Genomic DNA, 57,024 nt, shown 5'->3' with positions numbered 1-57,024 from the left:
CGCGCGGCCTGCGGACCGCCGGCTTCTCCTTCGACGTCGAGCTCCTGGTGCGGCTCCGCGCGGCCGGGGCCGAGCTGCAGGAGATCCCGGTCTCCTGGACCGACGTGCCGGGCTCCACCTTCGTGCCCTCGAGGCACGGGGCGGCGGCCTTCGCCGAGCTGGCCCGGATCGCCTGGCGCTGCCGGTCGCTCGACCGGCCCGCGCCGGTGGCCGTCCCCACCCCCGTCGCCCTGGCGGGGAGCCACTGATGGCACCCGGCGAGCGCGACCTGACCGGCAGGCGAGTGGTCGTCGTCAACTGGCGCGACCTGGACCACTCGCTCGCGGGCGGGGCGGAGATCTACGCCTGGCAGTTCGCGCGCGCCCTGCACGAGGCGGGCGCCCAGGTGCACTTCGTGACCGCCCGTGACGAGGGCCAGGTCGCACGCGAGGTGCGCGACGGCATCGCCGTACGCCGCGGCGGGGGCCCGCTGACCTTCTACCCGTTCGTGCTGGCGTGGCTGCTGCGCCACCGCCGCCGGATCGACGCCGTGATCGACCCGGCCTGCGGGCTGCCGTCCTTCTCGCCGCTGGTCCTGCGCCGCGCGACGCCGGCTCTGCTGTTGGTGCACCACGTGCACCAGGCCCAGTTCGCGGCGCACTTCCCGGCGCCGGTGGCCGCCTTCGGTCGCTGGATGGAGCGGGTCGCGATGCGCCGCGTCTACCGGCGTCGAATGACTGCCGCCGTGTCCCAGTCGACCGTGGCCGAGATGCGCGAGCAGCTCGACTGGACCGGAGACATCCGGATCCTCGAGAACGGCGCGGACCTGCCCCCTGCCGACCGGACCGCCGACCTGCTGTCCCCGACGGCCAAGGACCCCGATCGGATCGTCGTCCTCGGCCGGCTGGTCACCCACAAGCGGGTCGACCTGGTCCTCGAGGCCGTCCGCCGCGCGCAGGGGAGGGCCGAGCTCGCCGGGCGCCGGTTGCGCGTCGACGTCGTCGGGCGTGGGCCCGAGCGGGACCGGCTGGTCGCGTTGGCCGCGGACCTCGGGCTCGCGGACCAGGTGACCTTCCACGGCTTCCTGCCGGCGGTGGAGAAGGACGCCCTGCTGGCCCGCGCGGCGGTGCACGTGTGTGCCTCCGACGCCGAAGGCTGGGGTCAGGCCGTGATCGACGCGGCCGCCCACGGCGTACCGACCGTCGCCCGCGACGTCCCGGGTCTGCGCGACTCGATCCGTCCGGGCGAGAGCGGCTGGCTGGTCCCGGACAGCCCGGACCCCGCCACCGTGGTCACCCGCCTCACCGAGGCGCTGACCGGTGCGCTGGCCGACGCCGCCGATCCTGGGACCCGGGTCCTGCGCGCCGAGGCGTGCCTGGCCTGGGCCCACAAGTTCGACTGGTCACAGATGCGCGCCCAGGCACGCGACCTGACCCTCCTGCTCCTCGGGCACGTGTCCACGCGGCCCGACCGTCACCACCCACGCGATGCTCGCGTGGCCGTCTGAGAGGTTCCTCGCCCATGCGCAGCAAACTCGCCGCCGTGTCCGTAGGACTCGGTGTCTTCCTGATCGTGGCGGCCGCCCTGGTCCGCTTCTACGCCTACCCGGTCCTCGCCACCGTCCCGCCCGACTACGAGGGCGTCACCGAGCTCGAGGCCGACGGGGCCGAGGTTCTCGACTACGGCTCCATCACGAGCTCGGGGCCGATCATCTCGGAGACCCACGATCTGGAGATCACCTCGAACACCGTCGCCGACTCCGGCGCGAAGGCTCCCGACGACGTCGCCGTGTGGGTCAACTCCACCACGGTCTACCGCGAGGACGGCTCCAAGTTCCAGCAGTCGCGTGAGCGGGCACCGTTCGACGCGGTCAGCGGTGCGGCCGTCGAGTGCGACGAGTGCGAGTCGTGGACCGAGGTCGCCGAGGGTGAGCGGGAGCCCGTCGTCCGCCAGGGCCAGATCTACAAGTTCCCGTTCGACACGAAGAAGAAGGACTACCCGGTCTGGGACAACAGCGTCGGCGAGGCGGTCGACGCGAAGTTCGAGGGCGAGGAGAAGGTCGACGGACTCAGCGTCTACAAGTTCGTCCAGCGCATCGAGTCGACGATGGTCGACACGCAGGAGTTGCCCGGGGACAAGTTCGGCTCCACACAGCCGTCAGTCGACGCCGAGATGTGGTACGGGATGACCCGCACGTTCTACGTCGAGCCGAAGACCGGCTCCCCGGTCAACCGGGTCGAGGACCGGGTCCAGGAGCTGCGGTACGACGGGGTCACCGTCCCTGTGTTCGTCGGCACCGTCCAGTACACCGACGCCCAGGTCGACGAGCTGGTCGACGACGCCAAGTCCAACGCCACCCTCCTGGGCGGCATGAAGCTGCTGTTCCCAGCCCTGCTGGTGCTGCTCGGCGCCGCGCTCGTCGCCGGTGGCCTGTTCCTCGGCCGGGCCGCGCGCCGGGGCCGCGACGGAGCTGCGCACCGTGATCAGGAGCTGGCCGGCGTCTGACCCGGACAATCAGGAGCATGCAGGAGATCAAGGAGCGGTTGCGCGCCTTCTACGACAGCCGGATCGGACTTCCGATCCCTGACGACGGGCTGGTGCTCGACGTCGGCAGCGGCGACAAGCCGTCGTGGCGCGCCGACGTACTGCTCGACCGCTACCCGGACGACGCGTACGCCGGGCAGCGGTCGGGCACCGGGCGGACTCGCGTCGACCGGCCGCTGTTCGACGCCGATGCCGCGGCGATGCCCTTCGCCGACGGGGTCTTCGACTACGCCATCTGCTCGCACGTCCTCGAGCACGTCACCGATCCCGTCGCCGTGGTGGGGGAGCTGACCCGCGTCGCGAAGGCCGGCTACATCGAGGTGCCCGAGGCCGCCGCGGCCAAGATCATCGACTTCCCCAGTCACCTGTGGTGGTGCCGCCTCGACCGCTCCACGGACCCGCCCACGCTGGTGATGGAGGCGAAGCGGGCGGCGAGCTTCGATCCCGAGATAGAGGCGTACCTGCGGCGCTCCGAGCTGGCCGATCCGGTGAAGCGGCTGATCGACAGCCGGCACCATCACAACGTCATCGCCCTGCGCTGGAGCGGCACCCAGCCGGTGCGCACCGAGGGGCGGCACGACCCCGACTTCGTGGAGCGCACGGTCAACGCCGAGGCGCACCACACCCGCGGCGGCGAGGCGATCGTGGCGCGCGCCCTGACGGCGGCGCTCACCTACCGCAAGCCGCGCCGCCGTACGCCGATCGCGTTCGACGATGTCGTGCGGCCCGACCTGCGTCGCGGGGACGGCGCGCTGCTCGAGCCGCGGATCTACCGCTTCGCCTGAATCTCGGGAGGCCGGTGGGCGAGGAGCACCAGGCTGACGCCGGGCAGCCGCTTGACCGGGAGCGCCCGCTCGACCGCGAGGGCGGTGCGCAGGCCGGTGTTGAGCACCGGGTGCACCTGCTCCATCTCGCTCTCGGCGGCGTGCTTGTTGCGTCGGCGGGCGCGGACCACGGGCCGGAGCAGGACATTCCACGACCGGAGGTCGTCGATCACCAGCCCGGCGCCGGTCACGAGGTCGGCAAGCTGCTGCCTCTCGTAGCGCCGGACGTGTCCCAGCGCGACGTCGTGGCCGCTCCACAGGGCCATGCCCGCCGGGACCGCCACCAGTGCGCGGCCTCCCGGTCGCAGCACCCGGGCGGTCTCGCGCGCGACGGCCACGTCGTCGTCGATGTGCTCCCACGCGTCGGTCGACATGACCAGGTCGACCGAGGCGTCGGCGACCGGCAGGTGCCGGCCGTCGCCCTGGAGCACGGGGATCCCGCGGGCCGAGGCGATGTCGGCGCCGGTGTCGGTGTACTCGATGCCGACCGCCTGCCACCCGAGCTCGCGCAGGACCGCGGTGTTGCCGCCCATGCCGCATCCGACGTCGATCGCGCGGCCCGTCGGCCAGTCGCGGACGGTGCGACGCACGAGGGCCCGCCGGGCGGCGTACCACCAGTGCCGGTGCTCGAGCGCGGCCGACTTGGCGATCTCCTCCGCGTCCACGCATCCACCCTAGTGACAACGGTCCCGCGGGCAGGCGCCCGCGGGACCGTTGTGTCGGTGTCGGCTGGATCAGCCGTGGCGGCTCGGGTCGGTCTTGCCCTTGATCTCCCGGCCGTCGCGGCCGCCGCCCCAGTCGGTGTCGGCGAGGGTCGGGTCGGTCTTGCGCTTCTTGAACCGCTTGTTCTTCGAGCCGGTGACCTCCTGGTGGTCGCTCAGCCCGTCGCGGTCGGTGTCGGCGCGGGTCGGGTCGGTCATCCGGACCTTGATCTTGTAGGTCCCGCCGTTGGCCTTCGAGCGGACGATCTTCTGCCCGATCTTGGTGCCGGTGACCTCCTGGAAGTCGGTCAGCCGGTCGCCGTCGGTGTCCTGGACGCAGGGGTTGGTCTTGACCAGGCCGATGGTCTTCGCCTTCCGCGGCTTGCCGCGGTTGGTGTAGTAGACCTGCTTGACCTCGATGCCGTTGACCTCGCGGCCGTCGGTCAGCCCGTCGCCGTCGGTGTCGGGCTTCAGCGGGTTGGTGTTGCTCGCGGCGCCGGTCACGGTGACGCAACCGGTCGGGCCGTTGACCTCCTGGCCGTCCCGGAGGCCGTCACCGTCGGTGTCCGCCTTGTTCGGGTCGGTGCCCGCCGTCTGCTCGGCGCCGTCGGTCAGCCCGTCGCCGTCGGTGTCCGGATTGTTCGGGTCGGTGCCATTCTCCGACTCCTCGCTGTCCGGGATGCCGTCGCCGTCGGTGTCGGTCGCCTCGGTGTCGACGGTGAAGGTCACCGTGTCGTCCGTGCCGGCGCCGTTGGCGTCGCCGTCGACCGTGACGCTGTGGCTGCCGTCGGTGAGGTCGGTGGTGGGCGTGTAGCTCCACATGCCGTCGGGGCCGACCGTGACGGGGACCGCGGCTCCGCCGTCGATGCTGACCCCGACGGTCGAGTTCGGCTCGGCCGTTCCCGAGATCGTCGGCGTCGCGTCGGTGACCGTGCCGCCCTCGGCGGGGGAGGTGATCGTCGTCGGATCGATCACGTCGTCGGCCGGGTCGAGCGGGTCGGTGCCGTCGTCGACCTCGTCGCCGTCGTCGACGGTGCCGCCGTCGGTGTCGGCGTCGTTGGGGTTGGTCGAGTGGTCGTTCTCCTCGCCGTCCAGCAGGCCGTCGTCGTCGGAGTCGTCGTCGGTCGGGCTGGTCGCCGTGCCGTCGTACTCGTTGCCGGCGCCCGAGACCTCGTCACCGTCGTTGATGGCGTCGTCGTCGGTGTCGGGGTCGTTCGGGTCGGTGTTGTGCTCGGCCTCCTCGGCGGCGGTCAGGCCGTCGTCATCGAGGTCGGTGTCGACGGTGAAGGTGGTGGTGTCGTCGACGCCGGTGCCGTTGGCGTCGCCGTCGGCGGTGATGGTGTGGCTGCCCTCGGTGAGGTCGGTGGTGGGGGTGTGGGTCCAGTTGCCGGTGCCGTCGACGGGGACGGTGATGGGGGTGCCGCTGTCGATGACGAGGGTGATGGTGGAGTCGGGCTCGGCGGTGCCGCTGATGGTCGGGGTGGCGTCGGTGACGGTGGTCCCGTCGGCCGGGGTGCTGATCACCGTGGCGGCGACCGGGTCGAGCGCGTCGCACTCGACGCCGCCGGTCGGCGCCGTCGCCTCGACGGTGCCGGCGCCGATGGCGAGGTCGAGGTCGGCGAGCTCGGCGCCGAGCAGGTCGGCCGAGAGCTGGACGCGCAGCACGGCGTCGAGCGCGCCCTTGCCGGTGGCTCCGGTCGAGGTGTCGGAGAAGTTCGCCAGCCCGACCTTGAGCGAGACGTTCGCCAGTCCGAGCGTGATCGGTACGTCGAGCAGGCCTCCACCCGCCGTGACCTCGGCGATCGGGAGGCCGGCGACGATGACGTCGGCCGTGAGGTTCGGGGTCACCACGCTGGCCGTGCCGGTGGCGCCGTCCGAGGTGGCTCTCGTCACCACGTCGTCGGAGAGCCGGATGGTGATGCCGCCGGCGACCGCGGTGAGGAGACGGACGTCGCCGACGGAGGTGCTGGTCTCGGAGACCATGTCGGAGGCGCCGTCGGCGTTCGCGTCGACCAGCTTGGTCGTGGTGGTTGCCTGGACCGCGTCCACCTGGGCCACGCCGCCCAGCAGGCCGACCGAGGCGAGCGAGGTGGTCGACCTGCCGAGCAGGCGCTCGTTGCCCACGGCCGGTGGGCACGCCGTCGCGCTCACGTAGTTGGCTTCGACGTCGCTGGAGATGAGCCCGAGGCTGGCCAGGACGGGAACCGTGACCGGGTCCAGCGGCCCCGACGCGGTGGCCGACGGCGGAGCCGCGACCGACGTCTCGTCGACCGTGATCGGCAGGCCGAGCAGGTCGGCGTCGAGGTTCGCTCCCGACGCGGTCACGTTGCCGGACGGTGCCGCGCTGTCGACCGCCGTCGCCGAGTGGCCGAGGGGCACCCGGGCGGCGTCGACGTCGAGCAGATCGGCGGGCACGTTCACGAGATCGGCGTGCGCCGATCCGCTGAAGGTGGCCGGCAGTGGGTCTGCGTGGGCAGGCGTGGCCATCGGCACGGACAGGATGAACGTCGCAGCCGTGGCGATGGACGTTCCGAGCAGCGTCGCGGACCTGATCCTGCGGCGCGCGTGAGACATAGACATGAGTGCTCCCTTTCAGCACGGTTCCCGAAGTCCTCACTATCGAGGCGCGGGGGCGCTCCGGGGGAGGGGGCCGGGCCGATCCGGAGGGTAATGAGGACCTAAGGCCTACCTGACCTGGCTCGGAATGACCATGGACGACTCAGGCGAGGAGGTCGGCGCCGAAGATCGCGGTCCCAGGGGTCAGCCGACCACGGGTGCCGGACCAGCCGCCCCACAGCCGCTCGTTCCCCTCGGGCCACTCCGGCTCCAGCAGCGTCGTGAGCCGGAAGCCCGCGCCGGCGAGCAGGGCGATCCAGTCGCCGAGGGTGCGGTGGTGCTCGACGTACGACGTTGCGCCGGTCTCGTCGTCGACCTCGACATAGGGCGTGCGGTCCCAGTAGGACTGGGTGGCGGTCAAACCCTCCTCGCCCGGGTCGTCGGGGAACATCCACCGGGTCGGATGGGTGATCGAGAACGCGAACCGGCCGCCCGGCCGCAGCACCCGCGCCGTCTCGGCCACCGCGACGTCGATGTCGGCCACGAACTGCAGCGCCCCGAAGGAGGAGAAGACGACGTCGAAGCTGGCGGCGGCGAAGGGGAGGGCGGTGGCGGTGCCCCGCACGCTGGGGACCACGACGCCGGTCGCGTCGTCGATCCGCCGCGAGTGCTGCAGCTGCCGATGGGACAGGTCGAGGCCGACCGCGCGGCCGCCCTGGCTGCTGACCCAGCGCGAGCACTGGCCGGCTCCCGAGCCGACCTCGAGGACCGCGCGATCGCGGACGTCGCCGAGGATCCCGGCGGCCGCCTCCGTCAGTCCCTCGGGCCCCCACACGAAGCCGATGTCGCCGAGGAAGCCGCCGTGGGTGGCCTGGTACTCGTCGGCGTACCGGTCCCAGTCGGCACCGTTGGCTCGACGCGACTCCTGCTCATCGGCGATGCGACGATGGGCGGTCACGGGGGGATGCGGCCACGCCGCAACGTCCTGGACGTCCTGCACGCTGTGAGGATAGTGCCCGCCGGTTGGACTCCCGCATGCGGCGGCGCGTACCCTGGAACGTCTGTGTCTCCACCTGCCCTCGTGCCGGCGGTCGCGCATGCGAACCATTCCGACTACTTCTGCCCACTCCAAGGACTGACCGACTACATGACGAGCACCCTCTCGACCCCGCTCTCGAGCCACTACGACGACAACGCGCCCCAGGTCGCGATCAACGACATCGGCTCCGAGGCGGACTTCCTGGCCGCCATCGACCAGACCATCAAGTACTTCAATGACGGCGACATCGTCGACGGCACCATCGTCAAGGTGGACCGTGACGAGGTCCTGCTCGACATCGGCTACAAGACCGAGGGCGTCATCCCCTCGCGCGAGCTGTCGATCAAGCACGACGTCGACCCGTCCGAGGTCGTCCAGGTGGGCGACAAGGTCGAGGCCCTGGTCCTCCAGAAGGAGGACAAGGAGGGTCGCCTGATCCTGTCCAAGAAGCGCGCGCAGTACGAGCGCGCCTGGGGCACGATCGAGGAGATCAAGGAGGCCGACGGCGTCGTCGAGGGCACCGTCATCGAGGTCGTCAAGGGCGGCCTGATCATCGACATCGGCCTGCGGGGCTTCCTCCCGGCGTCGCTCGTCGAGATGCGCCGGGTCCGCGACCTGCAGCCCTACGTCGGTCAGACCCTCGAGGCCAAGATCATCGAGCTCGACAAGAACCGCAACAACGTGGTCCTGTCGCGCCGTGCCTGGCTCGAGCAGACCCAGTCCGAGGTGCGCCACGGCTTCCTCACCCAGCTCCAGAAGGGCCAGATCCGCAAGGGCGTCGTGTCCTCGATCGTCAACTTCGGTGCATTTGTCGATCTCGGCGGCGTCGACGGACTCGTCCACGTCTCGGAGCTGTCCTGGAAGCACATCGACCACCCGTCCGAGGTCGTCACCGTGGGCGACGAGGTCACCGTCGAGGTCCTCGACGTCGACATGGAGCGCGAGCGTGTCTCCCTGTCGCTGAAGGCGACCCAGGAGGACCCGTGGCAGCACTTCGCCCGGACCCACCAGATCGGTCAGATCGTCCCCGGCAAGGTCACCAAGCTGGTTCCCTTCGGCTCGTTCGTGCGAGTCGAGGAGGGCATCGAGGGCCTGGTCCACATCTCCGAGCTGGCCGAGCGCCACGTCGAGATCCCGGAGCAGGTCGTCCAGGTCAACGATGACGTCATGGTCAAGATCATCGACATCGACCTCGAGCGTCGCCGGATCTCGCTGTCGCTCAAGCAGGCCAACGAGACCGCTGCCGCGGCGGACGTCGAGGAGTTCGACCCGACGCTGTACGGCATGGAGGCCACGTACGACGACCAGGGCAACTACATCTACCCCGAGGGCTTCGACCCGGAGACGGGCGAGTGGCTCGAGGGCTTCGACGAGCAGCGTGCGAAGTGGGAGGAGCAGTACGCCAAGGCGCACGCTCGCTGGGAGGCCCACGTCAAGCAGCAGGCCGACGCCAAGCAGGCCGAGATCGAGGCCGGCGACGCCAACTCGTACTCCTCGGCCCCGGCCGAGGACACCAGCGGAGGCTCGCTCGCCTCGGACGAGGCGCTCCAGGCGCTCCGCGAGAAGCTGACCGGCGGCGGCAACTGACCGACCGGTCCCCGCAGCACCACGAAGGCCCCGACCATCAGGTCGGGGCCTTCGGGCTCTCCGGCGCCGCTCAGATCGCTCGGCACGCTGCCGATCGGCTTGTCATGGGTGTCGTCCTTCGTCTGCTCCTGCCCGTTCTCGTACCCGCCCTCCTGCTGGGCACGGTCCTCGCCCCGGCACCGCCCGCGGGCGCCGCGGGATCGCCGGAGCCGGTGGTCGCGCTGACGGTGTCCGGAGCCGGCGTGGCGCTGAGCCCGGTGTTCGACCCGGCCGTCAGCCGGTACGCCGTCGCGACCACCGCGCAGACGGGCGGCCGCGTCGCCGTCACCGCCACGACCAGCGACCCGGCGGGCGTGGTGCGGGTGGATGGCGCGGTCGTGAGCGGACCGACCGAGGTCACCGGTCTGGCCGCCGGCGACGAGGTGTCGGTGACCGTGGACGACGCGGCGGGCCACCACGCCTACGCGTTGGTCTACCTGCCGAGCGGCTTCCCGGAGATCACCACGGCCGTCGACGGGCCCGAGACCACCGAGGGCCATGTCCTGGTCACGCTGGGCACCTTCGCCGCCGCCCTCGACCGCAACGGCGTCCCGGTCTACGTGCACGACTTCGGTCAGCCGGTCGCCGACCTCAAGCCCGCCCCGCACGGGCACTACACCCTGATGCGGCGACTGCCCGGGCCGGCGAGCGACTGGGACCTGGTCGAGCTGGACGCCCAGCTGCGCGAGGTGGCGGTCTCGCGGACCGTCGGGCTGGTGAACACCGACAACCACGACTCGATCCTGCGTCCGGACGGCAGCCGGCTCCTCCTCGCCTACGAGCCCGACGCCGGGACCGGATTCGTCGATGCGGTGGTCCAGGAGGTCGACGCCGCGGGCGAGGTGGTCTACACATGGGACAGCGGCGATCACCTCGATCGGGCGGAGACGACGGCAGGGGCTGCGAGCGACTGGGCGCACATCAACTCCATCGAGATCCTGCCCGGTGGCGACGTGCTCGCGTCCTTCCGCCACCTCAGCGCTGCGCTGCGCATCGCCTGGTCGGACCACGACGGTTACCAGCGGGGCGATGTCGTGTGGCGCTTCGGCGGACGGAGGAACGACTTCACCTTCGTCAACGATCTGCTCGGCGGCCCGTGCGCCCAGCACACCGTGAGCCGGCTGCCCGACGGGCATCTGCTCGTCTTCGACAACGGCTCGGTCGCGCTCGGAGCCACGCCGTCGTACTGCCTCGATCCGGGGGACCGCCTGGGCCCGACGGTGGATCGCGCCGTGACCCGGGTGACGGAGTACGAGCTCGACGAGACCACCCTGACCGCGACCCTGGTGCACACCTGGGACGAGCCGGGGCGCTTCGCCTACTTCGCCGGATCGGCCCGCCGACTCGCGGGCGGTAACACCCTCGTCAACTGGGCTGCCTTCCAGGGCGCACTGGTCAGTGAGGTCGCCCCGGACGGTCGGGTGGTCTGGGAGCTCGCGGCGCCGAGCACGCTGAGCTACCGAGCCGAGAAGGCCGTCGTCCCGGACCGGATCGATCCCGTGGTCGAGCTCGCCCTTCCCGGCGGGGGCGTCTATGAGGTGGGGGAGACCGTCGCACCGCGCGTGCGGTGCACGGACCGGGGCGGCTCGACGTTGCAGTCCTGCACCCTGTCGGCCACGGCCCTGGCGACCGGTGCGCCGGGCGAGCAGTCGGTGACGCTGACCGCGGTCGACGGTGCCGGGAACACCGCGACCGTCCAGCGTTCCTACGCCGTCGTCAGTGCTGCTCCGGCGGTCACGGTGCGCTCGCGCGGGGCCTGGCGGGCGCACCGGACGCTGCGCCTCCCGCAGCGCGGCGACGTGCGGCGCGCCGTGCTCCGGCTGGCCAACACCAGCGCCTGGCCGGCGGTGCTCACGCTGCGCGGATCACGCGCCGGGTCGGCATACCGGGTCCGCTATGTCGTCGCCGGCCGCGACGTGACGGCCGCGGTGCTGGCCGGCACCTGGCGCACGCCGCTACTGGCTCCGGGTCAGGACGCGCGGGTCAAGGTGGTGGTGACCCGGCGCGGCGCGCGGGCGGTGCCGCGGCGCTCGGTGCGGGTGGTGGCCGCGCGCTCGGACGCGCCGGCCTCGGCGAGCTCGCTGGCACTCGGCCTGCGCTCGCGGTGAGCGGCGGCCCGGTCGTCGGGGAGCTCGCGGCCGGCGGTCAGCCGGTCGTGACGCGCCCAGGTGACGAGTGCGGACAGGCCCGAGAGGAGCATGAGGGACAGAAGGAAGAGGAGCAGTGCGCTGGTCATGGCAGTAATCCTGCCTTCACCTGATTCCTGCCACCAGTGGCAGAAAGGCCGGTAACCGTTGATTCTCTGCCATACGCCTGCGATGGTGGTGCGGTGCTGACCAATGTGGCCGTGATCGCCTTCGACGGCGTCGCCCCCTTCGAGCTGGGGATCCTCTGCGAGGCGTTCGGGATCGACCGGACCGCCGACGGCGTGCCGGCGATCGACTTCGCGGTCTGCGCCGAGGACGACCGTCCGCTCCAGACCTCGATGGGCTTCACGATGCAGGCGAGCCACGGTCTCGACCGCGTGGCCGAGGCCGACCTGGTGGGCATCCCGGCGATCAAGCAGGCCGCCGCCTCGGACGCGGTCCTCGACGCGATCCGCGCCGCCCACGACCGCGGCGCCCGGCTGATGTCGGTGTGCAGCGGCTCCTTCATCCTGGGGCAGGCCGGACTGCTCGACGGGCGCGAGTGCACCACCCATTGGATGTACACCGAGCAGCTGCAGCAGCAGTTCCCCGAGGCCAAGGTGATCCCCGAGGTCCTCTACGTCGACAGCGGGCAGATCGTGACCGGTGCCGGCAGCGCGGCCGGACTCGACGCGGCGCTGCACATCTGGCGCCAGGAGTACGGCGCCGCCGTGGCCAATGTGATCGCACGCCGCGCTGTCGTGCCGCCGTACCGCGACGGAGGGCAGGCACAGTACATCGCCCGCGCCGTCCCCGACTGCGACGCCGACACGCTGCGCCCGCTGCTCACCTGGATCCTGGAGAACCTCGGTGAGGACCACTCCGTCGAGGCGCTCGCCAAGCGCGCCCTGATGTCGCCGCGCACCTTCGCGCGCCGCTTCCGCGACGAGACCGGAACCACTCCGCACCACTGGGTCACCCGGCAGCGGGTCGCCGCCGCGGAGGAGCTGCTCGAGCGCACCGAGCAGCCGGTGGAGTGGATCGCGGGCGAGGTCGGCTTCGGCAACGCCGCCACCCTGCGCCACCACTTCGTCCGGGTCCGCGGGGTCAGTCCGCAGAGCTATCGCCGCCAGTTCGCCTGCTGATCCGCTCCCTCGGACGGGACTCACCGAAGCCGGTTGGAGGTTTCTCCAATGTGCCTCGGCGACATTGGACGATCCGCCCCTGCCGGGGTGGTGGTGACCTGGCTCACCCTGGAGAGGTACGCAAGCCGTCCGGTCGACCAGCCGAGGAGCCGGCCGTGGGGGAGACGTCGCTCCGTGGCCGGGGCGGCCCGCCCTGTCCCTCGTGAGGAGCACCTGATGAACCAAGCGCACTACGACGTCATCGTGATCGGAGCCGGCTTCTCCGGACTGACCGCGGCCCGTGAGCTGGGGGAGGTGGGCAAGCGCGTGCTCGTCCTCGAGGCGCGCGACCGGATCGGCGGCTCCACCTGGTACCGCACCGACCTGCTCGGGGGCATCGGGCTGGAGATGGGCGGCACCTGGATCGTCCCGCAGCAGACCCACGTCTGGAGCGAGGTCGAGCGCTACGGCGTACCGATCCAGGACTCGGTGCTCCCGGACCGGATGACCTGGTCCGCGGGTGGGAAGGTGCTCGACACCCTGCTGCCCTGCACGCCGGCGGAGTACGGCGAGCTCGAGCACGCCGTCCGGCAGCTGCTCGCCGCGGGCGAGCGCCTCGACTGCACCCGGCCGCTGTCCGAGCAGGACCTGGCCGACCTCGACGTGCCGATCGAGCAGTGGGCCGACGACGTCGGCATGAAGGGCAACGCCCGCGAGCTGCTCATCTCGTGGTTCTGCGGATGCGCCAACGCCCACGAGTCGATCGGCTCGGCGCTCGACATCATCCGCTGGTGCGCCTCCATGGACAACTCGCTGTGGGGCATGGTCCAGGCCTCGGTGCTGGGCTACACGTTCACCGACGGCACCAGGTCGCTGGCCGACGCGATCCGCGCGGACCTCACCGACCTCGCCGGCGAGCTGAGGCTCTCGTCGCCGGTCCGGCGGGTCGTCCAGGACCCCGCCGGGGTGATGGTGACCTACGACGGCGGCACCGCGACCGCCGAGCGGGTACTGGTGACCGTGCCGATCGGCGTACTCAAGGACATCGACTGGGAGCCGGCGCTGCCGGCCGACAAGCTCGCCGCCTCGCATGAGAACCACGCCGGCCAGGGTCAGAAGGTGTGGGCCCTCGCGCGGAACGTGCCCGACGACATCAGCGGCTACGGGTGGGGCACGTCCTTCGACTACGTCGGCGCGATGCACGAGTCGCCCGAGGGCACCGTGCTCGTCTGCTTCGCCCCCGAGCACGACCGGGTCGACGCGAGCGACCTGTCCGACGTCCAGCGCGCGGTGCGGGAGTACTGCCCCGATGCCGTCGTCGTCGACGCCGCCACCCACGACTGGGTGCACGACGAGTTCTCCTACGGCACCTGGGCGACCTTCCGCGCCGGCCAGTTCGCGAAGTACGAGCGGGCCCTGGCCCGCCCCGAGGGCCGGATCCACTTCACCGGCTCGCACACCGCCAGCCGCTGGCGTGCCTTCATCGACGGGGCGATCGAGTCGGGCAAGCGCGGAGCGAGTGAGATCCTGGACGCAGCGTCCGTTCACGAGGAGGAAGGTGCAGCATGACCGTCGGACCCGTCGACGCGACCCAGGTCCCGCGCTACGCGGGGGACACCACTTTCGCCCGGCTGCCACGGCTGGCCGATGTGGGCGACGCGGACACGCTCGTCTGGGGCGTCCCGTTCGACGGCGGCGTCTCCTACCGACCCGGCGCGCGTTTCGGCCCCAACCACATCCGCCAGTCCTCGCGGCTGCTGCGGCCCTACAACCCGGCGCAGGACAGCGAGCCGTTCGTCCGGGCCCAGGTCGCCGACGCCGGTGACCTCGGCGTCAACCCGTTCTCCCTCGACGAGGCGATCGCCGCCGTCGAGAGCGGCGCCCGCGAGCTGTCCGGCACCTCCCGCACCCTGCTCACCATCGGCGGCGACCACACCATCGCGCTGCCGCTGCTGCGGGTCCAGCACGAGCGGCACGGGCCGGTCGCCGTCCTCCACTTCGACGCGCACCTCGACACCTGGGACACCTACTTCGGGGCGCCGTACACGCACGGAACGCCGTTCCGGCGCGCCTCCGAGGAGGGCCTGGTCGACTTCTCCCATGCGATGCACGTGGGCCTCCGCGGCCCGCTCTACAGCAAGCTCGACCTCGACGAGTCCGAGGAGCTCGGCTTCTCCGCCGTCCACGCCCGCGACTTCGTGCGCTCGCCGATCGACGACATCATCAACCGGATGCGCGAGCGCCTCGGCGACCGCCCGGTCTACGTGTCGCTCGACATCGACGTCCTGGACCCCGCCTTCGCCCCCGGCACCGGCACCCCCGAGGCCGGCGGTCTCTCCAGTGCCCAGCTGCTCGAGGTGCTCCGCGGCCTGGAGGGGCTCAACGTGGTCGGCGCCGACATCGTGGAGGTGTCCCCGGCCTACGACCATGCCGAGATCACCGGCATCGCTGCCGCGCACGTCGCCTACGAGCTGCTCTCGGTGCTGCCGGGCAAGCCTGTGTGAGGTCGTCCGGGGTTGTGTCGTACCCCTGTTGTTGGGTTGGGGCATGGTCACTGATCGGGCGGTGGTCGACTTGTCGGCCGGAGAGGTTCTCGACTTTGTCGAGGCCCAGCATGCTGCGCGCCTGTCAGCTGAGCGGGAGATCTTGAGGGCGGCGTATCAGTGGGCGGTGTTGCATTCCCCGGACCGACTCCCGCCCACGGACCGACGGGGCAGGCTGCGGGCGAGGCGGGCTGGTGGGGTCGGGACGCCGTTGGTCACCGAGCACGCCGCAGCAGTGTTCGGGGCCCGGGTCCAGACCAGCCCCTACGGTGCGCGGCGGTTGATCGCCGACGCCGTCGACCTACAGCTACGGCTGCCGCGGTTGTGGGCCGGCGTGGAGGCAGGCACGGTCCGGGTCCCGCATGCGCGTCACGTCGCCGACGCCACCCGCGACCTCGCACCCGACGAAGCGGGGTGGGTCGATGCCGAGGTGGTCGAGGTCGCGGACGGTCGTCTGGCGTGGTCCCGGTTCGAGGCCCTGGTCGAGGGCAAGGTCGCTACCGCGGCCCCCGAACTCGCCCGTCAGCGTGAGGACGCGGCCGCGAAAGAACGGTGTGCCCGGTCCTCGCGGGTCAACAAGCACGGCATGAGCACCCTGATCATCAAGGCCGATGCCCTCACCATCGCCGGCATCGACGCCGCGGTGACCGCGGTCGCGGAGAGGTTGACCGAGTCGATGCCCGACAGTGTCGTGAACGACCGCCGGGTCGCGGCCGCAGCACTCCTGCTGAACCCAGCGGCTCGTCCCGATCTGTCGGTGGGTCCGGTCAAGGTCCGGGCCAAGGTCTACCTCCACCTCGCACCCCAGACACCCATCGCGCGTGTGGAGGGGCACGGGCCACTCACGATCGGCCGGGTCGTGGAGCTGCTGGACGCCACGGCCGCGAAGGTCCAGGTCACCCCGGTGCTCGACCTGGCTGGGATGGCACCGGTCGATGCCTACGAGATCCCCGCCCGCCTCCGCGAAGCAGTGCACCTGATCCACCCCGCCGACGTGTTCCCCTACGCGGCCAACACCACCCGCCGCATGGACCTCGACCACGCGATCCCCCACAGCCAGGGCGGCGCCACCAGTGTCGACAACCTCGGACCGTTGACCCGGACCCATCACCGGATCAAGACCCACACCGGGTGGGAAGCCCGACATCCGTTCCCCGGGATCGTGATCTGGCGCGATCCCTACGGGGCCCACTACCTCATCGACCCGACCGGCACCAGACACCTCACCCCCACCCCCACCGCCAACAGCACCAACAGCGGCAGCGGTGGGACAGGCAGCCGGGTCGACATCATGGTCACCCAGCTGTTCCTGGACTATGCGGCCTAGCCGCCATGGCTTAGTAGCCGACGAGTTTGGGTTGTGCCTCGACCGCTCGCAGTGGTTGGCCGGGTCCGTCGATGGTGACGGTGCCGGGGATGGTCTGCCACGGTCCGGTCGCGATGCGGTAGCGGCCGGTGTAGGTGGTGGACAGGCTGGGCAGGTAGTCGCCCTTGCGTAGGTAGCTGTGGGTGATGGTGAGGTCGGGGTAGGGCGCCCCGGGCTCGGTGGTGCTGGTGGACTGGCCGTCGCCGAAGTTCCAGGCGAAGGACGCCGGGGTGGCCTCGAGGGTGACCTGCTGCCCGAGCAGGGTGAGGCTCGTGCTGATCGGTGTGGTGCTGGTGGTGTAGAAGTTCGTCTTGAAGTTGACCAGGGTCAACCCGTCAGGCGGCTGGATGGCGAGGGCCCCGGCCGGCAGCTTGAGCTCTGCGAAGGCCCTCTGGACGTCGGCTGCAGTAATCGCAGGCAGGTCGACTTCGCTTGACGAGCAGTACGTCACGCTAGAACTCGGTTGGCCCGAATCCCGGATCGGCTGCGCGCTGTCGCAGGCGAAGTCGCCGATGAGAATCGCGGGCTCGGCTGCGGTTGCCGCTTGAGGGCCGTCAGTGCTGCCCTGGCTCGCTTCTGATTTCTGGGCAGAGTCAATCAGGAAGCTGTTGGATCCTGCGCTGCCTGACACCGCCGGTGGAGGAGGTGCGGGATCCTCGCCATCCACGATGATCCCGGCGGCCGCGATGACGCTCACCGTAACGGCGACAGCGAGAAGCATGTCAGTGGAGGTCCAGTGCGTCGGTCCGCCAGGCAACATTGTCAACCCACAGGATGTAGGCAGTGAACCTGTTGGTGCCCGCAGTGCGATCTTCCTGGCTGCCGTCACTGCGCACGATCGTCTGCGGGTCATGAGAAATATCGAGTTCGAGCCTGAAACCAAAAGCGGCGCTGTTGTCCGTCGTTAGCGTCCCGATATCAGTGATCTCAACGACGTTGACGCCTCCCTCGAGATGGCCGCCTGAGCGGTAGAGGTCGCGTAGGTCGTTGACTAGGCCACTGCAAACATCGCATGTGCGTGCAGACGCTGCCTTGAGTGCCTTCACATCGCCCGTGGCCTGCGCGTAGTTGATCAGGTCCCAGTAGTACGTGATGAACGCGCGGGCGCCGTCCTCACTCGCCTGCTTCGCCGCGTCCGGGAGCACCGGCTCAGTGGGCTCAGTGAGTTCGGTGGCCGTCGGGGAGGGCGGGTCCATCGTCCCGGTCGGGCTCCACGTCGAGGACGGGTCGCGGGGGTCGGGGTCGTCGCCGGTGCAGGCGGCCGCGGAGAGGAGCAGGGCCAGCGTGGCGGCGAGCAGGCCGAGGGCCGGTGGGCCGCCGGCGGTGCGGTGGGTGCGCATGGGTCCTCCCGAGTTGTGCAGCGCCCGGACCGGGGACGCGCTCGCGACGCTATCTCGATCCGGGCGACTGACGCCACCGAGGAGACGGCCGGCTGTGGAGGACCCGCCGGGTTCAGCGCTTCACCAGGTGCGTGCCCAGACGCAGTACTCGGCGGCGCGCAGCCGGTCCAGTGCCTCCGTCGAGAGCGGGTCGGCGGCGTCGATCACGACGTACCCGAGGCCATCCTTGGTCGACAGGACCTGGTCGATGACGTTGTCGCCGGCCTCGGCGAAGGTGGCGTTGAGGTCGGCGAGGACGCCGGGCACGTTGCGGTGCAGCAGTCCGAGACGTCGGCCGGCCGGCAGCTCGGGCGGGAGGACGGCGGGCAGGTTGACGGAGAGCGCGGTGCTGCCCTCGAGGGCGAAGCGGGCGAGCTTCTCGGCGACGAACCAGCCGATCTCCTCCTGCGCCTCCTGCGTCGACCCCCCGATGTGCGGGGTCAGGATGACGTTGTCGAGGCCGCGCAGGACGGAGTCGAACGGGTCGCCCTGGGCCTTCGGCTCGGAGGGGAAGACGTCGACCGCGGCGCCGGCGATGTGGCCGGAGATCAGGTGATCGCGCAGTGCTTCGTAGTCGACGACCATGCCGCGCGAGGCGTTGATGAACATGGCCCGCGGCTTCATGGCGGCGAACTCGGTGGCACCGAAGAAGCCGGCGTTGCCCGGCCGGCCGTCGACGTGGAGGCTGACGACGTCGGAGACCGCCAACAGCTCCTTGAGGGTGCGCACGCGCCGCGCCGTACCGTGCGCGGGTCGGTCGGCGGTGTCGTAGAAGACGACGTTGAACCCGAGCGCCTCGGCCACGGTCGAGAGCTGCGTGCCGATGTTGCCGTAGCCCACGATGCCGAGCGTCCGCCCGCGCACCTCGTGGCTGCCCTTGGCCGACTTGTCCCACACGCCCTCGTGCATGCGCTGGGTCTTCTCGGGGAGGCGGCGCGCGAGGGCGATGATCTCGGCGATGACGAGCTCGACGACGCTGCGGGTGTTGGAGTACGGCGCGTTGAAGACGCCCACGCCCTTGGCGGCCGCCGTCTTCAGGTCCACCTGGTTGGTGCCGATGCAGAAGCACCCGACCGCCACGAGGTCAGGCGCCTCGTCCAGGACCTTGGCCGTCACGTTGGTGTTGGAGCGGACGCCGAGCAGGTGCACACCAGGCAGCGCGGCGATCAGCTCGTCCTCGGACAGGGAGCCCGGGCGCAGCTCCACCTCGTAGCCGCGGTCCTCCAAGATCTCGACGGCGGCAGGATGGATGTTCTCGAGCAGCAGAGCCTTCACGGCAGAACCTTACGGGGAGTGGCGGGTCGCGGTGGTCCGGGGCCGCGTTGGTGAACAGGTGGCGTGGGTCACGGCGTCGCAGTGGCGTCCGTCGGCTCACGCGTTCGCACCGCCGTCGACGACGATGGCGGTCCCATTGATGTAGGCGCCTGCCGGCCCGGCGAGATGGGCGACGGTGGCGGCGATCTCTGCGGTGGCCGCATAGCGACCGAGGGGGATGACGGCGCGTTCCGCGTCGGCATGCTCGGCGTCGGCGGGGTTCATGTCCGTATCGGTGGATCCCGGGTGGACGAGCACGGCGTTGATCCCGCGGGGGCCGAGGTCACGGGCGAGCCCGCGGGTGAAACCGACCAGCGCCGACTTGCTCATCGCGTAGAGCGCGAACCCCGGCGCCGGCACCCGCTCGGCGAGATTGCTGCCGATGCTGATGATTCGTCCACCCGATTGCATGTGGGGGAGCGCGGCGCGGACGGCGACGAAGACCGCTTGGACGTGCACCGCCATCGTGTCGGCGAAGTCATCGATGGTGAGATCCTCGATCGGCCCGTGGGCGAGGATCCCGGCGTTGTTGACGAGCACGTCGATGCCTCCGAGCATCGACGCCGTTCGTGCCACGGCGTCCTCCACCTGGTCTGGATCGCGCATGTCGGCTCGGACGGCATGCGCGATCACGCCTCGACGTCGAGCCGCCTCGACGACCTGGAGGGCCTGGGCCTCCGATGCCGAGTACGTCACGACGATGCTGGCGCCCTCGGCCGCGAGCCGTGTCGCGATCGCGGCGCCGATGCCCCTGCTTCCCCCGGTGACCAGCGCTGTCCTGCCCTCGAGTGTCCTCATGTGTCCTCCGTCGCCGTATTCTGTAGTGAACGTTGCAAAATAAGCCTTGCATGCGAGGATGGGCGACGCGAGAGGGGGTGACTGTTGGGGAGACGAGGACGGCCGCGGGCCTTCGACCGGGCTGCCGCACTGCGCACCGCGATGGAGATGTTCTGGCGCCACGGCTATGAGGGCGTCTCGATCAAGATGCTCGAGGAGCGCCTCGGCATCGCGGCCACGAGCCTGTACGCGGCCTTCGGCTCGAAGGACGCGCTGTTCGATGAGGCCGTGGAGATGTACGACCCGGACGGGGCGACCCCGACCGACCGAGCGCTGCGCCTGCCCCATGTCCGCGAGGTGGTCGAGGCGCTCCTGCGGGACAACGCCGAGGCCTACGTCGATCCCACGACGCCCGCGGGATGCATGCTCGTGGTGGCCGCGGTGAACCTGTCGTCGGGGCACGATCACGTCGGCGAGAAGCTGGCCGCGCGGCGGCGGCGCGACAGTGAGAAGATCCGCCGGCGCATCGAGCGGGCCGTGCGCGACGGCGAGCTCCCGCGGCGCATGGATCCCGCTCGGGCCTCGTCCTATCTCGTGACGGTGCTGCACGGACTGTCGATCCAGGCTCGCGACGGCTGCACCAGGGACGAGGCCGTCGGCATCGTCACCGCGGCGTTGGGGGGCTGGGATGCGCTCGTCGACGACGCGGCGGCGCTGAGCCGGTCCTGAGGCCGCGTGGCGTGAGCTGAATCGCGTGTCTGACTCAGCTCCAGTCGACGCTGTAGTAGCGCGTCTCCTGGTACTCGCGGATGCCCTCGTGGGCACCCTCGCGACCGATGCCGCTCTGCTTGACCCCGCCGAACGGCGCGGAGGGGTCGGAGACGATGCCGCGGTTGATGCCGACCATGCCGGCGTCGATCCGCTCGGCGAGGCGCAGCGCGTCCTGGAGTCGACCGGCGTACACGTAGGCGGCCAGCCCGAACTCGGTGTCGTTGACCGACGCGAGCAGCTCCGCCTCGTCGGTCCAGGTGACGATCGGCGCGACCGGCCCGAAGATCTCCTCGGACAGGATCGGCGCGCCGACGGGTACGTCGACCAGGATCGTCGGCGGGAAGAACCAGCCCTCCGCGGGGACGGTGCCCTGGACGGCGACCTTCGCACCGTCGGCGACGGCGGCGTCGACCAGCTTGGCGATGCCGGTGAGCGCCTTCTCGCTGATGACCGGCCCGATCTGGTTCGCGGAGTCCGCCGACGGACCGACCTTGAGCGCCTCGACGGCGGCCCCGAACCTCTCCACGAACTCCGAGACGACGTCGGCATGCACGTAGAACCGGTTGGCGGCGGTGCAGGCCTGGCCGCCGCCGCGGAACTTCGCGATCATGGCGCCGGCCACGGCCGCGTCGATGTCGGCGTCGGCGGTGACGACGAACGGCGCGTTGCCGCCCAGCTCCATGCTGGAGTTGAGGACACGGTCGGCCGCCTGGCGCAGCAGCGTACGACCGACGCCGGTGGAGCCGGTGAAGCTGACCTTGCGGACGCGGGGGTCCTCGAGCCACGTCGTCACGACCGCGGCCGCATCGGTGGTGGGGACGACGTTGACCACGCCGGTGGGCACGCCTGCCTCGAGCAGGATCCTCGCCACGGCCAGGGCCGTCAGCGGGGTCTCCGCGGCCGGCTTGAGGACGACCGTGCAGCCGGCGGCCAGGGCCGGCGCGATCTTGCGGGTCGCCATCGCGGCGGGGAAGTTCCACGGCGTGATGAGCGCGGCCACGCCGACGGGGGCGTAGGTCACCAGGGTCTTGGCGTTGCCGGCCGGTGCGTCGCCGTACGTGCCCTCGCCGCGCACCGCCTCCTCCGAGAACCAGCGGAAGAACTCGGCGGCGTAGGTCACCTCGGCGCGGGCGTCGGCGACGGACTTGCCGTTCTCCGCCGCGATCAGGCCGGTGAGCAGGTCGGTGTCGCGGACCATCAGGTCGTAGCAGCGACGCAGGATCTCGGCCCGGGTGCGGGCAGGGGTGGCCGCCCAGCCCGGGAAGGCGGCGGCCGCGGCGTCGACGGCGGCGCTCGCGTCCGCGACGGTGCCGTCGGCGACGGTCTCGATGACCAGGCCGGTGGCCGGGTCGTGGACCTCGAAGGTGGTGTCAGACATGGTGCTCTCCTCAGATCACGGGTAGAGGCCGCGCAGCTGGTGCGCCTGGGCCACGCGCTCGACGGCCAGGCACGTCGCCGCCGTACGCAGGGGGACGTCGAGCCGGGTGGCGGCGGTGTTGACCGAGTCCCAGGCGGCGAGCATCCGCTCGGCCAGCCGGTCCTCGACCTCGTTCTCGCTCCACCAGTAGGCCTGGTTGGCCTGCACCCACTCGAAGTAGGACACGATCACGCCACCGGCGTTCGCCAGGATGTCCGGTACGACGAGCCGGCCGGCCTCCTGCAGGATCCGGTCGGCCTCGGGCGTGGTGGGCCCGTTCGCGCCCTCCACGATCACCTGGGCCCGTACCCGGCTCGCGTTGTCGGCGCGCAGGACGCCCTCGACGGCGGCGGGGACGAGCAGGTCGACCTCGGCCTCGAGCACGGCCTCGGCGGGCACCGCGTCGCCACCAGCGAAGCCGACGACCGAGCCGGTGGCGTCGACGTGCGTCTCCAGTGCCGGCACGTCCAGCCCGGCGGCGGAGTGGACGGCGCCGTACTGGTCGGACACGGCGAGGACCCGGGTGCCGGCGTCGGCGAGGAAGCGGGCGGCGTAGCGGCCGACCTTGCCGAAGCCCTGCACGGACGCGGTGGCGTCGGCGGGGTCGATGCCGCGCGAGAGCAGCGCCGCGATGGCCACGTGGACGACGCCGCGCGAGGTGGCGGTGGCGCGACCGCGCGAGCCGCCGAGGCTGATCGGCTTGCCGGTGGTGACGCCGAGGACCGTGTGCCCCTGCTGGACGGAGTAGGTGTCCATCAGCCAGGCCATCGTCTTCTCGTCGGTGCCGATGTCGGGCGCCGGGATGTCGCGCTCGGGCCCGATGAGGGGGCTGATCTCGCTGGTGTAGCGCCGGGTGACCCGCTCCAGCTCGGCCTGCGAGTAGTTGCGCGGGTCGATCGTGACGCCGCCCTTCGCGCCGCCGTAGGGCACGTCGAGCAGGGCGCACTTCCAGGTCATCCACATCGCCAGCGCGCGGACCTCGTCGAGCGTGACGTCGGGGGAGTAGCGCAGCCCGCCCTTGGCCGGGCCGCGGGAGAAGTTGTGCTGCACGCGGTGGCCGACGAACAGCTCGGTGGTGCCGTCGTCGCGGCGCAGCGGGATGCTCACGGTCACCTCGCGGCGCGGGGTGGCGAGCATCTGGTAGAGGCCCTCGTCGTACCCGAGCAGCGTGGTGGCCTCCCGCAGCTGGGTGCGGGCGTCGGCCAGCGGCCCGGTCGCCCCCAGGGATGCATCGAGGGTGTCGGGCTCGTGGAGCGTGGTCATCAGCTCACCTGGTCGATCGTGGCGAAGATCCCGGCCAGCAGGTCGAGGGCCTCGGCGAGCAGGTGGTCGGGCATGGACAGCGGCGGGAGGAAGCGCAACACGTTGCCGTAGGTGCCGCAGGTCAGCACGACCAGACCCTGCGCGTTGGCGGCGGCGGCCACCTTCTTCGTGAGGTCGGCGTCGGGGTCGGTCGTGCCGGCCCGGACGAGCTCGACGGCGATCATGGCCCCGCGGCCTCGGACCTCGCCGATGCGCGGGTCACTCTCCTGCAGCGCGGCGAGCCGCTCGGTCATCGTCTTGCCGATGGTGCGGGCGCGGTCGACGAGGCCCTCGGCCTCGATCGTCTCGAAGACGGCGAGCGCGGCGGCGCAGGCGAGCGGGTTTCCGCCGTACGTGCCGCCGAGGCCGCCGGCGTGGGCGGCGTCCATCAGCTCGGCACGGCCGGTGACGGCGGCGAGCGGGAGACCGCCGGCGATGCCCTTGGCGGTCACGATCAGGTCGGGTACGACGCCCTCGTGGTCGCACGCGAACAGCTCGCCGGTGCGGGCGAAGCCGGTCTGCACCTCGTCGGCGACGAAGACGACGCCGTTGTCGCGGCACCACGCGGCCAGCGCCGGTAGGAAGCCGTCGGCCGGGACGATGAAGCCGCCCTCGCCCTGGATCGGCTCGATCACGATGGCGGCGAGGCTCTCGGCCCCGACCTGCTTCTCGATGACGTCGATGGCCTGACGCGCGGCCTCGGCGCCGTCGCGGCCGCCGTCGCGGAAGGGATAGGACAGCGGCGCGCGGTAGACCTCGGAGGCGAACGGGCCGAAGCCCTTCTTGTACGGCATGTTCTTCGCCGTCATCGCCATCGTCAGGTTGGTGCGTCCGTGGTAGGCGTGGTCGAAGACCACGACCGACTGCCGACCGGTCGCGGAGCGGGCGATCTTGACCGCGTTCTCGACGGCCTCGGCGCCGGAGTTGAAGAGCGCCGAGCGCTTCTCGTGGCTGCCGGGGGTGAGCTCGTTGAGCTTCTCGGCGACAGCGACGTAGCCCTCGTACGGGGTCACCATGAAGCAGGTGTGGGTGAACTCGGCGACCTGGCGGGTCACCGCCTCGACGACGCGCGGCGCGCTGTTGCCGACCGTGGTCACGGCGATGCCGGAGCCGAGGTCGATGAGCTGGTTGCCGTCGGCGTCGACCAGGATGCCGCCACCGGCGGCGACGATCTGGACCGGCAGGCCGACTGCGACGCCCGAGGCGACGGCCTTGGCCTTCCGCTCGGCGAGCTCGAGCGAGCGTGGGCCGGGGATGGCGGTGACCAGGCGTCGCTCCTGCGTGATGCTGGGGCCGCCGGTGGGCTGCTGGCTCATGGGTGTCCTCCGTGGAAGCGGGTGCCCGGGGTCGCCGGGGTGTTGTGACGAAGGTAGGACGGAGGGCGGTGGTCCGCCATGCCTCGTGTGCACAATCTCTGCTTTGCAATTGTGCAAGAATCGCATCGTGGTGACGGTGGCCGACCTGGTGGCGGTGCGGAGCCTCGGACTGCGCGCGGTGCACGAGGTCGACGGCCCCGCGTTGCGCTGGGTGGCGACGAGTGAGCTGGCCGACCCGACGCCGTACCTGGAGGGTGGGGAGCTGCTGCTCACCACCGGCCTGGGCACCCGCGGCTGGAGCGACGAGTGGGAGCCCTACGTCGACCGCCTGGTCGCGGCGGGCGCCGCCGCGCTCGCCGTCGGTGTGGGCCTCACCCACGACCGGCTGCCCGACCGGCTGGTCGCCGCCTGTCGGTCCCGTGGCCTGACCCTGTTGGAGGTGCCGCGCGCGACCCACTTCGTCGCGGTGTCCCGGGCCGCGGCCGAGCTGCTGCAGGACCAGGAGGCCGCGACGACCCGGCTCGCGCTCGACCTGCAACGGCGGCTGACCCAGGCCGCGCTGGGCCTCGACCTCCGGCCGCTGTTGGAGCGCCTGGCCCAGCTGCTCGACGGCGCGGTGGCGCTGGTCCATCGCGACGGCGAGCCCGAGGAGGGCCCGTTCGGCGGCCACCCCGAGCGGCTCGACCTGGAGCTGGTGCGTACCGAGGTGGCCGGCATCCGCGGCCAGGGCCTGGGTGCCGTCTCGAGCACGGTCTCCAGCACCGACCACGGTCAGGTGGCCACCGTCGTGCGGCCGATCGGCCTGGCCGGGAGGCCGGAGCAGTACCTCGCCGTCGCCGCGCCGAACGGTCTGGGTGACCCGCTGCGGGCCGCGATCAGCACTGCCGCCGTCCTGCTCAGCCTGGCCGTCGAGCGGCGGGCGGAGCGCCGGTCGGCCGAGCGGCGGCTCCGTGGCCGGGCGTTGGAGCTCCTCGTCGCCGGCGACCTGCGCTCCGCCGAGGTGCTGCTCGACGCCGCGGAGGGTGGCGACGCCGTACCGGACCGCCTGCGGGTGCTGCGCATGACCGGCAGCTCGGACGCGCTCGGGGACGCCCTCGACCGGCTGGAGGAGGGTCTCGCCGACGAGGGCGTGCTGGCCGGCCTCGTCGACGCCGAGCTGGTCGCGGTCGTCGCGCCCGCGCGCGTCCCGGCCGTGCTCGCCGTGGTCACCGGCGCCGGACTGCGCGCCGGTGTGGGCCGGGCCACCACCGCGACCGACGCCCGCCGCAGCGCCGAGTCCGCCGGGCACGCGCTCGACCGCACGACCACCGCGAGCCCGGTCCGCCGCTGGGAGGACGTCGCCGATGCCGGCCCGCTCGCGCTGGTGCCCGAGGCGCTCGGCCGCGAGTACGCCGACACGCTGCTCGCCCCGCTCGACGCCGAGCACCGGGCCACCCTGGCCGCCTTCCTGCGCCATCACGGCTCCCGCGGCGCCGTCGCCGACGACCTCGGGGTGCACCGCAACACCGTCCGCAACCGGCTGGTCGAGATCGAGCGGCTCAGCGGACTCGATCTCGACGACCCGGCCGCGCGGGTCGGCGCCTGGCTGGCGCTGGCGCTGGCGCCCGAGCAGCCCCCCGAGCAGCCCTAACCGAGCTCGGTCCGCCGGACCTTGCCGGTCAGGGTCCGGGGGAGCTCGTCGAGGAAGGTGTAGTCCTTGGGCCGCTTCGGCGGCGCCAGCCGCTCGCGGGCGAAGGCTCGGAGGTCCTCCTCGGCGGGCCCGTCGGGGTCGATGACGACGGCCGCGCGGACGCGCTGCCCCCAGTGCGGGTCGTCGACGCCGTACACCGCGATGTCGGCGACGCCCGGACAGGCGCCGAGCACCTGCTCCACCTCCGTCGGGTACACGTTGACGCCACCGCTGATGACCAGGTCCTCGCGGCGTCCGTCGAGGTACAGGTAGCCCTCGGCGTCCAGGCGTCCGAGGTCACCGACCGTGAACGCGGCTCCCTCCGGCGTCTCGCGCCACGCGGCGGCGGTCTTCTCCGGCGCCCCGAAGTAGGTGAACCGCGCGAACGGCGGCACCGTGCACCAGATCGTGCCGTCCGGGTCGGTGCTCAGGGTGCGGCCGGGACGCGCGCGCCCGACGGTGCCGGGGCGAGCCAGCCACTCCTCGCTGCGGCATGCGGTGAACTGGCCCTCGGTCGATCCGTAGAACTCCCAGGTGGAGCCGTCCGGGAACGCCTCGACGAGGCGGTGCTTGAGGTCGGTCGGGCAGGGCGCGCCGGCGTGCGCGACGAGCCGGAAGCAGGACAGGTCGGGTGCGCCGTGCTCGTCCCAGTGCCGGAAGAGACGCTGCAGGTGGGTCGGCACGCAGAACATGGTGCTCGGCCGCTCGGCCTCGATCGCCGCCGTCACCGCTGCCGGGTCGAACGGCCCGGGGATCACCATCCGGCCGCCCGCCAGGATCGTTCCCATCGCGAAGCGCAGGGGCGCCGAGTGGTAGAGCGGGCTCAGCACCAGGTTGACGTCGTCGGGGCCGAAGCCCCACAGGTCCCGCTCCTCGGCGACCAGCGCGGCGGCGTCCTCCGGTGACAGCAGACCGGAGTAGACGCCCTTCGGCACCCCGGTCGTGCCGCTGGTGCAGTGCATCGGCCGGCCCAGGGGGAGGCCGGGCTCCGGCAGGCCGGCCGTCACCGCGGCCAGCTCGTCCTCGGTCCGGACGACGACGGTGGGCTCCAGCCCGGAGAGGATCCGTTCCTGCTCGCTGGGCGTCAGCCGTGGGTCGAGCGGGATCGGGAACACGCCGGCGGAGAGCATCCGGAGCACGGCGTCGACGTACGCGTGGGAACCCGGGAGGAGCAGGGCGACCCGTTCGTTCGGCACGGGCTCACAGTAGGGTCCGCGTGTGCGCGTCGGACTGACCGGGGGGATCGCCTCGGGGAAGAGCACCGTGTCATCGATCCTGCGCGAGCTGGGGGCGGTCGTCATCGACGCCGACCTGATCGCCCGGGAGGTGGTGGCCGCCGGGACCCCCGGCCTGGCTGCCGTCGTCGAGGCGTTCGGGCCCGAGATGCTGACCCCCGACGGTGAGCTGGACCGCCCGCGGATGGGCGCGCTCGTCTTCGCCGACGAGGCGCAGCGCAGGGTCCTGGAGGCGATCGTGCATCCCCTCGTCTTCGAGCGGTACGCCGAGCTCGAGGCCGCCGCCCCCACGGACGGGATCGTCGTCCACGACATCCCTCTGCTGGTCGAGTCCGGCCGCGCGGAGGAGTTCGACGCCGTCATCGTCGTCGACGCTCCCGAGGAGCTGCAGGTCGAGCGGATGGTGCGCGACCGCGGCTGGACCGAGGACGACGCCCGGGCCCGGATCGCCGCGCAGGCGACCCGTGAACAGCGGCGTGCGGTGGCGACGTACCTCATCGAGAACACGGGGTCCCGGGAGGACCTGCGGCGGCGCGTCGAAGACGTCCACTCGGCGCTGACGTCGGGACAACGGCCCGATCTCGACCAATAGTTGTCAAGCGGGGCACAAACGACGCCCGGACCGCCCCCACGGCCTCGATCGGCGTGGTCTACTCCGAGGGCTCGTCGGCGGTGGCGCGGCCTCGACACCGCGCCATCGGGAGTCACCACCGGCGGGCATGCCGAGTGGCCCGTCGTGCGATCGCCTCAGGGGTGAGCGTCGCGCGGCGGGCTGCTCAGGCGATCAGGCGGCCATGTCGGGGTCGCCCAGCCGGCGGAGCTTCTGGAGCGCCTCGCGCTCCAGCTGGCGCACCCGCTCGGCCGAGATCCCGTGCTTGACGCCGATGTCGGCGAGCTTGTGCTGCCGGCCGTCGGTGAGGCCGTAGCGCGAGCGGATGATGTCGGCCGCGCGCGGGTCGAGCTGGTCGACCAGCGTGTTGAGCCGGTCGCGGGCCTCGACGTCGAGGACGGTCAGGTCGGGGCCCGGCGCGGTCTCCTGGGCCATCAGGTCGCCGAGCGAGGTGTCGCCGTCCTCGTCGACGGGCGTGTCGAGGCTGACGTGCTCGCGGCCCCAGGCCATCAGGTCGAGGACCCGGTCGACCTCCAGGCCGAGCTCGGCGGCGATCTCGGCCGGCTCCGGGTCACGGCCCAGCTGACGCTCGAGGGTACGGCGGGCACCGCCGACCTGGTTGAGCTCCTCGACCACGTGCACGGGCAGCCGGACCACGCGGGCCTGCTGGGCGATGCCGCGGGTGATGGCCTGGCGGACCCACCAGGTCGCGTAGGTGGAGAACTTGTAGCCCTTGGCGTAGTCGAACTTCTCGACCGCGCGGATCAGACCGGTGTTGCCCTCCTGGATCAGGTCGAGCATCGGCATCTGGGCCCGGCCGTACTTGCGGGCGATGGACACCACGAGGCGCAGGTTCGCGTTGATGAACTCCGTGACGGCCTTGCGGCCCTCCTCGGCGATCCACTCGAGCTCGGCCTCGTTGGCCTGCTTGGGGGCGCCGCCCTTGCGGCGGCCGATCCGGCCCTCGGCGAGGAGGTGTTCGGCGTACAGGCCGGCCTCGATCGCCTTCGCGAGCTCGACCTCCCGCGCCGCGTCGAGCAGGGGAGTGCGCGCGATCTCGTCGAGGTACAGCCCGACGCTGTCGCGGCCCTCGATCTCGCGTCCCGTGTTCCGGGGCCTCGTCATCGTCGCAGCCATCGCGGTCCCTCCTTCGCCCGTGCGGTGGAAGCCCTCCGCACCTGTGGTTCCAACACCGGGGAGGTACCCGGGATTCCCCAGGACCTTCGGTGTTGCTCTCACCGGCTTTGACGTCCGGGGGATCCCAGAAGTTGCGCCCCGCGGCGAATCTCAGGGAGTTCTCAACTTGCGGACTCGGCGGCGGCCGACTCCGCGTCGGCCAGGCCGAGCCGGTCCAGGATCCACGCGAGGGAGAACGCGCGGTCCTCCCAGGCGCGGTAGCGGCCCGAGACGCCCCCGTGGCCGGCCGCCATCTCCGTACGCAGCAGCACGTCGGCCCGCGGCGCCCGCTCGCGCAGCCGGGCGACCCACTTCGCGGGCTCCACGTAGAGGACCCGGGTGTCGTTGAGGGACGTCTCGGCGAGGATCGGCGGGTAGGGCCGGTCGGCGACGTTCTCGTACGGCGCGTAGCCGGCGATCCGCTCGTAGGCGACCGGGTCGTCGGTCGGGTTGCCCCACTCGTCGTACTCCGGGACCGTGAGCGGGAGGGTGGCGTCGAGCATCGTGGTGAGGGTGTCCACGAACGGGACGCCGGCCACGAAGCCGCCGAACGCCTCGGGCGCCTGGTTGGCCACGGCGCCGATGAGCAGGCCGCCGGCGCTCGCGCCCTCCGCGACGATCCGGTCCGGGGTCGTCCAGCCGGCCTCGACCAGGTGGCGGGCGGCGGCGATGAAGTCGTCGAAGGTGTGCTGCTTGTGCTCGAGCTTGCCGTCGTCGTACCAGTGCCGGCCCATCTCGCCGCCACCGCGGACGTGGGCGATCGCGAACGCGGCGCCGCGGTCGAGCAGGGAGAGCCGGGCGACCGCGAAGTAGGGGTCGATCGAGGCCTCGTAGGCGCCGTACCCGTAGAGGTGGACGGGGACCCGTCCGGTGCCCTCGGCCCCGCGGACGCCCTTGCGGACGACCAGCGAGATCGGCACCTTCACGCCGTCGACGGAGGTCGCCCAGAGCCGGTGCTCCTCGTAGGCGTCCGGGTCGTAGCCGCCGAGCACGGGCGCCTGCTTGCGCAGCACCAGCTCGCCGGTGCGCAGGTCGTGGTCGTAGACCGCCGACGGGTGGGCGAGGCTGGTCATGCCGACGCGGATGGTCGGCTGCTCGAAGGCCGGGTTGCTGCCCGCGCCGACGGTGGCGAGCTCGCCCGGGAACTCGACGAGCCGGTCGCCGGTGACGGGGTGCTCCGGGTCGTCGCCGAGGTCGAGGATCCGGACCTGGCTGCTGCCGTTGCTGCGCTGCTGGACGACGAGGTGGCCGGCGAAGGCGTCGACGTCCTCCAGCCGGACCGCGAGGTCGTGGGGGAGCAGCGGCCGCCAGTCCTCCGGCGCCGTGGGTACGGCGGGCGCGTGGCCGAGCTCGAACTCGGGTCCGTCGGCGTTGTGGAGGACGAGGAAGCGGTCCTGGCCCCCGACGACGGCGTGCTCGAGGGAGTACTCGACACCCTCGGTGCGCTCGGCGAAGCAGACGGGCCGGGCCTGCGAGTCGCTCGCGTCGAGCACGTGGAACTCCGAGGTCGTCTTGGAGCTCGCCGCGATCATCACGTAGCGCCGGCTGCGGGTGCGTCCGACGCCCACGAAGTAGCGGCCGTCGGGCTCGTGGAACACCAGCTCGTCGTCGGCCTGCGCGGTGCCGAGGCGGTGGCGCCAGACCTTGTCGGAACGCCAGGCCTCGTCGACGGTCGTGTAGTAGAAGTGGTCGGCCTCGCCGGACGCGGAGACGTCGCCCCAGGTCACCCCGCCGAGGACGTCGGTGAGGACGTCCTCGTGCAGCTCGCGGGTGGCGAGGTCGAGGACCCGGACGGTGTAGCGCTCGTCGCCGACCACGTCGACGGCGTAGGCCAGCAGGCGGTCGTCGGGGCTGACCGAGGAACCGCCGAGGCTGAAGAACTCATGGCCCTCCGCCAGCGCGTCCAGGTCGAGCAGCACCTCCTCGCCGGGCAGTGCCGGCTGGTCCGGGCTCGCGTCGGCCGCGGGCTGCGGCGGGGTCCAGTCGCCGGGGTCGGCGACGGGGACGCGGCAGCTGGCGCCGTACTGGCGGCCCTCGAAGGAGCGCCCGTAGTACCAGAACCCGCGCACCCGGGTCGGCACCGACAGGTCGGTCTCCAGGGTGCGGGCCTTGATCTCGTCGTAGATCCGGCCGCGCAGGTCGGCGAGGTGGGCGGTGCGCCCCTGCGTGTACGCGTTCTCGGCCTCGAGATGCGCGATGACCGCCGGGTCCTCCTTGGCACGCAGCCACTCGTACTCGTCGGTGCGGGTGTGGCCGTGGTTCGTCGTGGTGACGGGGTGGCGTGGGGCGCTCGGGGGGACGGGCAGGTCGGCGGGCATGCCCGGAACGCTACTGCTCCGCCGGTTGCTCCTCGGACGGCGGTCGCCAGCGCTCGAGGTCAGGGTCGTCCGCGCGGAACGAGCGCACCGGACCGGGCGGGGTCTCGGCCGTCTCGAAGCGGACCGTCACCACGCCCCGGCCGGATCCCCAGACCCAGCCGCGGCCGTGCCCGGCATGCACGATGTCCATCCCGGGCGCCCAGGTGGCGCTGCGCCAGCGCGCGCCGGCCTGGTCGGGCTCGGCCTCCGGAGCCGCCTCCGCCGTGGCGTCCTCGCCCGGTTCGGTCGTGGCGAAGAGATCCTCCTGGATCCAGTCGGCGAGGCCGGAGACGCCGACGCCGAGCAGCCGGACGCCGCCGGAGGTGTCGAGGTCCTCGAGCAGGGTCCGGGCCAGGCGGGCGATCGTCGCCGGCTCGTCGGTTGGGGCCGGGAGGGTGGAGGAGCGGCTGAGGGTGGTGAAGTCGTAGAGGCGCACCTTGAGGGTGATCGTGCGCCCGGACAGGCCGCTCGCCCGCAGCCGCTTCGCGACCTCGCCGGCCTGCCGCGTGACGATCGCGCCCATCTGCGGCCGGTCGGTCAGGTCGTGCTCGTAGGTCCCCTCGACGCTCACCGACTTCGTCTCGCGGTCGGCGACGACCGGCCGGTCGTCCTCGGCCCGGGCCAGCTGGAACAGACCCTGGCCCTGAGCCTTGCCGACCAGGCGTACCAGCTCCTCCTGGCTGACCCGCTCCAGCTCCTCGACGGTGTGCACGCCGGCCCGCTTCAACCGCTCCACGGTCGCGGGACCGACGCCGGGGATCACCGAGACGTGCAGCGGGCGGAGCAGGGCGAGCTCGGTGCCCGGCTCGATCACGACCAGCCCGTCGGGCTTGCGCAGGTCGCTGGCGATCTTGGCGAGGAACTTCGACGAGGCGACCCCGACGGACGCGGTCAGCCCGCCGGTCACCTGGTGCACCCGGGCCCGCAGCTCCTCGGCGAGCGCGCTCACCGTCGCCACCTCCAGGTCGGGGAGGTCCGCCCGGGCGAGGTCGACGAAGGCCTCGTCGAGGGACAGCGGCTCGACCAGGGGCGAGCAGTCGCGCAGGACCGCCATCACCGCGGCGCTGGCGGAGCGGTAGGCCTCGAAGCGCCCGGAGAGGTACGCCGCGTGCGGGCACCGGGCGCGGGCCTCGCGGGTGGACATGGCCGAGCGGACGCCGAAGGCCCGGGCCTCGTAGGACGCGGTCGACACCACGCCACGACCGCCCGTGCCGCCGACGACCACCGGCTTCCCCCGCAGGGAGGGCTTGTCGCGCTGCTCCACCGCCGCGAAGAACGCGTCGAGGTCCAGGTGGAGGACCGAGGCGTGGGCGCGCACGGACGTCACGTTAGTGCTCACCGGTGACAGCCGGAGCCCTCGCCTGTCCACAACGCCGGTGTCCGGACAGGTCCTCCCCCAGGGGCGCCTCGGCGATCCGCGTGCCTGCCGGCCGTCCGGGCCACCGTGCTCGTCATGACCACGACCTCCGAGACACCCCGTCCACCCACCTCCCTGACCGTCCACGGCCCCGAGGACCTGCTGGCCGTGGCCCCCGTCCTGATCGGGTTCTGGCTCGAGCAGTCCGTCGTGCTGATGACCTTCGGTGCCCGGCACCCGTTCCATGCCCGCACCGATCTGCCACCCATGGCGGTGCAGTCCCGTGAGGTGCGCCGGCAGGTGGCCGACGACCTCCTCGGCCCGGCGCTGCGGCACGGCGCCACCCACGCCGTCCTGCTCTACTACGCCGACGACCCGCCGGCGGCGGAGGCGCTGCACCGTGCACTCCGGCGTGAGTGCCGGCGCGCCGGACTGGTGGTCGTGGCCGCCCTGCTGGCCGACGGCACCCACTACCGCGAGCTCGGGCATCCCGACCCGGCCGCCCGGAGGCGGCGACATCCCTACGACGTCACCGCGCACCCGTTCGTGGTGGAGGCGATGGTCTCGGGCCGGCTGGTGCACGGGTCCCGGGCCGACCTGGTCGCCTCGCTCGACCAGGATCCGGCCGCCGCGGCGGCCGTCAGCAGTGCGCTGGTCGCCGGCAGGTTCGCCGACGCCGGGGTGCCGACGAGCGGGCGGTCGATCCGTGATGCCGGGGAGTGGGTGCTGGGCACGGTGCGTGACCTGCTCGCCGCTGCGGCGGTGCCCGACGACGCCGATCTCGCGCGGCTGCTGTGGGTGATGCAGGCCTCCCGGGTCCGTGACGCGGCCTGGTCCGACCTCGGGCGCCGCAACGCCGAGGCGCACGTCCGGCTCTGGTCCGACGTCGTGCGTCGGGCGCCGGACGCCCTCGTGGCCGCGCCGGCCGCCCTGCTCGGCTGGTCGGCCTGGCAGTCCGGCAACGGTGCGCTCGCGTGGATCGCCGTCGACCGCTGTCTGCGGGCCTGTCCCAGCTACCGGCTGGCCGAGCACCTCGGCAGCATCCTCCAGGGCGCGGTGCCACCCCAGGCGTGGGAAGGACACTCCGACTGGGCGGCGGGGCTGTGACGGCTTGTCCGGATCCGGACAAGCGGTTGCGGGGTTGAACCGATTCAATCAGAGTGTGGCGGTCGTCACCGGACAACAGAAAGCGCAGTCGATGATCCGTCGCCTCCTCGTCGTCGCTCTGGGAGCGGTCACCCTGACCGGCTCTCTCACCGCCGTGGCCCCGCTCGCCTCCACCACGCCGCTGGCTGGGGTCGGCACGGTCGTTGCCGTCGCACCCGCCGGGACCCCGGTCGGGAGCGAGCCGAGCGGACTGTCGGTCAACGGGATCGCGCGACCGGTCGACGTCGAAGGGATCCCGCTGTTCGGCTGGCATGTCGGCACGACCCGGCAGACGGCGTACCAGGTGATCGTGGCGAGCTCGCGTGACGGCGCGGCCTCAGGGGCGGGCGACGTGTGGGACAGCGGCCGGGTGAGCAGCAGCGACCAGCGTGGCATCGCCTACGACGGAGCCGCCCTCGCACCGGCCGAGCGCTACTACTGGGCGGTGCGGACCTGGGGCGCCGACGACACCGCGACGGCGTGGTCGGAGGTCGCGCAGTTCGGCACCGGCACGACCTGGAGCGACTCGTCGCCGATCTGGGCGCCGAGCGCGTCGAACTGGACCGACTACACCTTCGAGACCGACTTCACGGTGGTGGCCAACGCGGCGAGTGTGCTCTTCCGGGCGACGAGCTCGTCCTCGTTCTACCTGTGGCAGATCCGCAGCACGGGCGCCCCGACCGACCCCAACACGCTCAAGACCCACAGCGGCACCACCGCGATCGACACCACCAGCCTGGCCGATCACGGGCTGAGCATCGACAACGGCACCACCCACACGCTGCGCCTGGAGATCGTCGGCGCCACGGTGCGCACCTACATCGACGACGTGCTGGTGCGCTCCGGCGACGATCACACGGCGTTCCCGAGCGGCGGGATCGGCTTCCGCACGGGCAGCACCGAGCAGGCCACCTTCGACGACGTCGTGGTGACCGACCCGTCGGGAGAGGTGCTCTACAGCAACGACTTCAGCGGCGACGTCGCCGAGATGCCGACGCTGAGCGTGTCCGGCGGCAGGCTCGTGGTCGGCCCGTCGAAGCTGGACCTCGTCGCCGGCTCCTGGTCCGACTACACCTACACCGCCGACGTGACCGTGTCCGCGGTGGCGGTCGGGCTGCGCTTCCGCACCGACGAGGCCGGCAACGGCTACATGTGGCAGCTGCGCGCGGGCGACAACACGATCGTGCCGCACAAGCAGTCGTCGGGCACCTATGCGACCCTCGGCGGCACGGTCAACCTGCCGGCGGGCACGCTGGCGCTCGGCAAGCGGGTCACGGTGCAGATCTCCGTGGTCGGGACGACGATCCGGACCTCGATCGACGGCGTCCTGGTCAGCACGATCGCGGATGCCTCCTACCGTCGTGGCTACGTCGGCGTGCGGACGGGCAACAGCGAGACGGGCACGGTGGACGACGTCTCGGTCACTGACCACCGCGGGGGAGCGAGCCTGCTCGTGGGCGACTTCACCTCGGTCAACCCGTTCGCCTGCGGGTCGCTCGACGGCGGCGCACTGGCCGTGCCGAAGGCCGCCAACTGCCTGATCAGCGACGCGGCAGTCAACTGGGCGTTCCTGCGCACCGACGTCGAGCTGGCCGACAAGGACATCTCGTGGGGAGCGGTCTACGCGACGGGATCCAACGCCAAGCCCGCCAAGCAGTATGTCCACAAGACCTACCTCAACGGCGCCTTCGTGGGCCTCGGGCCCACCCAGCCGATCGGCTCGGAGACCCGGTACGACGGCTACGACGTGACTGATCTGCTCCGGCGGGGCGCGACCAACACGATCGGCGCGCTGGCCTACACCACGAGCGGGCAGAAGCTCCAGGCCGAGCTCGTCGTCGAGTACGCCGACGGCACCCGAGACGTCTTCGGCTCCGGGCCGAGCTGGCGCGCGATGAACGGGAGCACGGTCTTCCCCAGCGCCGGGAGCATCGGCACCGGTGTCTACGCCGCCCCGAAGGAGAACCTCGACGCCCGTGCCTACCCCTGGGGCTGGGACGAGGCCGGCTACGACGACGCCGCGTGGGAGCCGGCGGCGGTGCGCCCGTCGATCGGGGAGCTGACGGCGACGCCCACGGACAAGGTCCGCGAGCAGCTCGAGGACCCTGTCTCGATCACCCGCCTCGACGACGACAGCTATGTCGTCGACTTCGGCCGCACCTGGATCGGGGGTGTGCACTACGCCGTCGACGGCACCTCCGACGCGACCGTCACCCTGCGCTTCGGGGAGGTGAAGAACGCCGACGGCACGGTCAAGCACAACCTGTCGACCGGCAACAACTACCAGGACATCGTCACCCTCGCCGACGGCGAGCAGACGATCGAGACCTGGGGTGCCCGGGTGTTCCGCTACCTCCAGGTCGACGGCGCGCCCCAGGAGGTCAGCGCCGAGAACCTCAAGGCGCTGGCGTTGGTCTACCCGTTCGACGCGGACGCCTCGACCTTCGCCTCCTCCGACCAGGATCTGGTCTCGGTCTATGAGTTGGCGAAGAACTCCATCGAGTCGCTCAACCTCAACTTCTACACCGACTCCTGGACCCGGGAGCGCATCAACTACGAGGCCGACGGCTACCTCCAGCAGATGTCGACGCTCTACCTGATGGACGACCTGTCCCTCGCGCGGTACTCGATGGACTACTTCAAGAACAACCGGACCTGGCCCACGGAGTGGCCGATCTACGTGGTGCTCGCGGTCCGCGACGCGTGGCAGCAGACCGGTGACACCAGTCAGATGGCCGGCTACTACGACGTGCTGAAGACCAAGCTGCCGACGTCCTGGGTGGACCCGGTCACGGGTCTGGTCGGCAAGAGCAGCGGCGTGAACGGCTGCAGCAGCTCCACCGACTGCGACATCGTCGACTGGCCCGCCGCCGAGCGCGACGGCTATCAGTTCCGTACGTTCAACACGGTCGTCAACGCCCTGTCCTACCGCGCCTTCCGAGACATGGCCGAGATCGCGACCGCCCTCGGGAAGGACGCCGATGCCGTGGCCTTTGCCGAGCTGGCCGACGGCGTCCGTGCCGGACTCAACAGCAGGCTCTACGACCCCGCCACGGGCAGCTATGACGACGGCCTCGACGCCTCCTTGAACCCCACCGGGCACAGCGCGGTGCACGCCAGCGCGTTCGCGCTCGCCTTCGGGGTGCCCGAGGACGACCAGCGCGCCGCGGTCGCGCAGTACGTCGGGTCCCGCGGCATGGTGTGCAGCGTCTACTGCGCCGCGTTCCTGGTGCAGGGCCTCTATGCCGGCGGCAACGGCCAGGCGGCACTCGACATGCTGACGACCGGCACCGGGGTGCGCAGCTGGCTGCACATGATCGAGCTCGGCGCGGGCTCGACGATGGAGGCCTGGGACCCGTCGCTGAAGCCCAACCTGACGTACTCCCACCCGTGGGCCGCCTCACCGGCTTTCAACGTCCCGTCCGGCCTGTTCGGCATCCGGCCGACCTCGGCGGGCTACGCGACCTTCCAGGTCAGGCCGCAGCCGGGCGACCTCGACTGGGCGGCCATCACCACCCCGACCGTGCGCGGCAGCGTGGGCGCGGCCTTCGACCACGGCGCCGACGGCGCCCTGCGCGTGGTGGTGTCGGTGCCCGGGAACACCCGGGGGTCGATCAGCCTGCCCACGACCGCGACCGGACCCACGACGGTCTACGTCGACGGGGTCGCCCGCACCGTGACGCCGGTGGACGGCTACCTCTCCGTGCCCGACGCGCCGGCGGGCTGTCACCTGGTGGCGACCGAGCCGGGAGTCGATGTCCCGAGTCGCCTCACCGACGTGTGCGCCTCCGACCTGGTCATCACCCCGCCGACCACGCCCGGCACGCCGCTGCCGCTTGCCGCCACCCTCGCGCCCGAGGCCATCGGCAAGCGGCGGGCGACGCTGGGCCTGCAGGTGAACGCTCCTGACGCGGACCGGGCGCGGGTCGAGGTCGCCTCGTCCGACCACCGGGTGCTCGCCCCCGACGGCGTCCTGGTCGACGGCGCCGGCGCGCGCCGCCGGCTGGTGCTGACCCCGACCGGCGCGAAGGGCCGGGCGCTGGTCACGGTGACGGTCACCGCCGGCGAGCGGACCGCGGTCGTGACGCTCACGGTCGTCCGCGGCGGCCCGAAGGGCGACCGCCTGGTCGGCACCGGCGGGACCGATCTGGTCTGGGGAGGCGCCGGCCGGGACCGGCTGATCGGCAAGGGCGGTCCCGACCTGCTCCACGGAGGCGGCGGGCCCGACGTGCTGCGCGGCGGCGGGGGAGACGACCACCTCGCCGGCGGCGGCGGCCGCGACCGGATCCGCGGCGGCGCCGGGGCCGACACGTTCTACGGTCCTCGCGGGCGGGACGTGTGGGTGGACCGCCGACGCGGTGCTGACGTGGTCCGCCGCTGATCCAGATGATCTAGGGTCGGTCCATGGGAGACGACGTCGCGGCCCAGGAGTTCACGCCCGCCGACCGGACTCGCTACCGGGAGAAGGTCCGCCGCTGCCTCGACGTGTTCGAGCGGATGCTGCGGGAGTCGGCCTTCGACACCGACGATCCGTGGACCGGCGTCGAGGTGGAGCTCAACCTGGTCGACGGGTCGGGCGACCCGGCACTGCGCAACGCCGAGGTGCTCGAGGCGATCGAGGACCCCGACTTCCAGACCGAGCTCGGACAGTTCAACATCGAGCTCAACCTGCCGCCCGGGCCGCTGCGGGCCGGTGGCCTGGAGGGCTATGAGACCCAGCTGCGCGACAGCCTCAACCACGCCGAGCAGCGGGCCGCGGCGCTCGACGCGCACCTGGTGATGATCGGGATCCTGCCGACCCTCGCGCCGGAGCACCTGCGGGCCGAGGTGATCAGCGCCAACCCGCGCTACCGGCTGCTCAGCGAGCAGATCCTGCGCGCCCGCGGGGAGGACATCCTCATCGACATCCGTGGCGCCGAGCGGTTGAACACGACGGTCGACACGATCATGCCGGAGGCGGCCTGCACCAGCACCCAGTTCCACGTGCAGGTGAGTCCCGACCAGTTCGCGGCGTACTGGAACGCGTCCCAGGCCATCGCGGGCATCCAGCTCGCGGTGGCGGCCAACTCGCCCTATCTGCTCGGCAAGCAGCTGTGGTCCGAGACCCGGATCCCGCTGTTCGAGCAGGCCACCGACACCCGCGGCGAGGAGCTCAAGGCCCAGGGGGTGCGGCCTCGGGTGTGGTTCGGCGAGCGCTGGATCACCTCCGTGTTCGACCTGTTCGAGGAGAACGTCCGCTACTTCCCCCCGCTGCTCCCGGTGCTCGACGACGAGGACCCGCTCACCGTCCTGGAGGCGGGTGGCACGCCGAACCTGTCCGAGCTGCGCCTGCACAACGGCACGATCTACCGGTGGAACCGGCCGGTCTACGACATCACCGGTGGCCTGCCGCACCTGCGCGTGGAGAACCGGATCCTGGCAGCGGGGCCGACGGTCGTCGACACGGTCGCCAATGCGGCCTTCTACTTCGGCCTGGTCCGGGCGCTGGCCGAGAACGACCGTCCGCTGTGGTCCCAGATGTCGTTCAGCGCGGCCGAGGAGAACTTCCACAGCGCCGCCCGGTTCGGCATCGACGCCGACGTCTACTGGCCTCAGCTGGGGAAGGTGCGCGCGACCGAGCTGGTCGTGCGCCGGCTGCTGCCCCTCGCCCACGAGGGCCTGGCGGCGTGGGGCGTGGATCCGGCGGAGGCGCACCGCTACCTCGATGTCATCGAGCAGCGCTGCCTGAGCGGCACCAACGCCTCGGACTGGTTCACGCGCCAGGTGCAGCAGCGCGCCGATGCCGACCGGTACGACGCCCTGCGGGCTGTGCTGGCCGACTATCGGCGGCGGATGCACGACAACCAGCCCGTCCACACCTGGGGCTGACGTCTCGCTCCCGCGGCGCTCAGGTGCGGCGCAGGCGCCTCCAGCGTCGGCCCACGCCCGAGCGGGGGTCATACCAGGACCGACGGGTGACGACGACCAGGTCGAGCCGAACCCCGAGCTCCGGCCCCGCGCAGCCGACGGCGGCCGCCCAGGCGAGGTCCTCGACGTCGTGCCCCTCGGGGGTCCGGGTCAGCCAGACCAGCGGGACGACGTCGCGGTCCAGATGGTCGCGGCACATCGCCTCGAGCAGCTCGGTGCGCAGGGCGAGATCGAGAGGCTCGCCGGCGACGATCTCGAAGGAGCGGACGTCGGCGCCGGGGATGCCGACGTGCAGGAAGGGCGACATCCGGCAGCGCCCCTCGGTCGCGGCGTGCTCGCGCACCGCGCGCAGGAGCACGCGCTCGAGCAGGGTGGGGACCGGCTCCTGGATCATGCGGGGGAGCCTGCCCGATCAACGGCGGTCGCGGGTCCGTCCTCCACAGGTGCGCGGTGGCTCCTAGGCTCGACCCATGAGGTCAGGCCTGATCAGCGTCGACGAGCTCCGCGCCACGCTCGGGGAGGTGACCCCCCTCGACGTCCGGTACCGGATCGGCGCACCGGCCGGGCCCGAGCAGTACGCCGCGGGGCACGTGCCCGGGGCGTCGTACGTGGACCTCGACGCCGATCTCGCGGCCGAGCCCGGGGAACGGGGCCGGCACCCGCTGCCGGAGGTCAGGACCTTCGAGGCGGCGATGCGGCGGGTGGGGGTGCGCGGCGACCGGCCGGTGGTGGTCTACGACGACTGGTCGGCCCACGCCGCGGCGCGGTGCTGGTGGCTGCTGCGCTACCACGGGCACACCGACGTGCGGGTGCTCGACGGCGGCTGGACCGCCTGGCGGGAGGCGGGCGGCGAGGTGGAGACCGGACCCGGCGCCGCGGCCGGGGTGGGCGACTTCACCGCCGTCCCGGGTGCGCTGCCGGTGGTCGATGTGGCCGGCGTGGCCGGTGTGCGGGACGTCGGCGTGGTCGTCGACGCCCGGGCCGCCGAGCGGTACCGCGGCGAGGTCGAGCCGATCGACCCCGTGGCCGGCCACGTGCCGGGGGCCGTGAACGTGCCGACCAGCCACAATCTCGACGACAGCGGCCGGTTCCGGAGTCCCCGGGCCCTGGCCGCGACGTATGCCGAGGTCGGCGCCGTGGCCGGCGCCGAGATCGCGGTCTACTGCGGGTCCGGGGTGACCGCGGCCCACGACGTGCTCGCGCTGGAGCTGGCCGGGGTCACGGCCGCGCTCTACCCGGGCAGCTGGAGCGAGTGGGTGGCCGACCCGAGCCGGCCGGTCGCTACCAGTGCACGCCCCTGAACAGCTGGGCCATCAGCACCTGTTCGGTCTCGCGGTGGTTGGAGCCGGGTGCCTCCTCGGCCGCGGCCGCCGCCTGGGAGGCGGGCTTCTGCCCCTTCGCGGCGGCGGAGTCCGGAAACACCTGGTAAGCCAGGTTGAGGACGCGGAAGGCGGTCCGTGGCGCGATCGTGTGGGCCAGCTCGCCGGCCGTGCCGAGCGCCGTGTTGATCTCGTGGGGCTTGTCCACCATCGCCTTGATCACCACGTCGGCGGCCTGGGCCGGTGAGATGGTCGGGAACTTGTCGTAGATCTTGGTCGGCGCGATCATCGGAGTCCGCACCAGCGGCATGTGCACGTTGGTGAAGGTGATGCCGTGGCCGACGACCTCGGAGGACACGACATTGCTCCACGCGTCCAGGGCGGCCTTCGACGCGACGTACGCGGAGAACCGCGGCGGGTTCGTCTGGACGCCGATCGAGGAGATGTTCACGATGTGTCCCGAGCGCTGGGTGTGGAGCTGGGGCATCAGGCCCATCACCAGGCGGATCGCACCGAAGTAGTTGAGCTGCATGGTGCGCTCGAAGTCGTGGAACCGGTCCTGCGACAGCTTGAGCGAGCGGCGGATGGACCGGCCGGCGTTGTTGACGACATAGTCGACGCTCGGCAGGTCGGCGACCAACTGCTCGCAGAGCCGGTCGATCGCCTCCAGGTCGGAGAGGTCGCACGGGAAGACCTCGGCCCGACCACCGCGCAGTTCGATGATCGCCTTGGTGGCCTCGAGCTTCTCCTTGCCGCGGGCGACGAGGACAGGGATGCCGCCGGCCTGGGCGACCTTGAGGGCCACCACCTGGCCGATGCCGGAGGAGGCGCCGGTGATGACGACGTACTTGTCCTTGAGCGCGGCCACCGACTTGGCATCGCGTCCGGTCGTGTCGTCGAGGTTCTCCTCCCAGTACCCCCACAGCGCCCGGACGTAGGTCTCCAGCGGCGGGACGCTGATGCCGGACCCGGCGAGCGCCTTCTCGGTGATCCGCGAGTCGAAGACCGACGGGAACGACGTGTGCGCCAGGACCTCGGCCGGGATGCCGAGCCGGCCGACGGTCTGGTCGAGGATCCGCTGGGCGGGTGCGGAGCGGACCACGGCGTTCATCACGTTCATCGGGCGCAGGACGCGCGGGATCAGGGCGAGCGGTCCGGCGGTCGTGATCGAGCGGTCGACGGGCGTGGCGAAGCGCGGCGCGCCGGCGGCGGAGCAGAACGCGTTGATCATCTCGATCACCGACTGCGGGTCCGGGTTGACCAGGTGGAACGCCTCGCCGTCACGATCGGGGAGGTGCACGAGATGGTCCATCGCCTTGGCGACGTAGTCGACCGGCACCAGGTTGGTGTCGCCGAGGTCCAGCCCGACGAGCGGCAGCCATGAGGGCAGGGCGTCGCGCAGGCGCTTGATCACCGGGAAGAAGTAGTAGGGACCGTCGATCTTGTCCATCGCCCCGGTCTCGGAGTGACCCACGACGATCGCCGGGCGATAGACCCGCCACGGGATGGTGGCCTCGTCGCGGACGATCTTCTCGGACTCGTACTTCGTGCGGTGGTACGGCGACGGCAGCGGCTGGCCCTCCTCGAACATCGTCTCGTCGAACCGGCCGTGGTAGTCGCCGGCCGCGGCGACCGACGACACCTGGTGGAAGCACCCGGCGCGCAGCTCCTCGGCCAGGGCGAGCGCATGGCGGGTGCCGTCGATGTTCATCGCGTCGTTGGTCGCGTCGTCCGCGGTGATGTCGTAGATCGCGGCGAGGTGGACGAAGTGGTCGATCCGCCCGGCGTGCTCCGCGACCCAGTCCGGAGCGACGCCGAGACCGGGCTGGGCGAGGTCACCGACGACGGGCTGCACCCGGTCGGAGCCCCACTGCCGGATCAGTGCCTCCATGCGCGGGAGCGACGACGCACGCGCGAGCACGAAGACCGGGCCCTCCCGGTGGTCGACGAGCTCGGCGACGAGGTGGCGCCCGATGAATCCGGTGGCGCCGGTCACGAAGTAGGCCATGCGCGCACGCTACGCGCTTTTGCCCACGCGCGGACCCCCGTGCGGGTGGGCCCTACTGGTCGCCGCCGCCGAACATGATCTCGTCCCAGCTGGGGACCGAGGCGCGCCCGCGCTTCTTCTGCACCGGGCGACGGTGGCGGGCGCGCTCCGCCTCGGCCGCCTCGTCCGCGGGAGCCTCGGCCTCCGTCGCGGCCTCCGTCGTCGCCCGGATCGGCTCGTCGTCGAGGCGGGGCTCGAGCGGCTCGGCACGGCCCGACGGCTCGGTGCGGCTCAGCGGCTCGGCGGCCTCGCCGGTCGCGAGGTCCAGTGCCTGGTCGACCTCCGGATCGGTGAGGTCGCCCAGCGGCAGCTCCTCGGGCACGGCGGCCAGCCGGCGCTCGCGCACCTGCTGGAGGTCGTCGCGGGTCGGCTCGGCAGCGGGCAGCACGTCGCCGATGAGCCAGCGGGCGTCGTCGTTGTCGGAGAGGACGTAGTTGCCCGGAGCGTCGTAGGTGAACCGCGCGACGCCGCCACGCTCGGAGGTGTCGAAGGTCCCGGTCAGCACCCAGCGTCCCGTGTCCCGCCGGTAGGCGTCCCACACGACGGTGTCCGGGTCGCCGCCCCGGCCGCGCAGGTGGCCGGCGACGGCGTCGCCGAGCACCCGGCTCTGCACGGAGCCGTTCGGCGTGGCCCCGCCCTGGCTCTCGCCGGGCGTGCGGCGGACCGACGCCTTCTGCGCCCGTGCGGCGACGTGCTCGCGCTCGGCGAGCACGGGCGCGACGTAGGGCATGATCGCGTCGACCGACGTGCCGGCCGCCTCCGCGACCGCTTCCGCGGACTCGCCGGAGCGGATCCGGGTCTGGATCTCGCGGGGCCGGATGCTGCTGCTCATCGAGGTCTCCAATCGGCGCGGTGACTCACCGCGCACCGCCGCGCGCAGGTCGGGCGTGATGTCGAGCGTGAAAGCACTGCCCTGGTCGTCCACGAGCAGCAGGCGCCGCCGGTCGGGTCCGGCCGACGGGTCGGGGGCGAGGGTCAGGCGCACGGGCCGGCTGGTGCCGCCCTCGTCCGCCGTGTCGGTCATCCTGCCCTCGGGTCGTGTGCCTGTTGCTGTCTGGCTGCTGCTCATCTGTTCGGACGAGCCTACGCCCCCCACCGGGCCCGGCCGCGGACGTAGAGCCAGGTGTCGCCCTGCTGCCGGAACCGGCTGATCTCGTGCAGCGACCCGGGCTCGCCGTCACGGGCGTAGCGCGCGACGAACTCCACCATGCCGCGCCGGTCCTCGGGGCCGCCGTCCTTGGCCGCCAGCACCTCGAGTCCGGTCCAGGTGATCCGCTCGTCGAGCTGCAGTGACGGTGGCCGGGTGGCGGGATGCCAGGTGTGGAGCAGGTACGACGCCAGACCCTTCACGTTCGCGGAGTACCGCGAGCGCATCAGCGCCTCCGCGGTCGGCGCCGTGCCGGGGTCGCGGTGGTAGGCGCGGCAGCAGTCGTCGTAGGTCCGGCCGGAGTCGCACGGGCAGGCCGGGCGTGCGCTCCCGGGTGTCGGCTCAGCCACCGAGCACCCGGTCGAGGTAGGCGTTGGTGAAGACCCGGTCGGGGTCGAGCCGGTCGCGCAGCGCGAGGAAGTCGGGCAGTCGTGGGTAGAGCGGGGCGACGTCGGCGGTCTCGAGGGTGTGCAGCTTCCCCCAGTGCGGCCGGCCGTCGTGGGCGCGCAGGATCGACTCCATCAGGGCGAAGTAGGCGCGGTGGTCGGCCCGCCGGTGGGTGTGGAAGGCCAGGTAGAGCGAGTCCCTGTCGTAGGACGTCGACAGCGGCACGTCGTCGGCCGGGGCGACCCGGATCTCGACCGGGAACGACACGGTGAGGCCGGAGCGCTCGAACGCCGTGCGGCACTCCCGCAGCGCCTCGAGACCGGCCGCCCGGGGGAGGGCGTACTCCATCTCCCGGAAGACGACGCGCCGCTCGGTGGTGAAGACCTTGTGCGCGATGTCGGTGTAGGTGCGGGGCCCGAGCAGGCGCGAGGCGAACCTGTTGGCGGCCGGGATCGCGCGCGGGGTGGTGTTGAGCGCCGCGGTCTGCGCGCCGAAGACCGTGTTGGACAGCAGGTCGTCGTCGAGCCAGGCCCGCCAGCGCGGCAGGGGCGCGGCGCCGTCGAGGTCGGTGCCCATCCGGGTGTTGCGCTTGGTCAGCATCCGGTCCGAATGGGGGAACCAGTACATGTCGACGTGGTCGTGGGCCGCGGTCAGGTCGTCGAAGGCGGCCAGGGCGTCGGTCCAGGACATGGGCTGCTCCTCCGCCCGGAGGAGGAACAGCGGCTCGACGGCGAAGGTGATGGTGGTCAGCACGCCGAGTGCGCCCAGGCCGACCCGGGCCAGGTCGAGCACGTCGGGGTTCTCGGTGGCCGTGGCCCGCAGCACCTCGCCGGTGCCGGTGACCAGCTCGAGGCCGACGACCTGGGCGGCGAGGCCCGCGGCCCGGCCGCCGGTGCCGTGGGTGCCGGTCGAGATCGCGCCCGCGAGCGTCTGCTCGGCGATGTCGCCCATGTTGTGCAGGCTCAGGCCGAGCCGGGCGAGCTCGGCGTTGAGCACCTTGAGCTGGGTGCCGGCGAGCGCGGTGACGGTCATGGCGTCCCGGTCGACGGCGACGATCCCGCGCATCCCCTCGGGGCGCAGGTGCACGTGCCGCGGCGTAGCGATGCCGGTGAAGCTGTGGCCGGTGCCGGCCGCCTTGACGGTCCGCCCGGCGGCGCGAGCACGGGTCACCGCGGCGGCGATCTCGGCGGCGTCGGCCGGCACGAGCACGTCGAGGCCGCTCGCGGACTCCAGGCCCGACCAGTTACGCCAGGCGCTCGGCAGCGGGGTGCTCATGGGGACGCACGCTATCCGGGACGGCCGGCACGCGGGTCAGCAGTGCGCCGATCAGGGTCAGGGCGCCGCCCACCAGGCAGACGAGGTACGCCGGCGAGGCGCCGGCGTGGTCGATCACCAGGCCGGCGATCGCGGCGCCCGGAGCCAGGCCGACGGCGAGACCGGTCTGGATGAACGCCATGCCCTCGGTGAGCCGGGCCGGCGGCAGGACCTGCTCGGCCAGCGACATGGCGGCGATGAGGGTCGGGGAGACGGCGACGCCGCCGAGCAGCAGCACGAGCGCCATCAACGGGATGCTCGGCACCAGGGCGAGGGGCGCGGCGGCGAGCATCATGCCGCAGGCGCCGATCCGCAGCCGGGTCAGCGGGCCGCGCCGCCAGGTGATCGCGCCCGACACGACGCCGGCGACCAGGCTGCCGAAGGCCCAGATCCCGAGGAGCACACCGGCGAGCGAACGGTGCCCCTGCTCGTCGGCGAAGGCGACGGTGACCACCTCGGCGGCGCCGAAGACGATGCCCAGCGCTGCCGCGACCAGGGTGAGCGGGGCGACGGCGGCCCAGGGCATGGGCGCGCGTGCGACGGTGGCAGCGCCGCGCGGGTGCGCGGGCGGCTCGGTGCCACGCTGGGCCGCGAAGACGTAGGTGCCGGCGAGGCCGCAGACGAGCGCCACCAGGAGTCCGGCCGCGGGGTGGACGCCGGTCGCCAGCATGGTCACGGCGATCGGGCCGAGGAGGAACACCGTCTCGTCGCCGACGGCCTCGAACGAGAAGGCGGTGTGCAGGCGTTCCGGCCGGTCGGCGAGGCGGTAGGACCAGCGGGCCCGGACGCAGGAGCCGACCGAGGGCAGGAAGGCGCCGGTGAGGGCCGCGAAGGCGTACGTCGTCCAGTGCGGCCAGCCCCACTGCAGCGAGCCCATCGTCAGCGCCAGGCCGGCTCCCCACACCGTGATCACGACCGGCAGCACCCGGCTCTGCCCGAGCCGGTCGATGAGCCGGCCCTGCACGATCGCGAAGCAGGCGGTGGCGACCAGGGCGACCGCGGAGACCGAGCCCGCGAAGCCGTAGGAACCGGTCTCGTGCTCGGCCAGCAGCACGATCCCGAGGCCGACCATGGAGATGGGCAGGCGGGCCACGAGCCCGGTCATGCTGAACAGCGCCGTCGCGGGCGTGAAGATCTGGCGATAGGTCTGCAACATGGCGTCGCCATCGTCCTCCCTACGATGGGCGGGTGCCCAATCCCCACCAGGCGAGGCCGGACCTCACCACCCCTGCCCGCGAGTCGCCGACCGACCCGTACGACGCCCTGCTGCTGGTGTCCTTCGGCGGACCCGAGCGGCCCGAGGACGTCGTGCCGTTCCTCGAGAACGTCACCCGCGGGCGCGGGATCCCCCGTGAGCGGCTCGAGGCCGTGGGGGAGCACTACTTCCTCTTCGGCGGCCGCTCGCCGATCAACGACCAGAACAAGGCGCTGATCGCGGCCGTCGAGAAGGACCTGGCCGACCACGGCCTCGACCTCCCGGTCTACTGGGGCAACCGCAACTGGGCGCCCTACCTCGCCGACACGGTCGCGCGGATGGCCGCCGACGGCGTACGACGCGCGTTGTGCCTGGTCACGTCGGCGTACTCGTCGTGGTCGAGCTGTCGTCAATACCTCGTCAACCTCGAGGAGGCGAGCGCCGCGGTGCCCGAGGGCCTCGTGGCGCCGCGGCTGGACAAGATCCGCGCCTACTACAACCACCCGGGCTTCGTCACCGCCAACGTCGAGGGCGTGCTCGGCGCGCTCGCCGACCTGCCCGACGAGCTCCGCGACCAGGCCCGCCTGGTGTTCGTCACCCACTCCATCCCGATGACGATGAGCGACAGCAGCGGACCTCCCCGAGATCGAGCAGAGGGTGGGGCCTATGTGGCCCAGCACCGCGACGTCGCCGCCGTCGTGGCCGCGGAGGTGGCGGCCGTGACCGGCATCGATCGCCCTCACGAGCTCGTCTACTGCTCGCGCTCGGGTGCTCCCCACGTGCCGTGGCTCGAGCCGGACGTCAACGACCGGCTCGAGGAGCTCGCCGCCGAGGGGACCGGTGCCGTCGTACTGATCCCGGTCGGCTTCGTCTCCGACCACATGGAGGTCGTCTACGACCTCGACACCGAGGCGCTCGCGACCGCGGCCCGGCTCGGCCTGGCGGCCCGGCGCGCGTCGTCAGCCGGCACTCACCCGGCGTTCGTGAGCGCGGTGCGCGAGCTCGTCCTCGAACGTGCCGCCGCCGAGCGCGGCGCGGACACCGCCCGGCCGGCGCTGGGCGGACGGCGACCGTCGCACGACTCCTGCCCGCTCGACTGCTGCCTGGGGCCGCGGGCATGACGGATCCGGCGGCCCTGCGGACGCTGGCCGAGGGGGTCGCCCGCGAGGCCGCCGTGCTGGTCCGCGAGTACGCCGCGCGGGGTGTCTCGGTCGCCGCGACCAAGTCCAGCGACATCGACGTCGTCACCGCCGCCGACCGGGCGAGCGAGGAGCTGGTCCGCCGGCTCGTGCTGACCGCCCGCCCCGACGACGGATTCCTCGGCGAGGAGGGCGACGACGTCGCCGGAACCTCGGGGGTGCGCTGGATCGTCGACCCGATCGACGGCACCGTGAACTTCCTCTACGGCATCCCCGAGTACGCCGTGTCGATCGCCGCCGAGGTCGCCGGCGAGGTCGTCGCCGGTGTCGTGATGGACGTCGCCAAGGACGCGCTGTACGCCGGCCACCGCGGTGGTGCTCCGACGCGCGACGGTGTCCCGCTCGCCGTCCGCGCGCCCGCCCCGCTGGCGCACCGACTGGTCGCCACCGGCTTCAACTACACCCGGCCGGTCCGCGAGGTGCAGGCCGCCGCCGTGGCCCGCCTGCTCCCGCACATCCGCGACATCAGGCGGACCGGCTCGTGCGCGCTGGACCTGTGCCGGGTGGCGGAGGGGGCCCTCGACGGGTACGTCGAGGAGGGCGTCCACCTGTGGGACCACGCGGCCGGCGGGCTGATCGCCCGCCTCGCCGGGGCCCGGCTCCTGGTCACCGTCGGCGCCGCCGGGGAGGAGGCCGTGGTGTGTGCTCCCGATCACGGTTTCGAGGAGCTCCTGGAGGCGGTCCGGGCCGCCGGACTCCTCCGGGAATAGGCGCCGGTCGCGCACTGTTCTGGCGAGTCGCATCGACCCGGGTATCGCGAACCGGACCTGATGGTGCACAATCTGCCGCGCCACCCGCACGACCAGTGCGGCTGGCGGTCAGCTGAGGGGAGAGAACACACACGTCATGGCGACTGACTACGACGCACCGCGCAAGAACGAGGACGAGCAGTCCGAGGAGAGCATCGAAGAGCTCAAGGCGCGCCGCCACGACAAGAACTCCGGCAAGGTCGACGAGGACGAGGCCGAGGCAGCTGAGGCCTTCGAGCTGCCCGGCGCCGACCTGTCCCATGAGGAGCTCGCCGTCGAGGTGAAGCCGAAGCAGGACGACGAGTTCACCTGCATGAGTTGCTTCCTGGTCCACCACCGCAGCCAGTTGGCGGACCCCAAGAAGATGATCTGCAAGGACTGCGCCTGAGACCTGCCCGCGGCCTGGGTCAGGCGTCGCCCTGACGCAGGCCCGGGGGCAGGTGTCCGGTCGACTTCAGGTAGTAGTTCGCGGCCCGGCGCTGCGCCAGCATCTTGGCGATGGCGACGAAGGTGCCGCTGGCTGCCGCCCAGGCGACGGCCTCCCAGACGCCGACGTCGGGATCGGCCGGGTTGACGGGCGGCTTCTTGCCCGTCGCGGCTCTCCAACTGGTGTCCAGGCCCTTCTTCGCGACGGCCGCGGCGCCGAGCGCGGCGACGAGGGAGAGGGTCGACCAGACCTTGGAGCTGTCCTTTGCCATGGGACGGAGCCTACTGGTCCAGGCCGGTCTGCCCGCTGATCGACCCCGCTTGCCGGGGTTGCTGGTCGACCCCGCTACTGATCGGCGGCGTCGCCCGTCCGCACGGCGTTGAGCGCCTCGGCGAGTGCCCGGGGGTGGCGGGAGCTGACCAGCCAGTACGGCACCGGGTCCGCCGGGTCGGTGATCTCCACCTTGACCGACTGACGCAGGTAGGGGCGCAGCAGCAGGTAGGCGCGGGCGTCGGCCTCCGGGCCCGAGACGCGCCGGGTGCGCTCGGTGTCGAGCGCCTCGACGGTGCCGACGTGCGTCATCTCGATCTGGGCCCGTCCGGCGCGGAACCAGCCGTCGGAGACGGCGATCCGCGCACTGCCGTAGGCACGCAGCGCCGCCGCCATGCCGGCCAGGACGACGCCCGTGACCGTCCAGGCCAGCCAGGCGGCGTGCCCGATGAGGGCGACGATGAGCGTGAGCCAGAGGGTCGCGACGAGCATGGTGCCCTGGGCCCACCAGCGCAGCGGGACCCGCAGGCGCTCCTGGTAGCTCGCACTCTCGCTCACGGAGAGGATGATCCCACCCGCCCGGTGCGGCGCTGTCGCTAGGGTCTCCCCGTGCCCGACGACACCACCGTGGACTCTGCCGAGGATCTCGTGATCTCCGTCCAGCAGCTCGACCCCGACCTGCCGCTTCCCTCCTACGCCCACCCGGGCGATGCGGGCGCCGACCTCGTCACCGGCGTCGACATCGATCTGGCACCGGGGGAGCGCGCCCTGGTCCCCACCGGGATCGCGGTCGCGCTGCCCGAGGGCTACGTCGCGCTGGTCCATCCGCGCTCCGGGCTGGCGGCGCGGCACGGTCTCTCCATCGTCAACACCCCCGGAACCGTGGACGCGGGCTACCGTGGAGAGATCAAGGTGCTGCTGATCAACCACGACCCGGTGGAGGCGATCACGCTGCGCCGGGGAGACCGCATCGCCCAGCTGGTGGTCCAGCGGGTCGAGCGGGCCCGGTTCGAGCCGGTCGCCGCCCTTCCGGACAGCGTGCGTGGCAGCGGCGGCTACGGTTCAACCGGTGGGTTCCAGCGGTGACGGGCCCGAGGGGCCCGATGGGCGTGACGAGGAGGACACAGTGAGGCTGCGGCGCAAGGCTGTCGACCCGACGGTCGAGGGCGCGGTGGGCGAGACCACCGACGCCGGAGAGGCCCCGATCCGGGCCGGCGCCGGCCCCTTCGACGTCGACGAGCTGCCCGAGGACGGCGTGGAGCGTCTCGACCTCGGCTCGCTCCTGGTGGCGCCGTCCGACGGCCGCGAGCTGCGGGTGCAGGTCGACGAGACCTCCGGCGCGGTGCGCGCCGTACTGCTGGCCACCGATGCCGGTGCGCTCGAGCTGCGCGCCTTCGCCGCGCCCCGCAACGGCGACCTGTGGAGCGAGATCCGGCCGCAGATCGCGGCCGACGCCGCGCGCCGTGGCGGCACCGCCACCGAGCGGGAGGGCCGGTTCGGCACCGAGCTGGTGTGCGAGGTCCGGCTCACCCGCCCCGACGGGCAGATCGGCACCCAGACGTCCCGGGTGATCGGCGTCAACGGCCCCCGCTGGCTGCTGCGCGCCACGCTGCTGGGCGACCCGGCTCGCGACCCGGAGACGGCCGACGCATGGGAGGCCGCCATCGAGCAGGTCGCCGTGCGCCGCGGCAACCACGCCATGCCGGTCGGCGAGCAGCTCCCGCTCTCGCTGCCCGAGGGCGCGACTCCCCGGGCCGTTCCGGCGACCTGACCGAGGACGGACGACGCCAGCGCATGCGCACCAAGAGCCGCCTGAGGCGCACGATCAGCAAGTGGGCGAACCCCGACGAGGCCGAGGCGCGCGACCTCCGCAAGACCTTCAGCGGCGACGGTGTGATCTGCATCGGCGACGCGCCGGACCGTGAGCCGGTCCGGCTCCGCGGCACCCTGCGCACCGTGACCCTGCGCCCGCGCGGCGGCGTCCCCGCCCTCGAGGCGGAGCTGTACGACGGCACCGGCACCGTCACCGTGATCTGGCTCGGCCGGCGTCGGATCGCCGGCATCGGACCGGGTCGCGCGCTGGAGGTCCAGGGGCGGGTCAGCATCCAGGACGGCCACCGGACGCTCTACAACCCGAGGTACGAGCTGCTGTGAGCACACCCACCCCCGCGATCGGCGTCGACACCGTCGAGGCGCTCGTCCGCAGACAGCTGGCGACCGCCCTCGGCGGTCGGCGCGGCATGGCCGAGGCGGCCATTCCCGGCGTCGTGTTCACCGTCGCGTGGCTGAGCACCAAGGAGCTCCAGTGGGCACTGGTCGGGAGCCTGGTGGTCGCCGGCCTCGCCCTGCTGGCCCGCGTGGTCCAGCGCTCCAGCACGCAGTACGTCCTCAACGCCGTCTTCGGCATCGGCATCGGCTGGGTCTTCGTCCGGTGGGCGGAGAGCTCCGGCGGCTCGGAGTCCGACCAGGCACTGGCGTTCTTCCTGCCCGGCATCTTGATGAGCCTCGGCTACACCGTGGTGCTCGGGTTCACCTGCCTGATCGGCTGGCCGATGCTCGGGTTCATGCTCGGCGGCGTCACGGGCGACCCGACGGCATGGCACGACGACCCGCAGGTCGTGCGGCTGTGCAGCCGGCTGACCTGGGTGATGCTCCTGCCGGGTGCGGTCGGCGTGCTGCTGCAGGGACCGGTCTGGCTGCTCGGGCACAGCGGCCGTCTCGACGCGGACCAGGCCGTGGTGCTGATCCTGATCCTGCGCACCGGCCTCGGCTGGGCGCTGCGGATCGGGTCGTGGTCGTTGATGATCTGGCTGCTGGCCCGCAACGCGACCCCCTTGACGTCTCCTGACGCCGAGCCCGACCCCGCGTAGCTACTTGGCCGGGTGCGATCCCGGAGCGAGCAGGCCCTCCAGCTCGTCCTCCGCCTCGGCGGGGACGACGAACAGCAGCTCGTCGCCGGACTCGACCGGCTGCTCCGGCGCGGGGACGTAGACCTGGCCGTCGCGGAGGATCGAGACCAGTGCGCAGTTCTCCGGCAGCGGGATCAGGCCGGACTCCTTGCCGACGTACGGCGAGTCCGCTGGGAGGACCATCTCGACCAGGTTGGCGTTGCCCTTGCGGAAGGTGAACAGGCGCACCAGGTCGCCGACGCTCACGGCCTCCTCGACGAGTGCGGACATGATCCGCGGGGTCGAGACGTTGACGTCGACGCCCCAGGCCTCGGTGAACAGCCACTCGTTGTTGGGGTGGTTGACCCGGCCGACGGTGCGGGGGACGCCGAACTCCGTCTTGGCGAGCAGCGCGGTGACCAGGTTGGCCTTGTCGTCGCCGGTCGCGGCGATCACCACGTCGCACTTGTCGAGGCGTGCCTCCTCCAGCGAGGACAGCTCGCAGGAGTCGGCCAGCAGCCACTCGGCGTCGGGGACGCGCTCGGGGCGGATCGAGGACGGGGACTTGTCGATGAGGAGCACTTCATGGCCGTTCTCGATCAGCTCGCGGGCGATCGAGCGGCCGACGGCACCTGCTCCGGCGATGGCGACTCTCATGTCTTCTGGACCTCTCCGACTGCTCAGTCACCGTGCTCGGGCCCACGGCCGAGCACCTCGTAGGCATGGTCCGCGGACTCCTCGCGGGTGACCAGGTGGAGCATGTCGCCCTCCTGGATGACGCTGTCACGGTCCGGCAGCAGACCCTCGCCGAGCCGGTCGATCCAGGCGACCCGGCACCGGGCCTGCTCCTGCAGCTGGCCCACCCGGGCGCCGACCCAGACCTCGGGGGTGGGGAGATGGTCGACGCGGATCGTGCCCGACGGGTCGCGGAAGTCGGGCTCGGCGCCGGCCGGCAGGATCCGGCGCAGCACCTGGTCGGCGGTCCACTTGACCGTCGCGACCGTGGTGATCCCGAGCCGCTGGTAGACCTCGGCCCGGCCGGGGTCGTAGATCCGGGCCACGACCTGCTGGATCCCGAAGGTCTCCCGCGCGACCCGGGCGGCGATGATGTTGGAGTTGTCGCCGCTCGACACCGCCGCGAAGGCGTCCGCGCGCCGGATGCCGGCCTTCTCCAGGACCTCCTGGTCGAAGCCGATGCCGGGGACCTTGTCGCCGTTGAAGCCCGGTCCGAGCCGCCGGAACGCGTCCGGCTCGCTGTCGATGATCGACACGGTGTGGTTGCGGTCCTCGAGACTGCGCGCCAGGGTCGAGCCGACCCGGCCACAGCCCATGATCACGACGTGCACGGTGAGCACGCTAACAGTCGGCTTCGCCGACCGAGCCGGAGCTCGCTTCGCTCGCCGCTTCTTTGTTCCGTCCGGCCAGGCTCGCTTCGCTCGCGGCCGGGCGTGCCCTACCGTTGTCGCTCGTGGGTGTCGGAGACGTATCGAAGCGCATCTTGCTCGGACGCAAGCTTCGTAGCGCCCAGCTGGGGGAGACGCTGCTGCCCAAGCGGATCGCGCTCCCCGTGTTCGCCAGCGACGCGCTGTCGTCGGTCGCCTACGCGCCCGACGAGGTGTTCATCATGCTGGCCATCGCCGGCGCGTCGGCGTACACGTGGTCGTGGAAGATCGGACTCGCGGTCGCCCTGGTGATGCTGACCGTGGTGGCGTCCTACCGGCAGACCGTGCACGCCTACCCGTCCGGCGGCGGCGACTACGAGGTGGCACAGGTCAACCTCGGTCGCAACGCGAGCATCACGGTGGCGAGCGCGCTCCTGGTCGACTACGTCATGACCGTGGCCGTCTCGATCTCCTCGGCAGCGGCCTACGCCGCGGGGGCGATCCCGTCGCTGATCGGGCACGAGGCCACCGTGGCCACCGCCGCGGTCGTGATCCTCACCGCGATCAACCTGCGTGGCGTTCGCGAGTCGGGCGCGTACTTCGCCGTGCCGACCTACCTGTTCATGGTCGCCATCCTCGGGATGGGTGCCTACGGCATGCTCCTGCTCCTGTCCGGCAACCTGCCCGAGGCCGAGAGCGCGCACCTGGAGATCCAGCCCCAGGCGGGCTGGGAGGGCCCGCTGAGCCAGGTGGCCCTGCTCTTCCTGCTCGCCCGGGCCTTCTCGTCCGGATGCGCGGCGCTGACGGGGGTCGAGGCGATCTCCAACGGCGTGCCCGCGTTCCAGCGGCCGAAGAGCAAGAACGCCGCGACCACGCTCCTGCTGCTGGCCCTGATCGCGGTCAGCATGCTGATGACGATCATCCTGCTCGCCAACGAGATGGGTGTCCGCTTCGTCGACCCGCACAAGCTCGACCAGCTGCGGACCGCCGGCGGGGGCGCGATACCGAGCGACTACGAGCAGCACCCGGTGATCTCGCAGATCGCCGCCGCCGTCTTCGACAGCTTCCCGCCCGCGTTCTACTTCGTCGTCACGGTCACGGGCGTGATCCTGGTGCTCGCCGCGAACACCGCGTTCAACGGGTTCCCCGTGCTCGGCTCGATCCTCGCCAAGGACGGCTTCGCCCCCCGTGCGCTGGGGTCCCGGGGCGACCGGCTGGCCTACAGCAACGGCATCGTCTTCCTCGCCGTGATGGCGATCACGCTGATCATCGCCTTCGACGCCGAGACCACGAAGCTGATCCAGCTCTACATCGTCGGCGTCTTCGTCTCCTTCAACATCAGCCAGCTCGGCATGATCCGGCACTGGACCCGCCACCTGACGACGGAGCGCGACGCGGCGGAGCGTCGGCGCATGCAGCGCGCACGTGCCATCAACACCTTCGGACTCGGCCTCACGTCGGTCGTGCTGGTCATCGTGCTGATCACCAAGTTCCTCCACGGGGCGTGGATCACGATCCTCGCGATGGGCTTCTTCTTCGCCGTCATGAAGGCGATCAAGAAGCACTACGACGGCGTCGAGCGCGAGCTCGCCGCCGACGAGACCGACAAGGCCCTGCCGACCCGGGTGCACGCCATCGTGCTGGTCTCCAAGCTGCACAAGCCGACCCTGCGTGCGCTGGCGTTCGCCAAGGCGACCCGACCCAACTCCCTCGAGGGCGTCTACGTGTCGGTCGACCAGTCGGACACCGCCCGGCTGCTGGAGGAGTGGGACGAGCGCAACACCGGCATCCCGCTCAAGGTCCTGCACTCGCCGTACCGCGAGGTCGTCAAGCCGATCGTGGAGTACGCCTCCGCGATCCGCGGCGCGAATCCCCGCAGTGTCGTGGCCGTCTACATCCCCGAGTACGTCGTGGGCCGCTGGTGGGAGCAGCTCCTGCACAACCAGACCGCGCTGCGGCTCAAGGGCCGGCTGCTGTTCACCCCCGGCGTCATGGTCATCTCGGTGCCCTACCAGCTGCGCTCCTCCGGGATCGCCCTCGAGCGCGAGGAGCGCGAGGAGCATCGCGTGCACGCCGGCGACCTGCGCCGGGGCCGCGTGCGCGGCAACGACCGGCAGACCAAGCGGTGAGCCGCCCTTCGGCCCGGAGGCCGCGGGCGCGGACCGCCCGGGGCGCCTCGATGGTCGGCCGCCGGTTCGAGGTCGAGGTGGGGCCGATCGCGCACGGCGGGCACTGCGTCGCCCGGGTCGAGGAGCGCGTGGTGTTCGTCCGGCACGCGCTGCCCGGCGAGCGCGTGGTCCTGGAGATCACCGAGGGCACCGAGGGCGACCGGTTCTGGCGTGGCGACGCCGTCGAGGTCCTGATCCCGTCGACCGACCGGGTGCCCGCACCGTGCCCGTACGCCGGTCCCGGTCGTTGCGGGGGCTGCGACCTCCAACATGTCGGCCTGCCGGCCCAGCGGGACCTCAAGGCCGCGGTCGTGCGCGAGCAGCTGCGCCGGGTCGCCCGGCTCGAGACCGACGTCGAGGTCGAGGCGGTG

50 protein-coding genes (2 of these 50 running past the window's edge) are annotated in these 57,024 nt (G+C 72.1%); 26 read left to right on the top strand and 24 right to left on the bottom strand.

Going from position 1 to position 57,024, the window contains the following annotated elements:
• The 4 genes in view from KVF89_RS03355 to KVF89_RS03340 are tightly spaced (at most 35 nt apart) and all read left to right on the top strand, a layout consistent with a single transcriptional unit that may run on beyond the window.
• A protein-coding gene (locus tag KVF89_RS03355; protein WP_257423353.1) for a glycosyltransferase crosses the window boundary here: on the top strand, window positions 1-248 show its final stretch. The gene continues 517 nt to the left of window position 1, outside the view; the window shows 248 of its 765 coding nt (coding positions 518-765); the start codon falls outside the window, past its left edge; the stop codon is at window positions 246-248.
• Window positions 248-1,486: a glycosyltransferase family 4 protein gene (locus KVF89_RS03350; protein WP_257423351.1), complete on the top strand. Its 1,239-nt coding sequence runs from the start codon at window positions 248-250 to the stop codon at window positions 1,484-1,486. The genes KVF89_RS03355 and KVF89_RS03350 overlap by 1 nt, the downstream gene beginning before the upstream one ends.
• Before the next feature lie 35 nt (window positions 1,487-1,521).
• Window positions 1,522-2,484 carry a cell envelope lipid trafficking protein PgfA gene (pgfA, locus tag KVF89_RS03345; protein ID WP_257423350.1) on the top strand — a complete coding sequence of 321 codons (963 nt, stop codon included), beginning with the start codon at window positions 1,522-1,524 and terminating at the stop codon, window positions 2,482-2,484.
• A gap of 17 nt (window positions 2,485-2,501) precedes the next feature.
• Window positions 2,502-3,308, top strand: coding sequence for a class I SAM-dependent methyltransferase (locus KVF89_RS03340; protein ID WP_257423348.1), 807 nt, complete (start codon window positions 2,502-2,504; stop codon window positions 3,306-3,308).
• Here the strand turns inward: KVF89_RS03340 and KVF89_RS03335 are convergent.
• From KVF89_RS03335 to KVF89_RS03325, 3 genes are all read right to left on the bottom strand, one after another.
• Window positions 3,293-4,012, bottom strand: coding sequence for a class I SAM-dependent methyltransferase (locus tag KVF89_RS03335; RefSeq protein ID WP_257423346.1), 720 nt, complete (start codon window positions 4,010-4,012; stop codon window positions 3,293-3,295). The genes KVF89_RS03340 and KVF89_RS03335 overlap by 16 nt on opposite strands.
• A gap of 69 nt (window positions 4,013-4,081) precedes the next feature.
• Window positions 4,082-6,628 carry an Ig-like domain-containing protein gene (locus KVF89_RS03330; protein WP_257423345.1) on the bottom strand — a complete coding sequence of 849 codons (2,547 nt, stop codon included), beginning with the start codon at window positions 6,626-6,628 and terminating at the stop codon, window positions 4,082-4,084.
• 139 nt (window positions 6,629-6,767) lie between these two features.
• Window positions 6,768-7,604 carry a class I SAM-dependent methyltransferase gene (locus tag KVF89_RS03325; RefSeq protein ID WP_257423343.1) on the bottom strand — a complete coding sequence of 279 codons (837 nt, stop codon included), beginning with the start codon at window positions 7,602-7,604 and terminating at the stop codon, window positions 6,768-6,770.
• Window positions 7,605-7,751: 147 nt separating this feature from the next.
• Here KVF89_RS03325 and rpsA point away from each other — a divergent pair, with 147 nt between their 5' ends.
• The 6 genes from rpsA (at window position 7,752) to KVF89_RS03295 (ending at window position 16,389) form a co-directional block, all read left to right on the top strand.
• Window positions 7,752-9,230: a 30S ribosomal protein S1 gene (gene rpsA / locus KVF89_RS03320; RefSeq protein ID WP_257423340.1), complete on the top strand. Its 1,479-nt coding sequence runs from the start codon at window positions 7,752-7,754 to the stop codon at window positions 9,228-9,230.
• 104 nt (window positions 9,231-9,334) lie between these two features.
• Window positions 9,335-11,377, top strand: a complete 2,043-nt coding sequence (locus KVF89_RS03315; protein ID WP_257423339.1) for an aryl-sulfate sulfotransferase — start codon at window positions 9,335-9,337, stop codon at window positions 11,375-11,377.
• A 221-nt stretch (window positions 11,378-11,598) separates the two neighbouring features.
• A complete protein-coding gene (locus KVF89_RS03310) occupies window positions 11,599-12,540 on the top strand; it encodes a GlxA family transcriptional regulator (RefSeq protein WP_257423337.1) in 942 nt (313 codons plus the stop codon).
• Between the two features lie 216 nt (window positions 12,541-12,756).
• The gene (locus KVF89_RS03305) at window positions 12,757-14,088 is read left to right on the top strand and encodes a flavin monoamine oxidase family protein (protein WP_257423336.1); all 1,332 of its coding nucleotides are present in this window, start codon (window positions 12,757-12,759) and stop codon (window positions 14,086-14,088) included.
• Window positions 14,085-15,023, top strand: coding sequence for an agmatinase (speB, locus tag KVF89_RS03300; RefSeq protein ID WP_257423334.1), 939 nt, complete (start codon window positions 14,085-14,087; stop codon window positions 15,021-15,023). The genes KVF89_RS03305 and speB overlap by 4 nt, the downstream gene beginning before the upstream one ends.
• Before the next feature lie 250 nt (window positions 15,024-15,273).
• The gene (locus KVF89_RS03295; protein WP_257423332.1) at window positions 15,274-16,389 is read left to right on the top strand and encodes an HNH endonuclease signature motif containing protein; all 1,116 of its coding nucleotides are present in this window, start codon (window positions 15,274-15,276) and stop codon (window positions 16,387-16,389) included.
• Between the two features lie 10 nt (window positions 16,390-16,399).
• On the opposite strand, the gene KVF89_RS03290 is transcribed toward KVF89_RS03295, so the two are convergent.
• The 4 genes from KVF89_RS03290 to KVF89_RS03275 all read right to left on the bottom strand — a co-directional run bounded on the left by KVF89_RS03290 (window position 16,400) and on the right by KVF89_RS03275 (window position 19,919).
• A complete protein-coding gene (locus KVF89_RS03290) occupies window positions 16,400-17,149 on the bottom strand; it encodes a PKD domain-containing protein (RefSeq protein WP_257423330.1) in 750 nt (249 codons plus the stop codon).
• Between the two features lies 1 nt (window position 17,150).
• Complete coding sequence (locus tag KVF89_RS03285) at window positions 17,151-17,768, bottom strand: DUF6318 family protein (RefSeq protein ID WP_257423329.1); 618 nt, start codon at window positions 17,766-17,768, stop codon at window positions 17,151-17,153.
• A gap of 120 nt (window positions 17,769-17,888) precedes the next feature.
• Window positions 17,889-19,082: a phosphoglycerate dehydrogenase gene (gene serA, locus KVF89_RS03280; RefSeq protein ID WP_257423327.1), complete on the bottom strand. Its 1,194-nt coding sequence runs from the start codon at window positions 19,080-19,082 to the stop codon at window positions 17,889-17,891.
• Between the two features lie 96 nt (window positions 19,083-19,178).
• Window positions 19,179-19,919, bottom strand: a complete 741-nt coding sequence (locus tag KVF89_RS03275; RefSeq protein WP_257423326.1) for an SDR family NAD(P)-dependent oxidoreductase — start codon at window positions 19,917-19,919, stop codon at window positions 19,179-19,181.
• 84 nt (window positions 19,920-20,003) lie between these two features.
• On the opposite strand from KVF89_RS03275, the gene KVF89_RS03270 reads away from it, so the two are divergent.
• Window positions 20,004-20,627 carry a TetR/AcrR family transcriptional regulator gene (locus KVF89_RS03270; RefSeq protein ID WP_257423324.1) on the top strand — a complete coding sequence of 208 codons (624 nt, stop codon included), beginning with the start codon at window positions 20,004-20,006 and terminating at the stop codon, window positions 20,625-20,627.
• Between the two features lie 34 nt (window positions 20,628-20,661).
• Here the strand turns inward: KVF89_RS03270 and KVF89_RS03265 are convergent, their stop codons facing one another.
• The 3 genes from KVF89_RS03265 to gabT are packed head-to-tail and all read right to left on the bottom strand — an operon-like array spanning window position 20,662 to window position 24,704.
• Window positions 20,662-22,047: an NAD-dependent succinate-semialdehyde dehydrogenase gene (locus KVF89_RS03265; protein WP_257423322.1), complete on the bottom strand. Its 1,386-nt coding sequence runs from the start codon at window positions 22,045-22,047 to the stop codon at window positions 20,662-20,664.
• A gap of 15 nt (window positions 22,048-22,062) precedes the next feature.
• Entirely contained in the window at window positions 22,063-23,349 is a 1,287-nt protein-coding gene (locus KVF89_RS03260; protein ID WP_257423320.1) for a Glu/Leu/Phe/Val family dehydrogenase, read from the bottom strand.
• Window positions 23,349-24,704 (bottom strand): 4-aminobutyrate--2-oxoglutarate transaminase, encoded by a 1,356-nt coding sequence (gene gabT / locus KVF89_RS03255; protein WP_257423319.1) that lies wholly within the window; start codon window positions 24,702-24,704, stop codon window positions 23,349-23,351. Before gabT ends, KVF89_RS03260 begins: the two co-directional genes overlap by 1 nt.
• A gap of 127 nt (window positions 24,705-24,831) precedes the next feature.
• On the opposite strand from gabT, the gene KVF89_RS03250 reads away from it, so the two are divergent.
• Window positions 24,832-26,334, top strand: a complete 1,503-nt coding sequence (locus KVF89_RS03250) for a helix-turn-helix domain-containing protein (RefSeq protein WP_257423317.1) — start codon at window positions 24,832-24,834, stop codon at window positions 26,332-26,334.
• Here KVF89_RS03250 and KVF89_RS03245 read toward each other — a convergent pair.
• The gene (locus KVF89_RS03245; protein WP_257423315.1) at window positions 26,331-27,569 is read right to left on the bottom strand and encodes a class I adenylate-forming enzyme family protein; all 1,239 of its coding nucleotides are present in this window, start codon (window positions 27,567-27,569) and stop codon (window positions 26,331-26,333) included. The two genes, KVF89_RS03250 and KVF89_RS03245, sit on opposite strands and share 4 nt — an antisense overlap.
• Window positions 27,570-27,591: 22 nt before the next feature.
• Here KVF89_RS03245 and coaE point away from each other — a divergent pair, with 22 nt between their 5' ends.
• The gene (gene coaE / locus KVF89_RS03240; RefSeq protein ID WP_257423314.1) at window positions 27,592-28,200 is read left to right on the top strand and encodes a dephospho-CoA kinase; all 609 of its coding nucleotides are present in this window, start codon (window positions 27,592-27,594) and stop codon (window positions 28,198-28,200) included.
• A gap of 192 nt (window positions 28,201-28,392) precedes the next feature.
• Here the strand turns inward: coaE and KVF89_RS03235 are convergent, their stop codons facing one another.
• The 3 genes from KVF89_RS03235 to KVF89_RS03225 form a co-directional block, all read right to left on the bottom strand.
• Window positions 28,393-29,355: a sigma-70 family RNA polymerase sigma factor gene (locus KVF89_RS03235; RefSeq protein ID WP_257423313.1), complete on the bottom strand. Its 963-nt coding sequence runs from the start codon at window positions 29,353-29,355 to the stop codon at window positions 28,393-28,395.
• A gap of 161 nt (window positions 29,356-29,516) precedes the next feature.
• Window positions 29,517-31,712, bottom strand: a complete 2,196-nt coding sequence (locus KVF89_RS03230; RefSeq protein ID WP_257423311.1) for a S9 family peptidase — start codon at window positions 31,710-31,712, stop codon at window positions 29,517-29,519.
• A gap of 10 nt (window positions 31,713-31,722) precedes the next feature.
• Window positions 31,723-33,069: a DNA polymerase IV gene (locus KVF89_RS03225; RefSeq protein ID WP_257423830.1), complete on the bottom strand. Its 1,347-nt coding sequence runs from the start codon at window positions 33,067-33,069 to the stop codon at window positions 31,723-31,725.
• 135 nt (window positions 33,070-33,204) lie between these two features.
• Here KVF89_RS03225 and KVF89_RS03220 point away from each other — a divergent pair, with 135 nt between their 5' ends.
• From KVF89_RS03220 to KVF89_RS03210, 3 genes are all read left to right on the top strand, one after another.
• Window positions 33,205-34,215: a DUF4192 domain-containing protein gene (locus KVF89_RS03220; RefSeq protein ID WP_257423309.1), complete on the top strand. Its 1,011-nt coding sequence runs from the start codon at window positions 33,205-33,207 to the stop codon at window positions 34,213-34,215.
• Window positions 34,216-34,306: 91 nt separating this feature from the next.
• Window positions 34,307-38,635, top strand: a complete 4,329-nt coding sequence (locus KVF89_RS03215) for a family 78 glycoside hydrolase catalytic domain (RefSeq protein WP_257423307.1) — start codon at window positions 34,307-34,309, stop codon at window positions 38,633-38,635.
• Window positions 38,636-38,658: 23 nt separating this feature from the next.
• Window positions 38,659-40,122 carry a glutamate-cysteine ligase family protein gene (locus tag KVF89_RS03210; protein WP_257423306.1) on the top strand — a complete coding sequence of 488 codons (1,464 nt, stop codon included), beginning with the start codon at window positions 38,659-38,661 and terminating at the stop codon, window positions 40,120-40,122.
• A gap of 19 nt (window positions 40,123-40,141) precedes the next feature.
• Here the strand turns inward: KVF89_RS03210 and KVF89_RS03205 are convergent, their stop codons facing one another.
• Window positions 40,142-40,555, bottom strand: a complete 414-nt coding sequence (locus KVF89_RS03205) for a hypothetical protein (RefSeq protein ID WP_257423304.1) — start codon at window positions 40,553-40,555, stop codon at window positions 40,142-40,144.
• A 76-nt stretch (window positions 40,556-40,631) separates the two neighbouring features.
• Between KVF89_RS03205 and KVF89_RS03200 the strand changes: the two genes are divergently transcribed.
• Window positions 40,632-41,462 (top strand): sulfurtransferase, encoded by an 831-nt coding sequence (locus KVF89_RS03200; RefSeq protein ID WP_257423302.1) that lies wholly within the window; start codon window positions 40,632-40,634, stop codon window positions 41,460-41,462.
• Here KVF89_RS03200 and KVF89_RS03195 read toward each other — a convergent pair.
• Genes KVF89_RS03195 through KVF89_RS03175 form a run of 5 tightly spaced genes read right to left on the bottom strand, consistent with a single transcriptional unit; the run spans window position 41,443 to window position 47,531 of the window.
• Complete coding sequence (locus KVF89_RS03195) at window positions 41,443-43,488, bottom strand: SDR family oxidoreductase (RefSeq protein WP_257423300.1); 2,046 nt, start codon at window positions 43,486-43,488, stop codon at window positions 41,443-41,445. The genes KVF89_RS03200 and KVF89_RS03195 overlap by 20 nt on opposite strands.
• A gap of 52 nt (window positions 43,489-43,540) precedes the next feature.
• The gene (sepH, locus tag KVF89_RS03190) at window positions 43,541-44,551 is read right to left on the bottom strand and encodes a septation protein SepH (protein ID WP_257423298.1); all 1,011 of its coding nucleotides are present in this window, start codon (window positions 44,549-44,551) and stop codon (window positions 43,541-43,543) included.
• Window positions 44,552-44,610: 59 nt separating this feature from the next.
• A complete protein-coding gene (locus KVF89_RS03185; RefSeq protein ID WP_257423297.1) occupies window positions 44,611-45,024 on the bottom strand; it encodes a YchJ family protein in 414 nt (137 codons plus the stop codon).
• Window positions 45,017-46,336 carry a D-arabinono-1,4-lactone oxidase gene (locus KVF89_RS03180; protein ID WP_257423295.1) on the bottom strand — a complete coding sequence of 440 codons (1,320 nt, stop codon included), beginning with the start codon at window positions 46,334-46,336 and terminating at the stop codon, window positions 45,017-45,019. The genes KVF89_RS03185 and KVF89_RS03180 overlap by 8 nt, the downstream gene beginning before the upstream one ends.
• Entirely contained in the window at window positions 46,305-47,531 is a 1,227-nt protein-coding gene (locus KVF89_RS03175) for an MFS transporter (RefSeq protein ID WP_257423294.1), read from the bottom strand. Before KVF89_RS03175 ends, KVF89_RS03180 begins: the two co-directional genes overlap by 32 nt.
• 32 nt (window positions 47,532-47,563) lie before the next feature.
• On the opposite strand from KVF89_RS03175, the gene KVF89_RS03170 reads away from it, so the two are divergent.
• From KVF89_RS03170 to KVF89_RS03160, 3 genes are all read left to right on the top strand, one after another.
• A complete protein-coding gene (locus KVF89_RS03170; protein WP_257423292.1) occupies window positions 47,564-48,691 on the top strand; it encodes a ferrochelatase in 1,128 nt (375 codons plus the stop codon).
• Entirely contained in the window at window positions 48,688-49,479 is a 792-nt protein-coding gene (locus KVF89_RS03165; protein WP_257423290.1) for an inositol monophosphatase family protein, read from the top strand. Before KVF89_RS03170 ends, KVF89_RS03165 begins: the two co-directional genes overlap by 4 nt.
• Before the next feature lie 136 nt (window positions 49,480-49,615).
• Window positions 49,616-49,906: a DUF4193 domain-containing protein gene (locus KVF89_RS03160; RefSeq protein WP_257423288.1), complete on the top strand. Its 291-nt coding sequence runs from the start codon at window positions 49,616-49,618 to the stop codon at window positions 49,904-49,906.
• 19 nt (window positions 49,907-49,925) lie between these two features.
• On the opposite strand, the gene KVF89_RS03155 is transcribed toward KVF89_RS03160, so the two are convergent.
• Window positions 49,926-50,216, bottom strand: coding sequence for a DUF4235 domain-containing protein (locus KVF89_RS03155; protein WP_257423286.1), 291 nt, complete (start codon window positions 50,214-50,216; stop codon window positions 49,926-49,928).
• A 74-nt stretch (window positions 50,217-50,290) separates the two neighbouring features.
• The gene (locus tag KVF89_RS03150; RefSeq protein ID WP_257423284.1) at window positions 50,291-50,773 is read right to left on the bottom strand and encodes a DUF3093 domain-containing protein; all 483 of its coding nucleotides are present in this window, start codon (window positions 50,771-50,773) and stop codon (window positions 50,291-50,293) included.
• A gap of 51 nt (window positions 50,774-50,824) precedes the next feature.
• Here KVF89_RS03150 and dut point away from each other — a divergent pair, with 51 nt between their 5' ends.
• From dut to KVF89_RS03130, 4 genes are read left to right on the top strand one after another with little or no spacing between them, the layout of a single operon-like run.
• A complete protein-coding gene (gene dut, locus KVF89_RS03145; protein ID WP_257423283.1) occupies window positions 50,825-51,301 on the top strand; it encodes a dUTP diphosphatase in 477 nt (158 codons plus the stop codon).
• Window positions 51,302-51,341: 40 nt separating this feature from the next.
• Entirely contained in the window at window positions 51,342-51,986 is a 645-nt protein-coding gene (locus tag KVF89_RS03140; protein ID WP_257423281.1) for a DUF3710 domain-containing protein, read from the top strand.
• A 23-nt stretch (window positions 51,987-52,009) separates the two neighbouring features.
• Window positions 52,010-52,369, top strand: coding sequence for an OB-fold nucleic acid binding domain-containing protein (locus tag KVF89_RS03135; protein ID WP_257423280.1), 360 nt, complete (start codon window positions 52,010-52,012; stop codon window positions 52,367-52,369).
• Window positions 52,366-53,085, top strand: coding sequence for a DUF3159 domain-containing protein (locus KVF89_RS03130; protein ID WP_257423279.1), 720 nt, complete (start codon window positions 52,366-52,368; stop codon window positions 53,083-53,085). Before KVF89_RS03135 ends, KVF89_RS03130 begins: the two co-directional genes overlap by 4 nt.
• Here the strand turns inward: KVF89_RS03130 and KVF89_RS03125 are convergent, their stop codons facing one another.
• Window positions 53,086-53,760: a potassium channel family protein gene (locus KVF89_RS03125; protein ID WP_257423276.1), complete on the bottom strand. Its 675-nt coding sequence runs from the start codon at window positions 53,758-53,760 to the stop codon at window positions 53,086-53,088.
• Window positions 53,761-53,783: 23 nt separating this feature from the next.
• Entirely contained in the window at window positions 53,784-54,449 is a 666-nt protein-coding gene (locus KVF89_RS03120) for a potassium channel family protein (RefSeq protein ID WP_257423274.1), read from the bottom strand.
• 122 nt (window positions 54,450-54,571) lie between these two features.
• Between KVF89_RS03120 and KVF89_RS03115 the strand changes: the two genes are divergently transcribed.
• Entirely contained in the window at window positions 54,572-56,614 is a 2,043-nt protein-coding gene (locus KVF89_RS03115) for an APC family permease (protein ID WP_257423273.1), read from the top strand.
• A protein-coding gene (locus tag KVF89_RS03110) for a class I SAM-dependent RNA methyltransferase (protein ID WP_308212699.1) crosses the window boundary here: on the top strand, window positions 56,611-57,024 show its start. 717 nt of this gene lie beyond the right edge of the window; the window shows 414 of its 1,131 coding nt (coding positions 1-414); its start codon is at window positions 56,611-56,613; its stop codon lies beyond the right edge, outside the window. Before KVF89_RS03115 ends, KVF89_RS03110 begins: the two co-directional genes overlap by 4 nt.

This window comes from Nocardioides carbamazepini, assembly GCF_024614185.1.
Lineage (GTDB): Bacteria > Actinomycetota > Actinomycetes > Propionibacteriales > Nocardioidaceae > Nocardioides > Nocardioides carbamazepini.
This window is presented reverse-complemented; position numbering and strand designations above follow the sequence as displayed.

Coding starts and splice junctions, on each gene's coding strand:
- KVF89_RS03285 (WP_257423329.1), bottom strand. CDS start 17,768: ATGCGCACCCACCGCACCGCCGGCGGCCCACCGGCCCTCGGCCTGCTC.
- KVF89_RS03290 (WP_257423330.1), bottom strand. CDS start 17,149: ATGCTTCTCGCTGTCGCCGTTACGGTGAGCGTCATCGCGGCCGCCGGG.
- KVF89_RS03135 (WP_257423280.1), top strand. CDS start 52,010: ATGCGCACCAAGAGCCGCCTGAGGCGCACGATCAGCAAGTGGGCGAAC.
- KVF89_RS03220 (WP_257423309.1), top strand. CDS start 33,205: ATGACCACGACCTCCGAGACACCCCGTCCACCCACCTCCCTGACCGTC.
- KVF89_RS03175 (WP_257423294.1), bottom strand. CDS start 47,531: ATGTTGCAGACCTATCGCCAGATCTTCACGCCCGCGACGGCGCTGTTC.
- KVF89_RS03205 (WP_257423304.1), bottom strand. CDS start 40,555: ATGATCCAGGAGCCGGTCCCCACCCTGCTCGAGCGCGTGCTCCTGCGC.
- KVF89_RS03155 (WP_257423286.1), bottom strand. CDS start 50,216: ATGGCAAAGGACAGCTCCAAGGTCTGGTCGACCCTCTCCCTCGTCGCC.
- rpsA (WP_257423340.1), top strand. CDS start 7,752: ATGACGAGCACCCTCTCGACCCCGCTCTCGAGCCACTACGACGACAAC.
- KVF89_RS03180 (WP_257423295.1), bottom strand. CDS start 46,336: ATGAGCACCCCGCTGCCGAGCGCCTGGCGTAACTGGTCGGGCCTGGAG.
- KVF89_RS03195 (WP_257423300.1), bottom strand. CDS start 43,488: ATGGCCTACTTCGTGACCGGCGCCACCGGATTCATCGGGCGCCACCTC.
- KVF89_RS03340 (WP_257423348.1), top strand. CDS start 2,502: ATGCAGGAGATCAAGGAGCGGTTGCGCGCCTTCTACGACAGCCGGATC.
- speB (WP_257423334.1), top strand. CDS start 14,085: ATGACCGTCGGACCCGTCGACGCGACCCAGGTCCCGCGCTACGCGGGG.
- KVF89_RS03350 (WP_257423351.1), top strand. CDS start 248: ATGGCACCCGGCGAGCGCGACCTGACCGGCAGGCGAGTGGTCGTCGTC.
- KVF89_RS03275 (WP_257423326.1), bottom strand. CDS start 19,919: ATGAGGACACTCGAGGGCAGGACAGCGCTGGTCACCGGGGGAAGCAGG.
- KVF89_RS03265 (WP_257423322.1), bottom strand. CDS start 22,047: ATGTCTGACACCACCTTCGAGGTCCACGACCCGGCCACCGGCCTGGTC.
- KVF89_RS03260 (WP_257423320.1), bottom strand. CDS start 23,349: ATGACCACGCTCCACGAGCCCGACACCCTCGATGCATCCCTGGGGGCG.
- KVF89_RS03230 (WP_257423311.1), bottom strand. CDS start 31,712: ATGCCCGCCGACCTGCCCGTCCCCCCGAGCGCCCCACGCCACCCCGTC.
- gabT (WP_257423319.1), bottom strand. CDS start 24,704: ATGAGCCAGCAGCCCACCGGCGGCCCCAGCATCACGCAGGAGCGACGC.
- KVF89_RS03160 (WP_257423288.1), top strand. CDS start 49,616: ATGGCGACTGACTACGACGCACCGCGCAAGAACGAGGACGAGCAGTCC.
- KVF89_RS03210 (WP_257423306.1), top strand. CDS start 38,659: ATGGGAGACGACGTCGCGGCCCAGGAGTTCACGCCCGCCGACCGGACT.
- KVF89_RS03200 (WP_257423302.1), top strand. CDS start 40,632: ATGAGGTCAGGCCTGATCAGCGTCGACGAGCTCCGCGCCACGCTCGGG.
- KVF89_RS03215 (WP_257423307.1), top strand. CDS start 34,307: ATGATCCGTCGCCTCCTCGTCGTCGCTCTGGGAGCGGTCACCCTGACC.
- KVF89_RS03235 (WP_257423313.1), bottom strand. CDS start 29,355: ATGGCTGCGACGATGACGAGGCCCCGGAACACGGGACGCGAGATCGAG.
- sepH (WP_257423298.1), bottom strand. CDS start 44,551: ATGACCGACACGGCGGACGAGGGCGGCACCAGCCGGCCCGTGCGCCTG.
- KVF89_RS03305 (WP_257423336.1), top strand. CDS start 12,757: ATGAACCAAGCGCACTACGACGTCATCGTGATCGGAGCCGGCTTCTCC.
- KVF89_RS03315 (WP_257423339.1), top strand. CDS start 9,335: ATGGGTGTCGTCCTTCGTCTGCTCCTGCCCGTTCTCGTACCCGCCCTC.
- KVF89_RS03165 (WP_257423290.1), top strand. CDS start 48,688: ATGACGGATCCGGCGGCCCTGCGGACGCTGGCCGAGGGGGTCGCCCGC.
- KVF89_RS03330 (WP_257423345.1), bottom strand. CDS start 6,628: ATGTCTATGTCTCACGCGCGCCGCAGGATCAGGTCCGCGACGCTGCTC.
- KVF89_RS03125 (WP_257423276.1), bottom strand. CDS start 53,760: ATGAGAGTCGCCATCGCCGGAGCAGGTGCCGTCGGCCGCTCGATCGCC.